Here is a 57671-nt window from a genome sequence, read left to right as displayed (position 1 = left end):
CTGGTCCTTACGGGCGGTGAGCAGAGCCGACTCGTTGATCACGTTGGCCAGGTCGGCACCGCTGAAGCCCGGGGTACGCCGTGCCACCGCGTCGAGGTCGACGTCGGGGGCGAACGGCTTGCCCTTGGCGTGCACCCGCAGGATGGCCTTGCGGCCCTCCATGTCGGGGGCGTCCACCGGGATCTGCCGGTCGAATCGACCGGGGCGCAGCAGCGCCGGGTCGAGGATGTCCGGCCGGTTGGTGGCCGCGATCAGGATGACCCCGCCCTTGGTGTCGAAGCCGTCCATCTCGACGAGCAGCTGATTGAGCGTCTGCTCGCGCTCGTCGTGACCGCCGCCCATGCCGGCGCCACGGTGCCGGCCGACGGCGTCGATCTCGTCGACGAAGACGATCGCCGGGGCGTTCGCCTTGGCCTGCTCGAAGAGGTCACGGACCCGGCTGGCACCGACACCGACGAACATCTCGACGAAATCGGAGCCCGAGATGGAGTAGAACGGCACCCCGGCCTCGCCGGCGACCGCGCGGGCCAGCAGCGTCTTACCGGTTCCGGGCGGGCCGAACAGCAGCACGCCCTTCGGGATCTTGGCGCCCAGGGCCTGGTACTTCGCCGGGTTCTGCAGGAAGTCCTTGATCTCGTGCAGTTCCTCGACGGCTTCCTCGGCACCCGCGACGTCCGCGAAGGTCGTCTTCGGAGTGTCCTTGGTGATCATCTTCGCCTTGGACTTGCCGAAGTTGAGCACCCGGGAGCCGCCGCCCTGCATCTGCGACATGAAGAACAGCAGCAGGAGCACGAGTAGCGCGATGGGCAGCAGGTTGACCAGCAGGCTCACCCAGATGCTGTCCGACGAGACCTCGACGTCGGCAGGGCCGGTGACCCGGTTGGCCGCCTTGGCGTCCAACACCTCGTTCCAGATCTGGTCGCCAGCCTGATACGGGAACTGGGCCTCGATCTTGTCGGTCTCGGTCTTACCGAACTTCGTCTTCTCGGCCAGGTCGAGCTGGAGCGTCTGCTCCTTGTCCTGGAAGACGACTTTATTGATCTTCGCGGTATGGAGCTGGTCGAGCGCAACGGAAGTGTCCACGCGGTGGTAGCTGGGACCACTGGTGAACAGCTGACTGAGCACAACGGCGCCGAGGATGACCAGGATGATCCAGACCACCGGTCGGCGGAAGAAACGCGTACGTTCCATACTGTTGTCGAGCGCCAAGGCGCCCGCATCCTCCTGATCGACGTCCTGACCGTCTGATTGGTGTCGCCGCGTGAGCGGCCGCCGGAGCCGCCGTGCGGGCCGGCCTCGACCCCGAAGCGCGAAAACTGCCGCGCCGCGGTCATTCGACGGTACACCGTGTACGCGACGAGTGAGCTCGCGAGCCCCGCACTCGGTGCACCGTCGCCATCGACGGCGGGCACCATGGGCGGCCTCGCCAGCCCCAAACCGAGGTCGTACGGCGGGTCCCGGGCAGAAACCGGCGTGGCGGAAATTCCGGCCCGACCACCCGAACGCCCGGTCACGCGGTCGAGGGGGCGGGCGCGAGGGTACTTTTCACGCCACCGGGCTCCACGGTAACCGGAAGAACTGAGAGCGCGCTGAACGTCGGCTTGACGAACACCGATGCGAGTTGCGCTCACGACCCAGGTGGACCGGGCCGGCCGACCTCAGGACCGGGCGTAGACCTCGGGCTTGAGCACCCCGACGTACGGCAGCTCGCGGTAGCGCTCACCGAAGTCCAGGCCGTACCCGACCACGAACTCGGTGGGGATGTCGAAACCGACGTACTTCACCGGGACCGGCACCTTGACCGCATCCGGCTTGCGGAACAGCGCGACCACCTCGACGCTCGCCGCCGAGCGCGACTCCAGGTAGCGCAGCAGCCAGGAGAGCGTCAGCCCGGAGTCGACGATGTCCTCGACGACAACGACGTGCCGGCCGGCGATGTCCCGGTCGAGGTCCTTGAGGATGCGGACCACACCGGAAGAGGTGGTGCCCTGGCCATAGGAGGAGATGGCCATGAAGTCGAGTTCGGCCGGGGGGCCGTTGCGGCCCAACGCCCGGGCGAAGTCCGCCATGAACATCACCGCACCCTTGAGCACGCAGACCAGCAGCAGTCCGTCACCCACGTGGGCGTAGTCGGCGGAGACCTGCTTGGCCAGCTCCGCCGTCTTCTCGCGGATCTGCGCCTCGGAGATGATCACGTGGTCGATGTCGGCGTCGTACCAGGAGCCGTCAGCCATGCCTCCTAGCCTGCCGTACGTCGCATGGCCTCCGTCGGCGGGGCCGCACCTTTCGGCGCGGTCCCGCCCGGGATTTTCAGGTCAAAAGCCCTCAAAGGCATCAGCTGGTACGGGACTGCCACCGGCGGCCGTCCTCAGTGGGCTTCCAGTCGGCCGAGTCGCGGCTGTCCGCGGTGAGGCCGGCCGCCGAGGCGGCGACGAGCAGGGCGAGGAACAGGAGGAAGAACAGGAACTCCATGGCGGCGCTCACTTTCGCGTGTTTGCTGTCGGTTTCGCCGCCGGTGCGCACCGGGCTGAGACCAGTCTGCGACGGCTCGCGCCTACCGAACAGTGGCAGTCATGACACTGATCATCGATTTACTGCCACCCGTCGGGTTACCCTCGTCACATGCTCAGATCCGTTGCCGTCCTCGTCCTGGACCAGGTCGCCCCCTTCGAGCTCGGAGTGCTCGCAGAGGTGTTCGGCACCGACCGCACCGCCGACGGCTTCCCCGCGTACCGCTTCGACGTGTGCGGCCCGAACGGCGCCCCCGTACGCACCTCGGCCGGGTTCCACCTCACCCCGAACGCCGACCTCGGTCCGCTTGAGGACGCCGACCTGGTGGCCGTACCGGCGCACGCCCAGGGCACGACCGTTCCGGGCCCGGTCCTGGACGCGCTCCGGCGAGCCGACGCACGCGGAGCGCACCTGTTCAGCGTCTGCTCCGGAGCCTTCCTGCTCGGCGAGGCCGGGCTGCTCGACGACCGCGAGTGCACCACCCACTGGCGGTACGTCGACGAGCTTCAGGACCGCCACCCGCGTGCCCGGGTCCGCTGCAACTCGCTCTACGTCCAGGACGGCCGCCTGTTGACAAGCGCCGGCACCGCGGCCGGTATCGACGCCTGCCTGCACCTGGTCCGCCAGGAGCACGGCTCGGCCACCGCGACCCGCCTGGCCCGCCGGATGGTGGTGCCGCCGCACCGCGACGGCGGGCAGTCGCAGTACGTCGAGGCGCCGATCCCGAGGGTGCCCGAGGCGCCGACCCTGGAGCCGGTGCTGGAGTGGCTCATGGGGCATCTGGATCGCCCCATCACCGTCGAGGAGTTGGCCGCGCGCGCCGGCATGGCGCCGCGTACGTTCGCCCGCCGGTTCCGCGCCGAAACCGGCACCACCCCGCACGACTGGCTCACCAATCAGCGGGTGCTGCTCGCCCGACGGCTGCTGGAGGAGACCCCGCTGAGCGTGGAGGCGGTGGCCGACCGGGCAGGCTTCGGCGACGCGGCGGCGCTGCGCCACCACTTCAACCGCCGCGTCGGCGCCACCCCGCACAGCTACCGGACGACCTTCCGGGACCGCGTGCACACCGTCTGACGCAGGCCGGCTCGTGACGCACGAACGAGTCAGGTGGGGTCGACCGGCGCCAGCCGGCCGGCGCGGCGCAGCACCCGGATCCCTCCGGGCAGGTCGACAGGCCCCTGACCGTGCCACTCGGTGACCAGGGCGTCCAACGCGTTGACATGCCCGTAGGACAAAGCAGCCGGCAGGGCGCCCAACTCCCGCGCCCAGGTGTGCAGCACCCGGCCACGCACGGCGGGCACCAGGCCCGCCAACGCCGCCACGGAGAGCCCTCCATCGGCACACCGGGCCGCCGCCAGCGCCGCCACCGCCAACCCGTCGAGAGCGGCGTTGTCCGCCGCCACCAACCGGGCGGTACGCGCGAGGTTGTCCACCACGCCCGGCCCGAGCGCGCGTACCAGCGCCGGCAGCAGGTCGGCGCGGACCCTTGAGCGGGCGTACGACGGGTCGGTGTTGTGCGGGTCCTGCCACATGTCGAGGCCGAGCGCGGCACAGGCGGCGCGGGTCTGCTCCCGGCTGATCTCCAGCAGCGGGCGCAGCAGCGGCACCCCGGCCAGGTCCCGTCGAGCCGGCATTCCGGCCAGCCCGCGCGGGCCGGCTCCCCGCGCCAGCGCAAGCAGCACGGTCTCCGCCTGGTCGTCCCGGGTGTGACCGGTGAGCAGCGCGGCAGCCCCGTGCTGGCGAGCCGCCTCCGTCAATGCCTGGTAGCGGGCCTCCCGGGCCGCCGCCTCGGGGCCGCCCGGACGCCCTGCCACCTCCACCCGGGCCACCTCCACCGGAGCGAAGCCGACCTCACGTGCCCAGACAGCCACTGCCTCCGCCCGCTGCGCCGAGCCGGCCTGCAGGCCGTGGTCGACGGTCACCAGCCCCGCAGACCGGCCCAGCCGGGGTACCACGAAGGCGGTCGCCGCAGCCAGGGCGAGCGAGTCGGCACCACCGGAACAGGCCACCAGCACAGGACCACCGGGCGGCAGGCCGTTCAGCGCGCGGCGGACGACCACCCGGATCGCGGCCACCGGCGGGGCGAGCGCGGCCACCTGCGGACGGTCAGCCAGCGGCCGGGATGTGGCCGGCCGGGCCGTGCACCCGCGCCACCCAGGCGTCCGGATCGCCAAGCTCGGACAACCGGGGCAGGGTGAGCGGAGAGTTGAAGATCGAGTTGAAGCCCTCCATGCCGACCCGCTCGACCACGCCGTGCACGAACTTGCGGCCCTCGGCGTACTGGCGCATCTTGACGTCCACCCCGAGCAGCCGGCGGATCGCCTTCTCCAGCGGGTTGCCCGCCTCGCGACGCCTGTTGAACGACGCCCGGATCCGCTCCACGCTCGGGATCACCTGCGGGCCGACGCCGTCCATCACGAACTCGGCGTGCCCCTCCAGCAGGGTCATCAGCGCGGTGAGCCGGTCCAGCACGGCCCGCTGCGCCGGGGTCTGGACAATGTCCAGCACGCTGGTACGGCTCTCCGGATCGCGGACCGCCTCGGACAGCGTCGCCACGCCACGCCGCAGCCGCTCGACCAGGTGCTCGCCGCCGTTGGACGAGGCGTCCACGAACGCCTGCACCTCGCCCAGGAAGTAGGCACGCATCCACGGCACGGCGGTGAACTGGGTGCGGTGGGTGACCTCGTGCAGGCACACCCAGAGCCGGAAGTCGCGCGGATCGGCGCCGAGCTTGCGCTCCACCTCGACGATGTTCGGCGCGACAAGCAGCAGTTGGCCCGGGTCGGCGGAGAAGACCTCGTACTGGCCGAGGACCCGGCCGGACAGGTAGGCAAGCACCGTGCCGGCCTGCACACCGGTCAGACGGGACCCGATCGCCTCGGTCAGCACGCCGGGCTGCTTGTCGCCGGAGAGGCGGCTGACCAGCGGAGTGATCACCTCACGTAGCCCGGCGATGTTCGTGGCCGCCCAGTCCCGGCGGTCCACCACCCGGACCGGCGGATGGGCCACCTGCGCCCGTAGCCCCGTGTAGTCGGCCACGTGTCCGGCCGCCTCGTCGGTAAGCCGACGCAGGTCGCCGACCACGTCGGTCGCCTCGGCGTACGACACCCGAGGGCCCGACTTGCTCAACGCCCCCGCGGTGGCGGCGGCCAGATCCCAGTCCACGAACTGCGCCATGGACCCACCGTACCCGCGCCCCGACACCTCGGCCCGGGGTCGCGTCGGCGATAGACACCGGTCGCGGGCTTCCGCGCTCGACGTTCGCGGGCGTCAGGAGCGACGGTGGAGGCTCCCGACGGGCCGGTCAGCGGCAGCCGCAGCCCGCCAGCGCGGCGGCGATCCGGTCCAGCGCCGGTTGAGCGGTGTCCGTGCCTCCGGGCACCTTGTCGGTGAGCACCGCGAAGGTGAGCAGCCGGCCGTCGACCGTGGTGACCAGGCCCGCGATGGCGTGCACGCCGGTCAGCGTGCCGGTCTTGGCCCGGACGGCGCCAGCTCCGGCGGCGGTGCCGGGAGCACCCCGGTAGCGGTCGTCCAGGGTGCCGGACCAGCCGCCCACCGGCAGGCCGCCGAAGACACCTGCCAGCTCCGGGTGGTCCGGGCTGGCGGCCAGCCGGATCAGATCGGTGAGCAGAGACGGGCTGATCCGGTTGCGGCGGGACAGCCCGCTGCCGTCGGAGAGGGTCATCTCGTCGGCGGGCAGGCCCAGCGCCGCCACCTCCGCGTCCATGGCCGCGGCGGCGCCGTCGAACGAGGCCGGTTGACTGCGGGCCAGCGCCACCTGGCGGGCGAGCGCCTCGGCCAGCAGGTTGTCGCTCTCGCTGATCATGATGTCCACCAGCCGGATCAACGGTGGGGACTGCACCGTACCCAGCTCGGTGCCGGGAGGCGGGGTGCCACCCGCGGCGGCGGCCAGGGCCGGAGCCGTACCCCGCTTGACGGTGCCGGCCGGCACGCCGAGCAGCCGGGCGAACGACCGGCCCGCGACGAGGTCGGGCTCGGTGACCCGTTCCGCGCCTCCGGGGTCGGCTCCCGGGTCGCGCCGCGCGCCGTCGGTCATCAGCGCGGTGACCGCACCGCCGTAGCCGCCGGTGGGGATGTCGGCGTCCCAGCCGGGGCCGTACACCGGGCCGGAGTAGATCGTCCCGTCGACGGTGACGCTCGTCGGGGCCGTGCCGCCGAGCGCGGTACGCACCTGTGCGGCCAGGTCGTCAAGGCGTGCCGCGCCCGGGTAGTAGCCCTTCTTGTCCACAGCGAGGGTCGGGTCACCGCCGCCGACGAGCACCACCTCGCCGGGCTTGTTGCCGGCCACCACCCGGGTGGGGATCCGGTGGCCGGGACCACGGGCGGCCAGCACTGTCACCGCTGTCGCCAACTTGGTCACCGAGGCGGGCACAGTCCCGTCGTCGGCGCCCTTGGCGAAGAGTGTCTGGCCGGAGGTCACGTCGGCCACCGAGACGTTCACCCGGTCACCCAGGGCTGCGGCACCGACTAGCGGGCCCAGCGCGGCCTTCACCCCGTCCGGGGCGGGCAGCGGAGCATTCGCGTCCGGCCCGGCCAGCACCTCCGACGGGTCGGGTTCCGGGGTGGCACCGGCCGCGACCGGCGTCGATGCGTCGTCCTCGCCCAGCCAGCCAGCCACCGGCCCAGGTCGGGCCACGACCACGCCGACGCCGGCGAGCACCATCAGCAGCACCGTGGCGAGCACGGCCAGAAGCCGTCCCCGGCGGCGCGGGCCGGTGGGCGCGGTGGGCGCGGTGGGCGGCTCGACGCCGGCCGGAGCCGGCAGCGCGGAGATCGGTGGGCCCAGCGGCGGTACGCCTGCGGGGGCGGTCGGTCGGTCACCGGCCGGCGGAGGGCCGGCCTGGGCAGGACCGCCCGGAGCAGGACCAGCCGGAGCGGAAGCGCCCGGAGCAGGACCGCCCGGAGCAGGACCACCTGGAGCGGGAGCGCCGGAGGCTGGGACGGGACCGCCTGAGGCGGGACTGGTCGGCACCACGGCACGGCCAGCCGCCGGGGCGCTGGCGGGCCGGTCGCCACCGAGAACCGGGAAGCGGCCGGTGTTCGGGCCGGCGGGCACCGAGCCGGGCGGGCTCCACGGCAGTGGCGCGGGCCGCTCGGAGGCCGACCCCGGTGCCGGAGGTGTCGGTTCGGAAGGCTGCGGGAGGTGGGCCTCGGGCACCGGCACCCGCCCGGTGGCGCCGCCGGAGCCGGATCGTCCGGTACCGCCTGCAGCGCTCCCGTCAGGGCGGTAGTGTGAATCTTCCCTCCCCACGACCCCCTCCTCCCCCAGCGAAAACCGGCTTGGGTGACACTACTTCGGTCCGAAGACTATGCGGCGGCCGGCGTCGGCGGGTGGGCATTCACCTGTCCGGGGAGCCGCCAGTGGTTTCCGTTAGCCAGCGTGGGCAGACGAGGGAGCGTGCAGATGGATTTCGACGTGACGGTTGAGATCCCCAAGGGTCACCGGAACAAGTACGAGGTGGACCACGCGACCGGCCGGATCCGGCTGGACCGCACCCTCTTCACGTCCACCCAGTACCCGGCCGACTACGGGTTCATCGAGGGCACCCTGGGCGAGGACGGCGACCCGCTCGACGCCCTGGTGCTGGTCCCCGAGCCGACCTTCCCGGGCTGCCTGATCAGGTGCCGCGCCATCGGCATGTTCCGGATGACCGACGAGAAGGGCGGGGACGACAAGGTCCTCTGCGTGCCCTACGAGGACCCCCGCCAGGAGCACCTGCGCGACATCCACCACGTGGGCGAGTTCGACCGGCTGGAGATCCAGCACTTCTTCGAGGTCTACAAGGACCTGGAGCCCGGCAAGTCGGTGGAGGGCGCGACCTGGGTCGGCCGCACCGAGGCCGAGGCCGAGATCCACGCCTCGTACCAGCGTGCCCGCGACGCCGAGGCGCGCGGCGAGACCCTGCACTGACGCACCCTGACGCACCGGGCCCGGGAGCCGCTCAGCCGAGCAGCCCCCGGGCCCTGTCGTACAGGTCGAGCACCGCGCAGGCGACCGGCACCACGGCGACCACGAGCGCCGTGTCGGTGAGGTCGGCGACCCTGCCGAGGTACGGCGAGACCGGCCGGCGGGCGTATCCGGTGCCGGCGGCCACGGCCACCAGGCCCAGCGCCGCACCGCCCAGGGCCAGCGCCAGCCGCCCGGTGCCATCGGCCCGATCGACGAGTACGGCGCCGAGCACCGCGTAGCCGGCCAGCCCGGCGAGCACCGTCGGCACCCGGTGCCGCAGCGCCACGAACAGTCGCGAGCGCAGCAGCAGCACGGCCGAGACCACCGCCACCAGCACCCGCCCGGCCGTGCCACCGGAGGTCCCGAGCACCGCCGCCGCGGCAACCACGAGCAGGGCGTGCCCGAGCAGCATCCCGGTGAGCATCTCCTCGGTACGGGCCACGGCCGCGTGCACCCGACCCCGATCCGGCAGGTCCCGGGCCCGCTCCGGCTCGCCGTTGGACGCGGTGGCCGGCAGGGTGATCGGCGGCAGCGGCAGCTTGCCCAACCGGATCGCCAGCAGCGGGATCGCGCCAACGGCGAAGACCAGGGCGCTGAGCAGCACCGCTGCCGTGCCGGCCGGGGTCAGCAGCAGCGCGCCGAGAGCCGCACCGGCGCCGACAAGGCCGACGGTGACGCCGGCTACGAAGACCCGCAGTCGACTTGCCACCCCGAGCAGCCCGAGCAGGGCCACCAGCAGCAGCGCCACCGAACCGGCAAGCAGTTCGGGAGCGCCGACCCAGCGTGCCAGCCCCAGTGGCCCGACCGGATCGCCCGAGCCGACCGCGAGGGCGCCGGCGACGAACGCGTACGGCAGGGCGTACCCGCCGAGTGTCGCCCCGGCCACGCCGTCGCCGTTGGCCCGGGAGGCGACCCCGCCGGCAACAGTGAGCAGCAGTGCCACGATCGTCGCAGCGAGCCAGCCGCTGCGGAGCGTCGGGCCGCTGACGAGCAGGGCGAGCAGCCCGACGGCGAGCGGCACCGCCGCACCGGCCAGGCCGGCGACCCGGGTGGCTGTGGGTGACCAGGCACCGCCGCGACGCCGGGCGCCGTCGGCGATCGCCTCCACCACGTCGTCGTACTCAAGCTCGGGCCAGTGGGTGTGGGCCGGCACCAGGTGCAGCACCTCGCCGTCGCGTACGCCCTGCGGCAGCAGCGCCTGAGCGGTCGCCAGCAGCGCGCCGTCGGTGCGCCGCAGCACCCAGCCGCCGTGCCGTTCGCCGTCGTCGGCCAGGCCCTCACCGGCGTGTCGGAGCACGTCGGGCAGCAGCTCCGCCAGCGGCGTCTGCTCCGGCAGTGCGACGTCCACCCGCCGCTGCGGCGCACTGATGGTGACGCGGGCCAGCCCTGCTGTCATCGACTGGTCTCCATATCGAGGGGGATCGGAGGCTGCGCGGACGACAGGACTTTACCTACGATGAGCCAGCCTCGGGTTACCCAGCGCTGTCAGGAGGCCGAGTGTCCACAGTCATCATCAAGCGTCCGCCGCGCCGGCCGGCACCGGAGATCCCCGCCGGTGACCTGCCGGTCGAGGCGCCGCCGGAGATCCCCGCGGTGACCGGTGGACGGTGGCAGCAGATGCTCATGCTGCTGCCCATGCTTGGCGGCACCGTGGCGATGGCGATGATGTTCGGCAGGGGTGGCGGCGCCTACTCGTACGTGGTGGGAGGGATGTTCGGGCTCTCCTCACTGGCGATGCTCGTGACGTCCTGGGGCAGCGCCTCGGGCATGCCGAAGAAGTCGGAGATGATGGCGGCCCGCCGGGAGTACCTGCGCCACCTGGCAACCCTGCGTCGCCGGGTCCGGCAGACGGCCGGGCAACAGCGGGCAGGGCTCTACTACCGGCACCCGGATCCGGGCCGCCTCTGGTCGACTGTGGACAGCCACCGGGTCTGGGAGCGGCGTCCCGCTGACCCGGACTTCGCTGTCGTACGGGTCGCCGTCGGGCCGCAGACGCTCGCCACCCCCCTTGTCCCACCGGTGACCCGGCCGCTTGAGGAGCTGGAGCCGATGACCGCAGGTGCGCTGCGCCGCTTCCTGGACGCGTACTCGGTGGTGCCGGAACTGCCTGTGGCCCTGTCGCTGCGCAGCTTCGCCCGGGTGCACGTGCGCAGCGGCACGGGCAGCACGCCGGCCACCGGCGGGCCGCACACCGGCGACCCGGCGGCGCAGTCCCTGGTCCGGGCCGTACTGACCCAGCTGGCGGTCTTCCACGCCGCCGACGAGTTGCTGATCGCGATCTGCGCGGGGCCGGAACGCCGAGCCGAGTGGGAGTGGGTGAAGTGGCTTCCGCACGCCCACCACCCCGTGCGCACCGACGCGCTCGGCGCGGTGCGGCTGGTCACCACCTCGGTCGCCGACCTGGAACGGCTGCTCGGCGACGTACTGGCAAGCCGCTCCCGGTTCAGCCCGGCCGGTACGGCCACAGACGGTCCGCACGTGGTGGTGGTCCTCGACGGCGGCGACCTGACCGGCGCCAGCGACCTGACAGGTGACGGCGGCATCGACGCGGTCACCGTTCTGGACCTGGAAACTCCGCCACCTCGCCTGCTCGACAGGTACGCGTTGCTGCTGGAGCTGCGCGGCCGGCGGCTGCACTCCTTCTCGATCGAGGGCCATGCGGAGGTGGGCATCGCCGATCAGCTCGACCTGACCGACGCCGAGGCGGTCGCCCGACGGTTGGCACCGCTGCGGCTCGCCGGCACGGCACGCGGTCCGGACGCGCCGCTGCACGCCGAGCTGGGCCTGCCGGAGCTGCTCGGTCTCGGCGACCCGGAGAGCTTCACCGCCGAGCAGGGCTGGGCACCCCGCTCGGCCCGGGACCGCCTGCGGGTGCCGATCGGGGTGGGCGCCGACGGAGGTGCCATCGAGTTGGACCTCAAGGAGTCCGCGCAGGACGGGATGGGTCCGCACGGCCTGCTCATCGGCGCGACCGGCTCCGGCAAGTCCGAGCTGCTCCGCACGCTGGTGCTGGGCTTGGCCGCCACGCACAGCTCCGAGCAGCTCAACTTCGTCCTTGTCGACTTCAAGGGCGGCGCCACCTTCGCCCCGTTCGGCAGGCTGCCGCACACCGCCGCGGTGATCACCAACCTGGCCGACGCGCTGCCGCTTGTCGACCGGATGGTCGACGCGATCAACGGCGAGCTGGTACGCCGGCAGGAGCTGCTGCGCCGGGCCGGCAACTTCGCAAGCGTGCGCGACTACGAGCGTGCCCGTGCCGCCGGCACCCCGCTGGCCCCGTTGCCGTCGCTGCTGCTGATCTGCGACGAGTTCTCCGAGCTGCTCTCCGCCAAGCCCGACTTCATCGACCTGTTCGTCCAGATCGGCCGGTTGGGTCGGTCGCTCGGCGTGCACCTGCTGCTCGCCAGCCAGCGCCTGGAGGAGGGCCGGCTGCGCGGCCTCGACACCCACCTGTCGTACCGGATCGGGCTACGCACGTTCTCCGCGCTGGAGTCCCGTACGGTCCTCGGCGTGCCGGACGCGCACGAGCTGCCCCGCTCACCGGGCCACGGCTACCTGCGCGCCGGCACCGACCCACTGGCCCGGTTCAAGGCCGCGTACGTCTCCGGCGCGGTCCGCCGCCGGGCCACGTCGGCGAGTGCCGCAGCCGGGGCGGATGCGCGTCTGCTCACCTTCACCACCCACACGGTGCCGCTGCCGGAGCCGGCCACTCTGGCGCTGCCGATGGTGGCCGAGGACGAGAGCAGCCGGGAGACCCTGCTCGACCTGCTTGTCGACAGGCTCGTCGGGCAGGGTCCGCCCGCGCACCAGGTCTGGCTTCCGCCGCTCGGTGAGCCGCCCGCCCTGGACGAACTGCTCGGCACGGTCGAGGTGGATCCGGCGCGCGGGCTCACGGTGGGCAACCCCGAGCTGCACGGCGCGCTCGGCGTGCCGGTGGCAATGGTGGACCGGCCGTTGGAGCAGCGCCGCGATCTGCTCTGGCTGGCGCTGGACGGCGCGGCCGGGCACGTCGCGGTGATCGGCGCGCCGCAGAGCGGCAAGTCCACGGCGCTGCGGACGTTGATCTGCGCGCTGGCGCTCACCCACACCCCGGCCGAGGTGCAGGTCTACTGCCTCGACTTCGGCGGCGGTGGCCTGGCGGCACTGCGGGACCTGCCACATGTGGGCGGGGTGACGGGTCGGGCCGATCCGACCGCCGTTCGGCGAACCGTCGGCGAGATGACCACGCTGTTGGCCGAGCGGGAGCGCCGCTTCGACGAGCTGGGCGTGGAGTCGATGTCGGCGTACCGGCAGCGTCGGGCCGCCGTGGGCGCGGCCAGCCAGCCGGGAGCGGACCCGTTCGGCGACGTGTTCCTGGTGATCGACGGCTGGAGCACCGTCCGTGGCGAGTACGACGATCTGGAGCCCCTGGTCACCGACCTGGCCACCCGCGGCCTGTCGTACGGGGTGCACGTCGTCGCGACGGCGCTGCGCTGGCTGGATTTCCGTCCGGCGATCCGGGACCTGTTCGGCTCCCGGCTGGAGCTGCGCCTCGGCGACCCGGCGGATTCGCTTGTGGCGCGGAGGGCAGCGGCGAACGTGCCGGAGCAGCCCGGGCGGGGTGTGACGGCCGAGAGCCTGCACTTCCTGACCGCGCTGCCGCAGCTCACCGCCGAGGGCGGGGACACCACCGATCTGGTCAAGCGGGTCGCCGACAGTTGGACCGGCCCTGCCGCGCCCCGGGTGCGGGTCCTTCCGCCCGTGTTGCCGTACACCGAACTGGATCTCGCCGCGGCGACCGGGCTGCGGCTGCCGATCGGGATCGCCGAGGCGGACCTGCGTCCGGTGCTGCTCGACTTCGCGACCGAGCCGCACTTCGTGGTCTTCGGCGACGCGGAGTGCGGCAAGTCGTCGTTCCTGCGGGCGTTGGCCACCTCGATCATCACCCGGTTCACGCCCGAGCAGGCCCGGGTGATCCTTGTCGACTATCGACGCAGCCTGCTGGACGCCATCGAGACGCCACACCTGATCGGGTACGGCACCGCGGCGGCGCACACCGCCGACCTGGTCGAGTCGGCCGCCGGCTATCTGGAGCGGCGGGCCGCCGGCCCGGAGGTCACTCCGCAGCAGTTGCGCGACAGGTCCTGGTGGTCGGGGCCGGAGCTGTTCGTGCTCGTCGACGACTACGACCTGGTGGCTGCCGGTCCGGCGAACCCGTTGCGGGCGCTGGAGGAGCACCTGCCACACGCCCGGGACGTCGGGCTGCACCTGGTGCTGGCCCGCCGCACGGGCGGGGCGGGCCGGGCCCAGTACGAGCCGATCGTGCAGCGGCTGCGGGAACTGTCGACAGCCGGTCTGGTGATGGCGGGAAGCCCGGACGAGGGCGCGCTCGTCGGGCCGGTGCGGCCCGGCCCGCTGCCGCCGGGTCGTGGTCGGCTGGTCACCCGGCGAGAGGGTGTACGCCTCGTTCAGCTCGCCCACCTGCCGCCACCATGACCCGTCTTCGCGGTTCCTCCCGGGACGGGTGGGGAAACCGGTAATCTCCGATCGTCATGGTTCCGTCGGGGTGAATGGCTGGGGATGTGACTGGGGTTCGGCACAGCTGTCCGGCTGCGGCCCGGCGGGTCGCCGGCCGGGCGCTGCTCGGTGTGGCGGCGGCCCTCGCCGTCGCGGCGCCGACCGCCGTGCCCTTCGCCGCGTCCGTCGAGGCTCCCACCGCCGGCGGGCAGCTCGCCGGCGCGCCGATGGCGTTCGCCCCCGGCGATGTCGTCACCCGTACCGACCAGGTCCGCGACGAGCAGTGGCAGCTCGACGAGTTGCGCGCCGAGACGGCCTGGCGCACCTCGACCGGCCGGGGCGTGACAGTCGCTGTGGTCGACTCCGGAGTGGACGGCTCTCATCCCGACCTTGTCGGCCAGGTGCTGCGCGGTGTGGACCTGGTTGGTCCCGCAGGCGGCGCCGGTCCGGACCCGGTGGGCCACGGCACGACAGTCGCGGGCCTGATCGCCGGGCGCAAGGACGACAAGCGGGGCGTGGTCGGCCTTGCTCCGGACGCCCGGATCCTGCCGGTGCGGGTTCTCGACGAGGATAACCGCTACGACGACGCGCTGATCGTCGCCAAGGGGGTCCGGTGGGCTGTCGACAACGGCGCCCGCGTGATCAACTTGTCGCTTGGTGGCAGCGGCGACAGCCCGGCCCTGGCAGCGGCTCTCGACTACGCCTTCGCCCGGGACGTGGTGGTGGTCGCCTGCACCGGCAACCTGGCCACCTCGACCAACTCGAAGGTCTGGTACCCGGCCCGCGAGCCAGGTGTGATCGCGGTCGCCGGCCTCGACGGTGGCAGCGACAACCTGTGGTCCGGGTCGATCACCGGTCGGGCGACGGTGCTCACCGCCCCCGCGACCGGCCTGGTCGGCGCCCGACCTCCCACCGGCTACTGGCGGGTGCAGGGCACGAGCTTCGCCGCACCCCTGGTGGCGGCCACCGCCGCGCTGGTCCGGTCGCGCTATCCGCAGATGCCCGCCGGTGAGGTGGTCAACCGGCTGCTGGCCACCGCCCGGGACCTCGGCCCGACCGGTCGCGACGATCGTTTCGGGTACGGGGTGGTCGACCCGGTGGCCGCGCTGACCGCTGAGGTGCCGCCGGTGACAGCCAACCCGCTCGACGATCAGACGTCGCCGGGTGTGGTCGGCTTCGGCCCGGCGCCGGGCACTGCCGACGACGACCCGGTGGAGGGCGCCGGCAGCGACCCCCTCGGATTCACCGCCCCACGGCAGCAGACGGGGTGGACGGCCCGACCGGCGGGTCTGGCCGAAGACTCCCCGCCGGAGCAACTGTGGACGGGTGCTGTGCTGCTGGCCGCCCTGGTCACGGGCGCGGCCCTGATGGTGCGCCGCATCCGTCAGCGCACCCGCTGATCGGCAGGGCTGAGCACCGGCCGAGCGGGGTAGATCTCCCCCTATGAGCACGTCCGGCACTCGTACCCTCGAAGCCGCCAGGCCACCGTCCTGGCGGCGTCGCCGTCTCGACCCGGACCACGCGCGGGGTCTGCGGCTGACCCTTGCGGCGACGGCGGCGTTCCTCGTGCTGGTGCCGTTCTCCCTGCTCGCCCTGCTGGTGCTGCGGGCCTGGACGCCGCTGCGCCGGGTGGACGAGGCGGTCACCGAGGCTCTGCACGCCTACGCGCTCGACCACCCGGCCTGGGTCACCCTGATGCGGGTCTGGACCGACGTGTTCGCGCCCATGCCGCTGCGGGCCGTCGCCCTGCTCGTGGTGATCTGGCTGCTGCGCCGGGGTGCCCGCCGGCTCGCCCTCTGGGTGACGACCACCATGGTGGTCGGTGGATCGCTCGGTCCGCTGCTCAAGCTGCTCGTCGGTCGGGACCGGCCGGAGCTGCTCGACCCGGTGGCACGGGCCGCCGGCTACTCGTTCCCCTCCGGGCACGCGCTTAACGCCGCCCTGGCCGCCGGGGTGCTCCTTGTGGTGTTCCTGCCGTACGTCGGACGCGCGGCGGCGCGGGTCGCGCTCTGGGTCGCCGCCGCCCTGATCGCGGTGGTGACCGGGCTGAGCAGGGTGGCGCTCGGTGTGCACTTCACGAGTGACGTCGTCGGCGGCTGGCTACTCGGCCTGGCGGTGATCGCGGCGACCGCCGCCGCGTTCACGATCTGGCGGGCACACACCGGTCCCCGGCCGGTCCACCGCGATGGCGGCGGCGATGTCGGGGCCGCCGAGGCCGACAAACGGTCTACCGGCGGCTGAGACGCCCGCAGGGGGCCACCCTCAGGTGCACTCGCCGGTGGAGACGGCCCGATTGCGCTCGGCGCCGGCCAGCGCCACCGGACGAGCCTCGGCGGCGGTCACCGCGAAGCCCGTGTTGGGATCGTCGGCCGCCGCCGCGAAGATCACACCGAGCACCAGGCCGTTGGCGGAGAGCAGCGGGCCACCGGAGTTGCCGCTGCGCACAAGCGCCCGGATCGTGTAGACCTCCCGCGTGACGTCGCCGGAAGAGTAGATGTCCGGTCCCTTGATCTTGTCGACGTCACGGATCCGCGCCGACTGCGCGTTGTACGGGCCGTCGAGCGGGAAGCCCAGCACGATGGCGTCCGAGCCGCTGCCCGCGTTGCCAGCGGCGAATCGCATCGACGGGCCGGGCAGCCCCGGCACCAGCAGCACGGCCAGGTCCCTGTTGGGGTCGTAGACCACCACCTGACCGTCGTACCGCTCCCCACCCAGTTCCACCGCCACCGAACGGGTGCCGGCGACCACGTGCGCGTTGGTCATGACCCGGTCGTCGGCGTAGACGAACCCGGAGCCCTCGATGCGGCGCGAGCAGCTGGGCGCGGAACCGAGCACCTTGACCACCGACCGCTGGCCGTTGACCACCACCTGGGAGCCGGCCAACGCCGGGTCGGGCGGGTCGACCTGCCGGGCCCGGGTGGGCGCGAGGTCACCGAAGACGTCCGGGAAACCGTCGGTGTCGACGGTGTCCTCAAGCGCTGTGGAGAGCCGGTGTGCCTGCTCCGGCAGGATCCCGTTCACCACCGTGATCACGGTGCTGTTGCGCACCGCTGCCGCGAGCCAGGGGACCGATGACGAACCGAGTGGTACGGCGACCAGCCAGGCGAGCAGCAGCACCGCGAACAGTGAGACGAACGCCCCGCCGACGTCGTCGATCCGCCTGCCGACCTGGCTGGTGATCGTCTTACGCAGGTGCGAGCCGAGCCAGCCGGCGAGCGCCTGGCCGATCACCGCCAGTCCGAAGATCGCCACCAGGGAGACCAGCACCCGGGTGCCGGCATCCACGAACTGCCGGGCGAACAGCGGCCCGACCTGGAGGCCGAGGAGCAGACCCAGGAAGAATCCGGACAACGACGTGACGCCGATGACGAAACCCTGGCGGTATCCGCTGATCGCGAACACGAGCATGAGCAGCAGTAGGACGAGATCCACGACGGACACGGGTCAAGCGTACGGGCAGTGCGCCCGCCAGATGACCATCGCTTGCGGAAGGTGACCGCGTGGTCAGCGCAGGGCGGTTTCGTCGACCTCGTCGGTGCCGGCCGACGGCGCCGGTGTCACCCCGGTCGGCGGCAGATCCACCACCCGGTTTCGCGGCCACGGGCGGGCCCAGCCGCCCATCTCCAGCAGTGTGGCTATCACCCCGGCGGTGAACCCCCAGACGAGCATGCCGCGCGCCGAGAACGCCGGGCCGATCCAACCGCTGGAGTGACGCACCCGCATCCGGTTGGCCGGGTCGACAAGTTCGCTGACCGGCAACCGGGCCACGTGCGCCACCTCGGCGGGTTCCCGGGGGTGCACCGGGTGCGGATCGTGCCACCAGGCCAGCACCGGCGTGACCACGAAGTCGCTCACCGGTATCCACAGCTTCGGCAGCTCGGCCAGCACTGTCACGCTTGCCGGGTCCAGGCCGACCTCTTCGTTCGCCTCGCGCAGCGCGGTAGCGCGTACGTCGGCGTCCTCCGGGTCGGCTGCGCCGCCGGGAAAGGCCGGCTGGCCTGCGTGATTGCGCAGGTTGGCGGCCCGTTGCAGCACCAGCACGTCGGGCCCCACACCGGGCTGCTCACCGAGCAGCACCAGCACGGCGCTCTCCCGACCACCCTCGGCGGGGGTGGTCAGCCGGGTGAAGTCCTCGGCGCGGGCGGTGCCCAGCCGGGTCAGCAGCGGCTCGATCCACTCGGGCGGTCGACGGGTCACGCCGACACCTTCAGGCCGAGGTGCGTGCGGACCAACGTGGCGAGTTGGGCGTCGTCGAGCGCGCCCGTGGCGTCGATGTGCCGGATCCGCCGGTCGGCGTCGACGAAGAGGGTCAGCGGGAAGGCGTTGCGGTTCAACTCGCGTTGCAGGGCGTCGCCCTGGTCCACCAGGATCGGGAACCGTACGCCGTAGTCCTCACCGATGGACTGGGCACCGCGCCGGCTGTCCCGGGTGTTGACCCCGACGACCTGGAGCTGACCGTCGGCACGTTCGCTGAGTCGCTGGAAGGCGGGCAGCTCCTTGCGGCACGGCCCACACCAGGACGCCCAGATGTTGATCACGGCGGGGCCGGCGACGGACCGCAGCTCGACCGGAGCGCCCCCGGTGAAGCAGGCCAGTGTCAGCTCCGGCAGCACCTCACCGCGAGGTGACGTTCCCGTGCCTGAGGCCGGCGACGCGGACGGCGTCGTGCCCGAGTCGGGCGACGCCGAGGCTGTCGTGCCCGAGGCCGGCGACGCGGAGGCCGTTGCACCGGGGCTCGTCGTGCCGGCTCCGGGCGACCCGGCCCCGGGCGGCGTGCTCAGCGCCGCGCAGTCCTCGAACGGCGACGGGCGCTCGGCGGCGACAGGCCTCGGCGCGGGGTCGTCGTCGGTAGTGCCACCGGTGCAGCCTGCGACGGCAAGCAGCAGCGGCAGGGCGAGCAGGGCGAGACGCCGGTTCACGGCACCTCCGCGGCGACCGCCTGGGCGGGCACCAGTTCCGGGTCGACACCGGCGGCCACCGCCAGGTCGCGTGCCCGACGGCCCTTGAGCAGCTTGGCGGCGGCGGTCGGCTCGGTCGGGCCGGTGCCGTACGACGGGCAGAGCTTCGCGAGCGTGCACGCGCCACACGCGGGCTTGCGGGCGTGACAGACCCGTCGCCCGTGGAAGATGATCCGGTGCGACAGCATTGTCCAGTCACGCTTCTCGTACAGCGCGCCGATCGCGTGCTCGATCTTGACGGGGTCTGTCTCGGCGGTCAGCCCCCACCGGTGGACCAGTCGCTGGAAGTGCGTGTCGACGGTGATCCCGGGGACGTCGAAGGCGTTGCCGAGGATGACGTTCGCGGTCTTGCGACCGATCCCGGGGAGCGTCACCAGGTCGGCGAGGCGGCCGGGGACCTGGCCGTCGTACCTGTCGACAAGGGCCTGCCCGAGCTTGAGCAGCGAGTCGGTCTTGTTCCGGTAGAAGCCGGTGGGCCGGATCAGCTCCTCCATCTCGCCCCGATCCGCAGCGGCGTACGCGGCTGCGCTCGGGTAGCGGGCGAAGAGCTTCGGGGTGACCTCGTTGACCTTCTTGTCGGTGCACTGCGCGGAGAGGATCGTGGCGACGGCCAACTCCAGGGCGTTGGAGTGGTCCAGCTCACAGTGCGCGTCGGGGTGCGTCTCGGCCAGCACCCGACCGATCTTGCGGGCACGGCGTTTGCGCCCGAGGTCGGTCTCGCTGGCACCGGGAGGACTACTGGTCACGACGGCCAGCCTACGTCGCCGCCCGGACGTTCCTGCTCGGGTCAACCGGCGGTAGGCGCGGAGATCTTGCCGTCGGTGTCGAACCGGGCGCCGGTCTTGGGAAAGTCGGTGCGACTCAGCTCCGTGATCAGGCCCAGACCCCTGTCGTCCGGGTCCATCGTCGGCTTGCCCGCGGAGTTCATGTACGTCGAGGTGAACGAGCCGCCGGCCCAACTGCCGTCGGGCTTGAGGGACACCTTCAACACGCCGCCCCAGCCGAGCCGCCCGGCGTTGCTCAGCGAGTTACCGCCACCGGCGAAGTTGCCCAGGCTGTAGGCGATCAGGCGCCCCTTGTAGAACTCCATACCGCGCAGCACGTGCGGCCCGTGCCCGACGATCAGATCCGCACCGGCGTCGATCATGGCTCGCGAGAACTTCACGGGGTCGCCCCGGTTCTCGCCGAGGAACATCTCGGTACCCGGCTTCACCCGGGTCTTGTCGGCACCTTCGCCGCCCATGTGCACCTGCACCACCACCAGGTCGGCCATGGTGGCCGCCTTGGCGACGACAGCCTTGGCCTTGGCGATGTCGACGAGGCTGTTGGACCAGACGTACGACGAGAAGCCGGCCACCGCCACCTTGACGCCCTTGACCTCCACCACGGTGATCTGGTTCGGCGCGCCGGTGTGCTCCAGGTCGTACTTCTCCAGCGCCTTCTGGGTGTTCTCGTAGCCCTTCGGGCCGTAGTCGTAGCCGTGGTTGTTCGCCTGGTTGAGCAGGTTGAAGCCGGCGTCACGCAGGTGTGCGGCGTACTCCGGCGGAGCCCGGAACTGGAAGCACCGGGTCGAGTTGGCGCCGCACTTGCCGGTGCCGGTGTCCACGGTCAGCGGCTCCTCCAGGTTGCCCATGACGAGGTCCGCCTTGAGTGCCCGGGTCACCGAGTCGAAGAAGCCCTTACCGCCACCGGCGGGCAGCCGGTTCGGAGCGTTGCCCATGATGATGTCGCCGGTCGCGGAGAGCGAGATCGCGTCCCCATCGGGCGCCGGGGCGTCACCGCCGGCCTTCGGGCCGTCCGTGGTCACCGGCGCCCCGGTGCCACCGCCGCCGATGCCCGGCTGCCAGACCGGGGCCTCTGCGGTCTCGGCGCAGCCGGCTACGAGAAGGGCAGCCAGCAGCGCGGCGAGGCCGAGGGCGACGCGGCGGTGTGGGCGGGGCGCGAGGGGGGCGGAAGCGTACATCGTTCGCGAGGCTACCGGCCCGTAAACTCGCCGACGAGGGCCGATCGGTCGAAGTTTCAGCCCGTCAGCCTGTCCGACCAGGGCACGACGGTCCGTTCGCCGCCGGCACGCACCGCGGCGTGGACCGCTCGGGCCAGCGGGCCGCCCCAGGTGGAGCGCGGCCCGCCGTACGCGGCCTCCGGCCCGTCCACCGGGCAGAGCACTGTGACCGCGTCGGTGGGAGTGCCGGTTCCGGCCAGCCCCAGCTCGCTTATCGCCTGGGTCTTCGCCTCGGTGGCGGTGGCAACGGCGTTCACCAGAGCGGAGTCGGCGAGCCGCGCCGGCACGTACACCACGATGTTGACGGTGCCGACGTGCTGCGTGAGCGCGGTGACCGCCGGCGCGGCGGCGGGCACCGGCGTGCCGAGCCCGACGGTCGCCCAGGCCCGCACCCCGGTGTCGGTCCGGGCCACCACCTCGGTCACGTCCACGCCGGTCAGCAGACCGACCCCGGGCCCGTCGAGGGCCAGGTCCGCGGCGAGCGCGCTCAGGTGAGCGGCAGGGTCTTCCCGGTCGTACGACATGGGCACCGTCGCGTTCAGCACCCAGTGCCGCACGCCGATTCCACCGCCGAGCGGGCCACTGCTGACCGCTCGCAGCGGGCCGTCGGCACGCCAGACGAGCAGCGGAATATGCCGCCCGTCCTCGGGGCGGCTGGTCAGAGTCGGCTCGGTCAGCACGTCGGGCAGGTTACGCCCACCGATCAAGATTCCAGGGGCGACCTCTGATTCATGCTCATGTGCGCCTAGACTTGGCGGCGCGCGAGGGGATCAGCGGACGGCGGACCCGGCCGACGGACGGCACGCGCAACCGGAGGTGCGCGATGGATGAGGTACTGGCCCGCAGCGGGATCTTCCAGGGTGTCGACCCGGAAGCTGCCGAGGCGCTCGCCAAGGAGATGGAGACGATCGAGGTCCGCAAGGGCGAGATCGTCTTCAATGAGGGCGAGCCCGGTGACAGTCTCTATATCCTGCTGTCCGGGAAGATCAAGGTTGGCCGCCGCGCGGCTGACGGGCGGCAGAACCTGATCGCGGTGATGGGGCCGTCGGACATGGTCGGTGAGCTGTCGCTCTTCGACCCGGGTCCGCGTACGGCGACCGCCACCGCGGTGACCGACACCCGGCTGGTACGGCTGCGCAAGCAGGCGCTGCGGCCGTGGCTGAACAACCGCCCGGAGATCGCCGAGCAGCTGCTCCGGGTTCTGGCACGGCGGCTGCGCCGGACCAATGACTCGCTCGCCGACCTGATCTTCACGGACGTGCCGGGCCGGGTCGCCAAGAACCTGCTCCAGATGGCCGGCCGGTTCGGCACCCGCGACGGTGGCGTCCTGCGGGTGACGCACGACCTCACCCAGGAGGAGATCGCCCAGCTCGTCGGCGCCTCCCGCGAGACGGTGAACAAGGCGCTCGCCGACTTCGCCTCGCGTGGCTGGCTGCGGCTGGACGGCAAGAGCATCATCATCCTCGACCCGGAGCGCCTGGCCCGCCGCGCCCGCGTCTGAGCGCTACGTCCCGTCCCCGCCTTCCGTCACCGACGGACGGCGGGGACGTTTCGTCTGCCCGACGATGCCTTGGCCGACGTGTACCTCGACCAGGTGACGGCCCTCGGTCCATGGTCCGTGCTCAAGGGCGGGTCGGGCACCGGGAAAGGTCCGTGCTCAAGGGCGGGTCGGGCACCGGGAAAGGTCCGTGCTGCCTGTAGAGCTGCCCCGAATGTGGGGCGAGGGCGACGCGACTCAGTCGAGACGGGACGCGACTCAGGGGCCCCTGAGTCCGACTGGATAGGCGAGCACGACCAGGACTCCTTCGTCTGAAGACAGAGGGCCACTCGACTGGCCCGCTCGCCGGGCAACCAACCACCCAGGACCCCCGCCGGTGACGTCGGCACCTGCCCCATCCGTGGGGCAGCTCTACAGGAGCTGCCGCACACAGGTCCCATCCCCTCCCGTCCCGCCCCGTCCCGCCCCGCTCCGCCCCGCTCCGCCCCGCTCCGCCCACGCCGAGCGCCACAAAAAAGTCAGTCTTGACTGTTTGTTTCTGAGCCGGCAGGCTGTGCCGCATGTCAGCCGCATCGACGCGCGTCCCGCAGCAGGAGCGCAGTCGCGCCACCCAGGCCCGTCTGCTGGAGGCGACAGTCGACTGCCTGATCGAGCACGGCTGGTCCGGCACCACGACCACCGTCGTCGCCGCCCGGGCCGGTGTCTCACGAGGCGCGCAGCTGCACCACTACCCCACGAAGGCAGCCCTGGTCACGGCCGCTGTCGCCCACCTCGCCGAACGCCGGGCCGACGAGTTGCGCACCGAGGCGGAGGCCCTGCCCGCCGGCCCGCAGCGGCTGGACCGGGTGATCGATCTGCTCGCCGCCGCGTTCACCGGGCCGCTCTTCGTGGCCGCGCTCGAACTCTGGGTCGCCGCCCGTACCGACCGGGAGCTTCGCGACGCCCTGATGCCGCTGGAGGCGATGGTCGGCCGGGAGATGCACAGGCTCACCGTTTCGCTGCTCGGCGTCGACGAGCGCCGACCCGGCGTCCGGGAGGCGGTGCAGGCCACCCTCGACCTGCTCCGCGGGCTCGGCGTGGCAAACCTGCTCAGCGACGACTCGGCCCGCCGCACCGCGCTCCTCGTCACCTGGAAGCGCCAGCTCGCCACCCTGCTCACGCCCTGACCACCGGCCGCACCGGCCCGCACCGACCGGAGGCACAATGGTCGACCTCACCGACCTGCTCGCGGATCTCGCCGACGAGTCCGCCCACCTGGACGCCCTGGTGGCCCCGCTGCCGGCTGTCGACTGGGCACGCCCGACCCCGGCGCCCGGCTGGAGCATCGGCCACCAGATCGCCCACCTCGCCTGGACCGACCACGTGGCGGTGTTGGCAGCCACCGACGCCGAGGCGTTCTACGCGACGGTGATGAACGCTCCGGACCCGTCCCGCCTGGTCGACGACGGCGCGGAGGAGTTCCTCGCGCCGCCCGCCGACCTGCTCGCCCGCTGGAGGGCCGGCCGAGCTGCGCTCGCCGACGCGCTCGCGGCGGTCCCGGCCGGCGAGAAACTGCCGTGGTACGGCACCCGGATGTCGGCCACCTCCATGGCGACCGCCCGGATCATGGAGACCTGGGCGCACGGCGAGGACGTGGCCGACGCGCTCGGTGTGGTCCGCCCCGCCTCCGACCGGCTCCGGCACGTGGCACACCTCGGTGTGCGTACCCTCGGGCACGGTTTTGCCGCCCAGGGCCGACAGGTGCCGACGGCGCCGGTCCGGGTCGAGTTGGCCGGCCCCGGCGGCGACACGTGGGTCTGGGGTCCGGCGGACGCCTCCGATCGGCTGACCGGTCCCGCTCGGGACTTCTGCCTGCTTGTCACCCAGCGTCGGCACCGCGCGGATCTCGCCCTGCTGGCGACCGGCCCGGTCGCCGACGAGTGGCTCGACGTGGCGCAGGCATTCGCAGGCCCGCCCGGCGCCGGTCGCGAGCCGGCCGGCCGGAACGGAGCCGCCGCGTGATCCGCATCGGCAACGCCTCGGGCTTCTACGGCGACCGGTTCGCCGCCTGGCAGGAGATGATCGACGGCGGCGACCTGGACGTGCTGACCGGCGACTACCTGGCCGAGCTGACAATGCTCATCCTCGGCCGTGACCGGATGCGCGACCCCGACCTGGGGTACGCGAAGACCTTCCTTCGCCAGTTGGAGACCTGCCTCGGCACGGCCCTCGACCGGGGAGTGCGGATCGTGACGAACGCCGGCGGGCTGAACCCGGCCGGCCTGGCCGCCGCAGTCGAAGCCCTCGCCGGTCGGCTGGGCGTGCCGGTGCGCGTCGGGTACGTCGAGGGCGACGCGCTCCAGCGGCCCGACGCGCTGACCGCGAACGCCTACCTCGGCGCGTTCGGGATCGCCGCCTGCCTCGACGCCGGGGCGGACGTCGTGGTCACCGGTCGGGTGACCGACGCGTCGCTTGTGGTCGGTCCGGCCATCGCCCGGTACGGGTGGGGTCGCGACGCCTTCGACGAGCTGGCCGGGGCGACCGTCGCGGGGCACCTCCTGGAGTGTGGCGCGCAGGTCACCGGCGGCAACTTCAGCTTCTTCACCGAACTGCCCGACGGCGCTCGCCGGCCCGGTTTCCCGATCGCCGAGGTGCACCCGGACGGCTCGGCGGTGCTCACGAAGCACCTGGGCACCGGCGGTGCGGTCACTGTGGAGACGGTCACCGCACAGCTGCTCTACGAGGTGGGCGGGCCGGCGTACCTGGGGCCGGACGTCGTCACCCGACTGGACTCGGTGACGCTGAGCCCCGACGGGCCGGACCGGGTCCGCATCTCCGGCGTCCGGGGCACTCCGCCGCCGGCGACGCTGAAGGTGGGCGTCAACAACCTCGGTGGCTTCCGCAACTCGATGACCTTCGTCCTCTGTGGGCTGGACATCGAGGCCAAGGCGGCACTGGTCCGAGGTCAGATGGTGGAGGCGGTGGGCAAGGAAGGGCTGGAGTTCACACTGGCCCGGACCGACCACCCGGACGCCGTCGACACGGAGGCGGCAAGCGCCCTGCTCCACGTACACCTGCGCGACACCGACCGTACGCGGGCCGGGCGGGCCTTCTCGGCCGCCGCGGTGGAGCTGGCACTGGCGTCGTACCCGGGCTGCACGCTCACCACCCTGCCGGGCGACGCGACGCCGTACGGCGTCTTCACCGCCGACACCGTCCCGCAGGACGAGGTGTCGCACGTGGCGGTGCTGCCAGGAGGCGAGCGGGTGCCGATCGCTCCCCCGAGCCACACCGTCCCCGCGCCGCCCCCGGATGGGGAGGCTTCGCCGGGCGACGCGGCGGCGGCCGACGCGGTGACGGGCCACGGCCCGACCCGCCGCGGCGCGCTCGGAGAGCTGGTCGGCGCCCGCTCCGGAGACAAGGGCGGCGACGCCAATCTGGGTGTCTGGGCACGCTCCGACGACGGGTACGCGTGGCTGCGCGGCTGGCTGACCGTCGAACGGCTTGCGGAACTGCTTCCGGAGACGGCGTCGCTTGTGGTGCGGCGGTACGAGCTGCCGAACCTCCGTGCCGTCAACTTCGTGATCGAGGGCCTGCTCGGAGCGGGTGTGGCCGCGTCCACCCGGTTCGACCCGCAGGCCAAGGCGCTCGGTGAGCTGCTGCGCTCCCGGCTCGTCGACCTGCCGGCGGGCGTGCCGGCAGGTCCTTCGGCAGCGGGCAGGGAGACGGCGGCATGAGCATCGTGGACACCCCGGAGCGGCGGCAACTGCGCGAGCTGACCCGATCCTTCGTGACCCGGGAGGTGCTGCCGCACCTGGACGACTGGGAGAAGGCCGGCGAGGTGCCGAGGGCCCTGCACGCCAGCGCCGCGAAGCTCGGGCTGCTCGGCATCGGCTTCCCCGAGTCGGTCGGCGGCAGCGGCGGTGACCTGCTCGACTCGATCATCGTGACCGAGGAGGTGATTCGCTCCGGCGGGTCGTCCGGCCTGATCGCGGCCCTGTTCACGCACGGCATCGCGCTGCCGCACATGGTGGCGGCGGCGGGCGTGGGCATCGGCGGCTCGCTTGGCGGCATGCTCGGCGGCACCTCGACGCCCGGCGACGACGACCTCGTCCAGCGGTACGTCCGGCCCACGCTGGCCGGCACGATGATCGGGGCGTTGGCGATCACCGAGCCGGACGGCGGTTCGGACGTGGCGGGCATCCGCACCACGGCCCGCCGCGACGGCGACCACTACGTCGTGAACGGGTCGAAGACGTACATCACCAGCGGGCATCGGGCCGACTTCGTGACGACTGCTGTCTGCACCGGTTTCCCCGGCAGCGGCTCGATCTCCCTGCTGGTCATCGACAAGGACAGCCCCGGGTTCACTGTCGGACGTCGGCTGGAGAAGCTGGGCTGGCACTGCTCGGACACCGCCGAGTTGTCGTTCGTCGACGTACGGGTGCCGGTGGCGAACCGGATCGGCGAGGAGGACACCGGCTTCCTGGCGATCATGCAGAACTTCGCCGCGGAGCGGCTTTCGCTCGCCACCCAGGCGTACGCCACAGCGCAGCGCTGCGTCGAGCTGGCCGTGCGCTGGTGCCGCGACCGGGAGACCTTCGGGCGTCCGCTGGCCAGCCGGCAGGTGGTCCGGCACCGGCTGGCCGAGATGCACACCCGTGCCGAGGCGGCGCGGGCGTACGTGCACGAGGTCGCGGTCCGGGTGGCGGCCGGCGAGCCGGTGGTGACCGAGGTGGCGATGGCCAAGAACGTGGCGGTGGCCGCCTGCGACCAGGTCGTCGACCAGGCGTTGCAGCTGCACGGAGGGTTCGGCTACATGCGTGACGCCGAGGTGGAGCGGCACTACCGCGACGCCCGGCTCCTCGGTATCGGCGGCGGTGCCACCGAGATCATGAATGAGATCATCGTGAAGGGGATGGGCCTGTGACCACACTGGACACCTCGGTCGACCCGTCAGCGCCCGGCTTCGTGGCGAACCGGGCAGCGCTGCTGGAGCGGCTCGCCGAGTTGGACGCGGCGCTGGACCAGGCCCGCGGGGGCGGTGGCGAGAAGTACGTGACCCGGCACCACAAGCGGGGCAAGCTGCTGGCCCGGGAGCGCATCGAACTGCTGCTCGACGCGGACAGCCCGTTTCTGGAGCTGTCGCCGGTGGCGGCGTACGGCACTGACTTTCCGGTGGGCGCCAGCGTGGTGACCGGCATCGGCGTGGTCGAGGGCGTGGAGTGCCTGATCGTTGCCAACGACCCGACGGTACGCGGTGGCGCGGTCAACCCGTGGTCGCTCGCCAAGACCCGGCGGGCCGGCGAGATCGCACTGGCCAACCGGCTGCCGATGGTCAACCTTGTCGAGTCGGCCGGTGCGGACCTACCGACCCAGGCGGAGATCTTCATTCCGGGCGGGCGGGTGTTCCGCGACCTGACCCGGCTCTCCGCGGCGAAGATCCCCACTGTCAGCGTGGTCTTCGGCAACGCCACTGCGGGTGGCGCGTACGTGCCTGGGATGTCCGATCACGTGATCATGATTCGGGACCGGTCGCAGGTCTACCTGGCCGGGCCGCCGCTGGTGAAGATGGCCACGGGTGAGGTCACCGACGACGAGTCGCTTGGCGGCGCGGCCATGCACGCCGGCACGTCCGGGCTTGCCGATCATCTGGCCTCCGACGAGCGGGACGGCATCCGGTTGGCCCGGCAGTGCGTACGCCGGCTCAACTGGCACAAGTCGGGTCCGTCGCCGCGTACGGCTGTGCCGCAGCCACCGAAGTACGACCCGGAGGAGCTGCTCGGCATCGCCAGCGCCGACCTGAAGGTGCCGTTCGATCCCCGCGAGGTGCTGGCCCGGATCCTCGACGGCAGCGACTTCGACGAGTTCAAGCCGACGTACGGGGACGCGCTTGTCACCGGCTGGGGTGAGCTGCACGGCTACCCGGTGGGTGTGCTCGCCAACGCCCGGGGTGTGCTGTTCAGCGAGGAGGCGCAGAAGGCGGCGCAGTTCATCCAGCTCGCGAACACCTCGAACACCCCGCTGATCTTCCTGCAGAACACCACCGGCTACATGGTGGGCACTGAGTACGAGCAGCGCGGCATCATCAAGCACGGCGCGCTGATGATCAACGCGGTGTCCAACTCGACGGTGCCGCACCTGACGGTGAACCTCGGCGCGTCGTACGGGGCCGGCAACTACGGCATGTGCGGTCGCGCGTACGACCCGAGGTTCCTGTTCACCTGGCCGAACGCGAAGTCGGCGGTGATGGGCCCGGCGCAGCTCGCCGGTGTGCTCTCGATCGTGGCCCGGCAGGCCGCTGCCGCGCGGGGGCGCGACTACGACGAGGAGTCCGACGCGGCGATGCGGATGATGGTCGAGCAGCAGATCGAGTCGCAGTCCGGTGCGCTCTTCCTGTCCGGCCGGCTCTACGACGACGGGGTGATCGACCCGCGCGACACCCGTACCGTCCTCGGGCTCTGCCTCTCGGCGATCCACAGTGCACCGGTGAAGGGCGCCGACGGCTTCGGCGTCTTCCGGATGTAGCCCCCGTGAGCACGAGGAAAGCAGCGAACCGCAATCCCGCACCGGCGAACGAGAGGCAGGCTCAGCCAACATGATCAACCGATTGCTCGTCGCCAACCGGGGGGAGATCACCCGCCGGGTCTTCGCGACCTGCCGGGCGCTCGGCGTGGAGACGGTCGCCGTGCACTCGGACGCGGACGCCGACGCGCCGTTCGTCGCCGAGGCCGACCAGGCGGTCCGGCTGCCCGGTGACACGCCGTCCGAGACGTACCTGCGGGTCGATCTGATCCTGGACGCGGCCCGGCGCAGCGGCGCGGACGCAGTCCACCCGGGTTATGGATTTCTGGCCGAGAACGCCGAGTTCGCGGCGGCGGTGACCGACGCGGGGCTGACCTGGGTCGGCCCGCCGGCCAAGGTGATCGCGGCCATGGGCGACAAGTTGGCGGCGAAGTCGCTGCTCGCCGAGGCGGGCGTGCCGATGCTGCCGAGCTGGACCGACGCCGCCGACGTCACCGACTTTCCGGTGCTGGTGAAGGCGTCCGCCGGTGGCGGCGGCCGGGGCATGCGGATCGTCCGGGACACCGCCGGGCTGGCCGAGGCCGTGGCATCCGCGCGCCGCGAGGCGGCTGCGGCGTTCGGCGACGGCACTGTCTTCATCGAGCGGTACGTCGAGCGCGGCCGGCACGTCGAGGTGCAGATCTTCGGTGACACGCACGGGACGGTGGCAGCGCTCGGTGTGCGGGAGTGCTCGATCCAGCGCCGACACCAGAAGATCGTCGAGGAGGCACCGGGAGTCATCCCCGAGGACGTGCGGGAGCGCCTGCACGAGGCGGCGGTGGCGGCGGGCCGGGCTGTCGACTACGTGGGCGCCGGCACCGTCGAGTTCCTGCTGGCGCCGGACGGGGCGATCTACTTCCTGGAGATGAACACCCGGCTCCAGGTCGAGCACCCGGTCACCGAGCTGACCGCCGCCGGTGGGCTGGACCTGGTCCGGCTGCAACTGCTTGTCGCCGAGGGCGCGGCGTTGCCGGAGGAGGCCAGGTCTCCGTCCGCGCGGGGCTGCGCGATCGAGGTACGCCTCTGCGCCGAGGAACCCGCTCAGGGTTTCCGCCCGGCGACGGGTGTCCTGCACCGCTTCGCCGTACCCGGTGTCGACTGCGAGTTCGGCGGTCTTCAGCGGGCGGGTCTGCGGCTCGACTCGGGTGTGGTGGACGGTTCCGTGGTCGGCGTCCACTACGACTCCATGCTGGCGAAGCTTGTCGCCTGGGCACCCACCCGCGCCGAGGCGGCCCGGGCTCTCGCGGGCGCGCTCGCGCGGGCCGAGTTGCACGGGGTGGCCACGAACCGGGATCTGCTGGTCCGTGTGCTGCGCAGCCCCGAGTTCGGCGCGGCGGACATCGACACCGGGTTCCTGGACCGGCACCCGGAGGTGTTCACGGCGCTGCTTCCCGCCGACCGTCTGCCGCTTGCCGCGCTGGCTGCGGCGCTCGCATCGGCAGCTGGGCGCCGAGCGGGCGCGACGGTGCTGGCCGGGCTGCCGTCGGGCTGGCGCAACGTGGCGGCCGTCCCGCAGATCGCCCGGTTCACCGGGCCGGACGGCGAGATCGAGGTCCGCTACCGGCTGGACCGCCGGGGCGGGCTCGCCGAATGGTCAACCGATCCCGCCGACACCGACCCTCCCGCTGTGGCGCTGGTGGAGGCCACCCCGGACCGGGTGGTGCTCGACGTCGACGGGGTGCGGCGCGCGTACCGCGTACACCGGGTGCTGTCGGAGGTCTTCGTGGACGGCCCCGACGGGTCGGCGAGCCTGACCGAGCTGCCGCGTTTCCCGCTGCCCACGGCGCAGCTGGCGGCCGGGTCGCTGCTCGCGCCGCTCCCCGGCGCGGTGACCCAGGTGCACGTCGAGGTCGGCCAGCGGGTCGCGGCCGGCGACCTGCTGCTCACGCTGGAAGCGATGAAGCTCGAACATCCCGTGCTCGCCCCGACCGACGGTGTCGTCGCCGAACTGCCGGTGCCCGCCGGCGGTCAGGTGCGCACCGGTGCCGTGCTGGCTGTCATCGACGGCGTCGACCCCGCGCCGTCGAACCCCGAGGAGGACCCCCGATGAGCTTCGACCTCACCCCCGAGCAGGACCAGCTGCGCGACGCCGTGCGGGCGTTGGGCCGCCGCTACGGCCACGGCTACTTCGTCGAGAAGGCAAAGGCCGGCGAGCACACCACCGAGCTGTGGGCCGAGGCCGGCCAGCTCGGCTACCTGGGGGTCAACATCCCCACCGAGTACGGCGGTGGGGGCGGCGGCATCACCGAGCTGGCAATCGTCTGTGAGGAGTTGGCGGCGGCCGGTTGCCCGCTGCTGCTGCTCGTGGTGTCCCCCGCCATCGCGGCCACGGTGATCAACCGGCACGGCACCGAGGAGCAGCGCAAGCGGCACCTGCCCGGCCTCGCCGACGGCTCCGAGAAGATCGTCTTCGCGATCACCGAGCCGGAGGCCGGCTCGAACTTCCACAGGCTCGCCACTGTGGCCCGCCGCGACGGCGACGACTGGCTGCTCTCCGGCCGCAAGTGCTACATCTCCGGGGTGGACGAGGCCGGCCACGTCCTGGTGGTGGCCCGCACCGAGGATTCGTCCACAGGCAAGCTCAAGCCCACGCTGTTCCTCGTGCCCACCGACGCGCCCGGGCTGACCCGCTCCAAACTGGACATGGAGATCCTGTCTCCGGAGAACCAGTTCCTGCTCTACCTGGACGACGTGCGGCTGCCCGCCGACGCGCTGGTCGGCGGATCGCTGGACGCCGGGCTGCCGGCGCTCTTCGCCGGGCTCAACCCGGAGCGGATCACGGTGGCCGCGATGGGTGCCGGCACCGGCCGGTACGCCATCGAACGGGCCACCGACTACACCGCGACCCGCAAGGTGTGGGGCGGCCGGACCATCGGCTCGCACCAGGGCGTGTCGCACCCGCTGGCGCACGCGGCGGTGCAGGTGGAACTGGCCCGCCTGATGATCCAGAAGGCGGCCACCCTGTACGACGCCGGCCGTGACCTGGAGGCGGGCGTGTCGGGCAACATGGCCAAGTACGCCGCCGGGGAGGCCGCAGCGCTCGCCGTGGACACCGCCGTCCAGGCACTCGGCGGGGCCGGCATGACCACCGAGTACGGGGTGGCGACCCTGCTCGGCGCCGTCCGGGCGGGTCGTATCGCCCCGGTCAGCCGGGAGATGATCCTCAACTTCGTGGCCCAGCACGTCCTGGGCCAGGACAAGTCCTACTAGATCAACGGACGCGGCGAGGCGCGGGCCGGCTTCGGCACGGCGAGTGGGGCACCGGGAGTAGCGACCCGGGCCCGCTACGTGTCGACTCGGCCCGCCCATCTCGGGCCAAGCGGCCAAAATCGGCGCGGCGGAACGCCCTCTCCGGTTGACAGCCGGCCAGGTCACGGCATGCTTGGGGGGTGAATCGACTGGCCAGGCCCGACCCGCGGATAGTAGCGGCGATCGCCGCGCTGGGCGCCCTCGTTCTGCTGGTCCTGCTGGTCGTGTGGCGCCGCCAGGATCTCCTCGGCGTGGTCCTCGCGCTGCTCGTCGTGCTGCTGACGATCATCGCCGGTGTGGCCGTGTCCGCCGCCCGGCAGCACGACGAGCCGGAGCCGCCGGACCGGTCGGCCGGGCCCCCGGAGTTGATGCCGTACGGGATCGACGCCGACACTCTCGACGCCCTGGACAGCCGGGCCGCGTTGCGCGCGGTGCGGGACCGACGCGGGACACCCAGCGGCTTCAGCGACCGGTGAGTGTGGGGCCGGCGAGCGCGTCGACGCCCCGCCCGGCCAGGCACCGGTAGGTCCGGTCGACACTGCCGTCCACCGGCGGTAGCACCTCCAGGCGCCATCCGGTCGCCTCGTTGATCCCGGTGGTCACACGGAAGGTCGTCGTGCCGCAGACCTGCCGGACCGGCTCGGCGGCGATCACCTCCTGGTAGGGCGCGCCCACGAGCGACACCGGCAGGATCCCCTCGGCGTACGTCTCCCAGGTGTGCCGGGAATCGCAGGGGACCCGGACGGCCTCGGCGCGGTCGCCGCGGATCCGCATGGGGCCGAAGCACTCCAGTTGGGGCAGGCACCGGGCACCGCTGGGCAGGGCCGCCGGCGCACCTGCACCCGTCGTGCAGCCGGGCAGCGCGCCGGTCGCCGGGGCACCGGCCTGGCTGACCTGGGGAGACGGGCTGGGCGGCGGGGCGCTGCTGGCCACCCACGCCCCGGTGGTCGCCGAGGCGGCGAGCGCGAGCACTCCCGCGCCGCCGAGGAACCAGCGTCGCCGCCAGCGCCGGCTGTCGGGGGTCGTCGGTTGGGTTTCCTCGACCGGCGGCCGAGGTACCGGCTGGCCGGCGACGTACGGGCCGGGCCGGGCCGCGCCGCCGCTGATCGGGCCACCACTGATCGGGCCACCACTGATCGGGCTCCCGCTGATCGGGGCGCCACTGACCGGCTTCGGCGGGGAGCCGAACGGCAGGTGGGTGAGCAGGTCGTGCAGTTCGAGCGCGGAGGGCCGCTCGGCCGGGTCGTTGGCCATGCCGGCGCGCAGCACCTCGATCAGCTCGTCAGGTACGCCGGGCAGGCTGGGGACCTGCTGGTTGAACATCTCCAGCACGGTGACCAGGCTCGGGTTGCGCTCGGACTGCCAGCGGGGCGGCCGACCGTGCATCACCGCGTAGAGAGTGGCGCAGAGCGCGTACACGTCGACGGCCGGCGACGGCGGGCTGTGGCTGAACATCTCCGGTGGCGCGTACGCCGGGGTGAGCACCTCCAAGGTGACTGTGGGGTCCCGGTGTTCCGCGAGAACGGCCAGCCCGAAGTCGGCGAGCACCGCCGAGTTGAAGTGCGAGTAGAGGATGTTCGCCGGCTTGACGTCGCGGTGCAGCACCCCGGCCGCGTGCGAGTGGGCCAGCGCGTCGGCGATCTTGATGCCGAGATCGCGAGCCTCCACCGGGCCGAGCGGCGAGGTACGCATCCGCTCGGCGTACGACCCGTCGCACAGTTCCATGATCAGGTAGGGGTGCTGGTCGACGGTGACCCCGACATCGAAGAGGTCCACCACGTGCGGATGGGACGACATCCGCCCGGCGGCCCGCGCCTCGCGCAGGAACCGGGCCTGGTCGCGCTCGCTGTCGAGCGTGCGGTTCTCCACCTTGACGGCGACCTCACGCCCCACCGAGATCTGGGTGGCCTGGTAGACGGTCGCGTATCCGCCCCGGGCAAAAACCCGCAAATCAGTCAAGCCGGGCACGATCGGCACCCGCGAACGGCCGGTCGGGGTGTCGGTCACTGCTCGAAAATACCCAACCCGGCCGGAGGCTCAGCGCGCCGCGTCAGCCGAAGCGGCACCGGATGCACTTCGGCGGGCGTCGACGCGCAGGCCGATCGCGGTGGCCAGTGCACCCAGGCCCTCCCATGCGGCAACCCCGAAGAACCGGTCCGGGGCGATGTCGGAGAGCACGGCGATGGTGAACACCGTGAAGGTGACCAGCCGGAACACCACAGTGAAGCGGTAGAACACCCGCCACTCGGTGACAGTGGCGAGCAGGTAGTAGACGCCCATGTTGAACGACGCCATCGAGGACGCCAGCAGGAACGTGCCCGTGTGGTCGCCGGCCGCACGAGTCGACGGCACCTCCAGCCCGAGCAGGCCCAGCAGCGCCTCCGGCCAGATCAGCCCGACCGCACCCATCAGCAGCGCCAGCACACCGAAGACAGCGATGGTCCAGCCCGCGATGGAACGCGGCAACTTCATGATGGCCCTCCCCGGCACGGCGACGGTCACCCACTGTGGACCGGCGCACGGTGGTGACACGCTAGCCGGTCGCTCCGACAACCACATCCCCGGAACCGCCAAAACCGGACGGGAAGCAGCGATGGCTAGACCTGGGCGGCGATTTCGGCACGCAGGGCATCGGCGGCGGCGCGTTCACTGCGCTGCTCGGTGGCGTACGCCAGGCGGACCGCCTCGTCCGCGCAGGAGAGCGCCTCCACCTGCCGACCGCAGGCCGCCAGCGCCTCGGCCAGCACGCTGGCCGCGATCACCTGGCTGCGGACGTCCTCGGCAGGCACCGTCACCGCACGCTGCGCCCAGTCCAACGCCTGCTCCCGCTGACCGTGGGCGAGCAGCGCCGACGCGTACCGGGCCATCGTCTGACGGCGGGAGAACAGCAGCGACGGCGCGTTCGCGGCGGTGGTCGCCACGGGAGCGAGAAGCCCGACAGCGGTCGCCGGGTCGCCAGCGGCCAGCCGGGCGGTGGCAAGCAGCACCCGGGGCGCGACCTGCGCCGGCGCCTGCGGGTTGTGCGGTTCGACGGCCGTCAGCACCCCACGCGCCGCCTGCTCGGCGGTCTCCCAGTCCCCCATGTCCAGTGCCACGAACCCCCGCAACGTGCCGGCCATCCCGGTGAGCAGCGGGTGCGAGGTCCGTTCGGCGTCCGCCAGGGCGTCGGTGAGCAGATCGGCCGCGTGTTCCGGCTCGCCCAGGCCCCGCGCCACCACGGCCCGGACCACAAGCGCGAACCCGCGACCCCAGTCGTCGGAGGCGGCGGCGAACTCGCGGTACGCCCGGCGTGCCCCCTGGTCCGCCTCGGCCAGCTCACCCAGCTCGGCAGTGGCGTACGCCGCGACCGCCCGCAGGGTGCCCACCGCCCACGCCTCGCCGACCCGCTCGCCGAAGGGCAGGAACACCTGTGCCATGCGACACGCCTCGCGCAGCCTTCCGGCAAGCAGCCGGGCGAACGCCGTGGTGCCCCGCAGCCAGGCCCGGCCGTACGGGTCCTTCAGCTCGGCGAACAACCGGGCGGCCCGGCCGAGCACCGCGTCGGTGCCGGCGAAGTCGCCCCGGGTGGTGGTCACCCACGCCAGGTTCTGCAACGACCATGCCTGCCCGCGCCGGTCCTGGGCGCCGAGACTGACCTGGTACGCGGCGGCCAGCCTGCTGCTCGCCTGACTCAACCGCCCGCCCACGAAGTCGGCCATGCCGAGCCGGCGCATCGCGGATGCGCGCAGCGTGGGCAGCGCAGCGGCAGTGGCCACCTGCAGCGCCTCCTGCCAGGCAGTCACCGCCCGTCCCTGGTCACCGAGGGTCTGCTGGGCCTGCCCGGCGAGCAGCAGGGCGCTGACCCGGGTGGCCTCGTCCCCGGCGTTCGCGGCGATCTTCTCGGCGTAGGCGAGCGCGTCGACGGCCCGACCGATCTGGAGCAGCGCCCGGGCGTGCACCACCCGATCGGTCGCCGGCACACCGTCGCGGGCCAGTTCGGTGGCGCGTTCGGCGTACTCCACGGCGAGCGCGGGCTCCCCGGCGGACAGCGACCGGCGGGCGGCCCGACCGAGCGCGGCGACCCCGAGCGGGGCCACGGCGCGGGCCGGGGCGTCCGGGCGCAGCTTCACCGCGTCGGCGAGCCTGGCGGCCCGCTCGACGTGCATCGCCACGAAGTCGTCCCGGGCCTCGTCGGTGAACCCGCCCAGGGTGGGTACCGCGGCGTCGCTTCCGGGTGCCGCCCACTGGGCAAGCGCGGCGTGCCGCTCAGCCAGCTCCGCCTTGCTCACACCTGCGTACGCGGCCTCCCGCATGAGCGGGGTGGCAAACGCGTAGCCGGTGCGGGTGCGGTGCAGCATCCGGCGTTGCAGCAGCTCCTCCACCGCCCGGTCGAGCTCGACAGCGACCACGGCCGAGGGCCGCCCGTCGCGGCCGGCGCGCTGGTCGAGCAGCGCCTCCAGCGCGCCCTCGGGCACCGTGTCACCGACCACAGCGGCATCCCGCAGCACCGAACGGGCACCCGGTGGCAGCGCGTCGATACGGGCGGCGAGCACCGCCGCGAGGTCACGGGACAGCAGCCGGCTGCCCAGCGAACCGGGCACCAGCCGCCAGCTCGCCGTCGAGCCCTGATCCCGCTCGCCCGGGGCGGGCCGGACACCGCGACCCGGTTCGACAGTCGTGAGGGCACCGCGCTCGATCAGCAGGGTGACCAGCTCGGCAAGGTAGAACGGGTTGCCTTGGGCGGTGGCCAGCAGCCGGTCGGCGTCGGCCTGCGGCAGTTTCCCACCGCCGAGATAGCTGGTGAGCAACCGGGCCGCGTCGGCTCCGCGCAGCGGCGGCAGGGAGTGCACCTCGGCGTCCGCGACGCGGGTCAGAGCGCCTGCGGTACGGACCAGCTCGGGGCGGCCCAGCAGCAGCACGAGGACCGGGCCGGTGAGGCGGGACAGGGCCAGCCCGAGAGCGCGGATCGTCTCGGCGGTGGCGTCGTGCAGGTCGTCCACCACGATCACCAGCGGCGCCTCCGAGGCGAGGCCGCTGAGCAGGTCGGCGACGGCGTTCGGCACCGCCTCGGCGTCGGCGGCCGCGGCAGCGGCACTGCCCCACTCGCCGTTGTCGGTGCCGGTGTGCGTGGGGAGTTCGGCATAGCCGAGCAGTGCGAGCAGTTGGTCGGTGACGATCGGCGGTTGTTGGGCGCCGGCTCGGGCGAGCCGCTGGCCGAGCCGACGCAGCCGCTCCTCGACCGCCGGACGGGTAAGCGCTGTGGACGCGTCACTGGGCAGGCCGACGGCGGCGCGGACCAGGTCGGCGAGCGGCGCGAGCCGGCGGCGCTCACCGAAGGCGGCGCAGCGCACCGAGAGCACCCGCGCGCCGGTGTGCGCCGCGTACCTGCCGGCGCCCACGTCGTATCCGGCGGCGAGGCGTTCGACCTCGGCGGCGAACCGGGACTTGCCGATGCCCGCCTCGGCAGTCATCAGCAGCACCCGGGGGTCGCCCTGGTCGATCACCTCGGCGAGCCGGCCGGCGACCCGGCCGATCTCGGTCTCCCGCCCCACGTAGGGCGCCTCGTCACCGAGACCCGAGCGGGTGCCCGGCGCGTCGAGCAGACCCAGCAGCTCGTACGCCTCGACGGGCTCACGCTTGCCCTTGAGCCGCAGCGGGCGCAGCGCCCGCCAGGAGGCGACGTGGCGGGTGGTGGCGGCGGTACGCCCACCGGCGTAGACGGCACCGACAGCGGCGGCGTCGGCCAGCCGGGCGGCGGTGTTCACCGTGTCGCCGATGACCGTGTACTCGATCGCGGCCTGGATGCCTGCGATGACGTCACCGGTGTTCAGCCCGACCCGCAGCCCGAGCGGCGCACCACCGCCCCGCTCGTCGTCGAGCACGCGGCGGACGGCCCGCTGCATGGAGAGGGCGGCCCGGACGGCTCGCTCGGCGTCGTCCTCGTGTGCCACAGGAGCACCGAAGACCGCCATGATCCCGTCGCCGGTCAGCTTGTCGACGTGCCCGCCGAACGTCTTCACCGCCCCCGCGAGGGAGGCGAGCACCCGGTCGGTGACCGCGCCGACCCGCTCCGGGTCGAGGTCCTCCGACCAGGAGGTGAATTCGGACAGGTCGCCGAAGAGCACCGTGACCACCCGACGCTCGGCCGCCGGCAACGTCGCGGCGGCCGGCAGCGCGGCTCCGCAGTTGTGGCAGAACCGCGCGCCGGGAACGGCGACAGTTCCACACACGGGGCAGGTCACATGTGCTCCAACCCACTGACCCCCGGCTCGGATTCCCCGGTGTCGACACCCAGATACTCCAGCTGGGCACGGACCGACCAGCCGGCAGCCCACCAGAGCGAGCGGTCCACGTCCGCGTAGACCGCGGCGACCACGTCGTCGGGCGTGCGGGCGCCAGCGGCGACCGCCTCCCGGACCTGGTCGAGCCGGGCCCGCCGGTGGGCAAGGTAGAAATCGGCCGCCGCGCCGCAGTCGGCGAGCGCCGGGCCGTGCCCGGGCAGTGCCGTGATTCCCCGGTACGTCGACAGCAACTCCAGGCTGCCCAGATAGTTGCCGAGGTGCCCGTCCGGGTGCGCCACCACCGTGGTGCCCCGGCCGAGGATGGTGTCGCCGGTGAGCACCACCTGCTCGTCGGCGTGCTCCACGAGGAAGCAGACCGAGTCGGCAGTGTGCCCGGGGGTGCTCAGCAGGCGAATGTCGAGGCCGAAACCGCCCAGGTGCTCGGCCGGCTCGGTGAGGGGTTCACCGCCGATGGTGTGCGCCGGGTCGACGGCCAGGACGTGTGCCGACCCGCCGAGGAGTTCGCTAAGCGGGGCCGAGCCCTCGGTGTGGTCCGGGTGCCCGTGGGTGATCAGCACGAGCCCGATGGGGCCGGTGGCGGCGATCGCGGCCAGGTGTCCCTCGTCGGCCGGCCCGGGATCGATCACCACTGCCGGCTCGGTGGGGGCCGCTCGCAGCACCCACGTGTTGGTTCCGTCGAGGGTCATCGGCCCCGGATTGGGCGCACGCAGCAGCGTCACCCAGTCCGGCAGCTCAGCGGCGAGTGCCGCCGCCGGTGCCGTCACGTGCCCGCTCATGGCTGCGATCGTACGACCCCGCCCGCCACCCTCCGCGATCTTGCACTTTCGGACCCTGATTCGTCCCTTTTCAGGACTTTGATCCGGGCAGCAAGTGCAAGATCGCGGGGCGGGTCAGGCGACCTCGACGATCAGCTCTACCTCTACCGGGGCGTCCAGGGGGAGTTCAGCCACGCCTACCGCGCTGCGGGCGTGGCGACCGGCCTCACCGAAGACGGTGCCGAGCAGGTCGGAAGCACCGTTGATCACGGCAGGCTGGCCGGTGAAGCCGGGCGCGGAGGCCACGAAACCGGTCACCTTGACCACCTTGACCACGTTCTCCAGGCCGACGAGCGAGTCGACGGCGGCCAGCGCGTTGAGCGCGCACCGCTGGGCCAGGTCCTTGGCCTGCTCGGCCGAGATCCCGGCGCCGACCTTGCCGGTCGCCAGCAACTTGCCCTCGGAGATCGGCAGCTGGCCGGAGACGTACACGTGCTGCCCGGACTGAACGGCCGGCACGTAGCTGGCCACCGGCGGCACCACCTCGGGAAGTTCGAGCCCCAACTCGGCGAGCTTCGCGTGCGGGCCGTTGCTCATGCCGTCACCCCTCTGTTCGCGACTGCGGGGCTCCGCTGCGCTGCGCTCCTCGCGCTCACGCCTTGGGCCGCTTCAGGTAGGCCACCAGCTGGTCCGGGTTCGGGCCGGGGACCACGGCGACGAGTTCCCACCCGTCCTCACCCCAGTTGTCGAGGATCTGCTTGGTCGCGTGGACAAGCAGCGGGACCGTGGAGTATTCCCACTTCTGCATCGCTGGAGGGCTCCCTCTCGGTGCGGACGGCGTCGAGGTACAGCCTACGGTCCGCTTGCCGGGCGAGGTGCGGGGCGCTGTTCGGGCGGTGCCGGCAGCTCCCCGCAGGGGCCTTCGTGCCCGTACCCCTGGGGGCACCGCGACCGGTCGGGTTGCAGGAGGTCGCAGAAGACGCGGTGCCTGTTGTTCTGGTCGTCGGCGTTCGACACGGTGGTCTCGCCGGCGTCCAACTCCGGCAGGAAGCCCAGGGAGACGGCCACGCGACCGGCAAGCGCTGTCGCCGCCGACAGGTCGGCCACCCGGATCGGCAGGTGGATGACGAAGCCCGGCTCGTCGTCGTCCCGCCGCTCGACGGGCCGGCTCGGCGTGCGCACCACCTCGGGCGTCTCCGGAACCCGACGGTACGACCGCTCGTTGACCGGCAGGCTGCCGAACGGTCCACCGGCAGCCTCGCCCATCGACCCGGATCGGCGCAGCCGGTCGTTGGCCGGGAACTGGGTGCGAGGGATGTTGTCCGCGTCGCGCATGTACTTCCTCCGGTGGTACCTCTCGGGTCACGCCTCCGGCCGGCCCGGCCATCTCCGGCCCCCGCACCTGGACGAACGTAGGTGTGTCGCGGCGGTCCCGCCAACAGGACGCGCACATCAGCCCCGAAAGTCACATATACGACAGATCGTATGCAGTAGCCCAACGGTGGCCGCCCTGTCGCCCCACTGGCCGACTCCGCGCTCCGCGCGGCGCGATACGGGCGACACCAACTCGGGGATCGACCGCTACCCTTCCCGTCGGACGGTCGCGAGCAGCGCCCGGCCGCCCGCTCGATCACGCTCGGCGCCCGGGGTGGCGGCCGGGCGCCGCACACTCGGGGGAACGAGATGACCCAACCGCCCAGCGGTGACCAGACCGGCCCGCGCGCCCTCCCGGCGGGCCACCCGGATCCCGCCGGTCAACCCGGCGATCCAGCCGTCCCCCCACAGCCCGGCGCACCGACAGCGCCCGACCAGCAGGCCGGCAGCGCGCAGCCGGGCAGCACCTCGCAGCCCGGTCCGCTCGCTCTTCCCGCCCAGCCCTCCCCGGCGGCGCTGCCCGCGTCGGCGGGTCTCCCCGGCCAGCCCGACAGCGCCAGCCAGCCCGCGAGCGCCCCGCCGTTCGGCAATGCCCCCTCGTTCGGCAGCCCGACGGGCGACCCGGCGACGCAGGCACCAGGCGCCGTCGGGACCGGGACTCCGGGGGCGATCCCGCCGCCCCCGCCCGGCTACCCGCCGTACCCGGGTGCGGCCGAGCCGAAGAAGAAGCGTGGCCTGCTGATCGCGGCCATCGCTCTCGTCGTGATCATGGTGCTCTGCGTGGGTGGCGGCGTGGTGACGTTCCTGACCCTGCGCAACGCCGAATCCGGCGAGGGCGCCAAGGAGCCGGCGGTCGCCGTCGACGAGTTCCTCACCGCTGTCTACAAGGATCGCGACGCCACCAAGGCGGCCAACCGCGTCTGCGCCGCCTCCCGGGACGACAAGAAGATCGCCGCGAAGGTGGCCGAGGTGCAGAAGTACACGGCCGAATACCAGAACCCGCGCTTCAAGTGGACCGCTCCGAAGGTCGACAACCAGACCGGTGACCGGGCGACCGTCTCCACCCGCGTCACAATGACCACCGCCGACGAGAAGGTGGCCGACCAGGACCTGCGCTTCACTGTGGTGCAGAAGACGGGTTGGTGGGTCTGCGAGGTCGCCTGACCCCCGAGCCTGGATAGGCTCGACGGGTGCGTGCAGCTGAGCGGCCGTCCGACCCGGCCGGTACCGGATGGTCGGCCCGCCTCCACGTCGTAACCGGCAAGGGCGGCACCGGCAAGACAAGCGTGGCGGCGGCGCTGGCGATGGCGCTCGCCGCCGGTGGTCGGCGCACCCTGCTGGTCGAGGTCGAGGGCCGGCAGGGCATCGCCCAACTCTTCGGCATCGACCCGCTGCCGTACGAGGAGCGGCACCTCACCGACGTGCCCGGCGGCGGTGAGGTGCGGGCGCTCGCGGTGGACGCCGAGGAAGCCCTGCTCGAATACCTCGACATGTTCTACAAGCTGGGTGCGGCGGGACGGGCGCTGCGCAAGCTCGGCGCGATCGACTTCGCCACCACCATCGCCCCGGGCCTACGGGACGTGCTGCTCACCGGCAAGGTGAAGGAAGCCACCACCCGCACCTCGGGGCAGCGTCGTGTGTACGACGCGGTGGTGCTCGACGCTCCGCCGACCGGGCGGATCGGCCGTTTCCTCAACGTCACCGCCGAGACGGCCCGGCTGGCAAAGGTCGGCCCGATCAAGACCCAGAGCGAGGGGGTCGCCGCGCTGCTGCGCTCCCCGATCACGGCGGTGCACGTGGTCACGCTGCTGGAGGAGATGCCGGTGCAGGAGACGGTGGACGCCATCGCCGATCTGACATCGCTCGGCTTCGGGGTCGGCAAGGTGATCGTCAACGGCACCCGCCCGCCGCTGCCTGCCGGCCGGGCGGTCAGCCTGGCGGAGTTGAAGCGCGGGCTCGCCGCCGCCGGGTTGCCGACCGATCGGGAGATCGTCGCTGGCCTGCACGACGAGGCACGTGACCAGGTCATCCGGCGGGAGCTTGAGGATTCGCTGCGGGCCGAGCTGGTGGAGCTGGGGCTCCCGATCGTGGAGTTGCCACTGTTGCCCGAGGGGGTCGACCAGGCCGGGCTCACCACCCTGGCGCAGGCCCTCGTGCATGCGGATTGACGCGCACCTCACGTCGGCACAGGCGCACGGACCCATCCGGCCCGATACGCTCGATTGGTGCCTTCCGAAGACGCGGCGCCGCAGCTGGACGTCGACCAGATCCTCGCCGACCCCGGCGTGCGGATCATCGTGTGCTGCGGTGCCGGCGGAGTGGGTAAGACGACCACTGCCGCGGCGCTGGCGCTGCGGGCCGCCGAGCAGCACGGACGGCGAACGGTGGTGCTCACCATCGACCCGGCCCGCCGGCTCGCCCAGTCACTGGGCCTGACCGAGCTGGACAACACGCCCCGCCAGGTCAAGGGGATCGACGTCGAGGCCAGCGGCGGCGAGCTGCACGCCATGATGCTGGACATGAAGCGCACCTTCGACGACGTGGTGCTTCAGCACACCGATCCGGCGAAGGCCGCCGAGATCTTCGCGAACCCCTTCTACCAGGCCATGAGCTCGACGTTCGCCGGCACGCAGGAATACATGGCGATGGAGAAGCTGGGCCAGCTGCACGCCCGCGGCGAGTGGGACCTGATCGTGGTCGACACCCCGCCGTCCCGCTCGGCGTTGGATTTCCTGGACGCGCCGGCTCGGCTCTCCCGTTTCCTCGACGGCCGGATGCTGCGGCTGCTGCTCGCACCGGCACGCACCGGTGGGCGAAGCATGTTCAGCCTGGTCACGGCCTCGTTCGGGATGTTCTCGAAGGTGGTGCAGAAGGTGCTCGGCGCCCAACTGCTCACCGACCTGTCCGGCTTCGTGGCCGCCCTGGATTCGATGTTCGGGGGCTTCCGGCAGCGCGCCGAGCAGACGTACCGCATCCTCCAGGCACGGGAGACGGCCTTCGTGCTGGTCGCGGCCCCGGAGCCGGACGCGGTCCGGGAGGCCGCCTACTTCGCGGGCCGGCTGCGGGAGGAGAAGATGCCGCTTGCCGGTCTGGTGCTCAACAGGGTGCACCGTCCGGCGGTTCCGGAGTTGGACGCGGAGCAGAGCCGGGCCGCCGCGGAGCGGCTGACCGAGCTGGGAGGGCACGAGGCCACCGCCGACGTGCTGCGGGCGCACGCCGCGTTGGCCCGCCAGGCGGTACGCGAGCAGCAGGTCGCCGCACGGTTCACCGAGGCGTTCCCGGGGGTGCCCGCGGTGTCGGTGACGGCGCAGCCCGCCGACGTGCACGACGTCGACGGGCTACGGACGATCGGCGCGGCGATCAGCCGGCCGTGACCGGCGTCAGTTGGCCGCGCTGACCAGGATTTTGTCCTTGGCGGCCTTGTCCTTGCTGTTCTTCTTCATCGCCGCCTCGAACATCTTGCGCCAGCTCGTTACCTGCGGGTGACGACGCAGCAGCGCGCGGCGTTCACGTTCGGTCATGCCACCCCACACACCGAACTCGATCCGGTTGTCCAGCGCGTCGGCCAGGCACTCGTACCGAACTGGGCAGCTCCGGCAGATCCGCTTCGCCACGTTCTGTTCGGCGCCCTGTACGAACAACGCGTCCGGGTCCCCGTTCTGACACGCCGCCAGCGACGGCCAGTCAGTGATCATGCCCATGTGTACACGTCCCCCCTTGCATACCTACCGACCTCGTTGCACGGCAGCCGGCAATTCCCCCCGGTCGTCCGGCCTGGCCTTCCCCAAGGCGGCACGAACGACATGTGGCGCTGTCGCCGCCATCATCATGCTCTGTAGTCGACCGATTACGCAACGTTGTCGGCGAAATCCATCATTCCGGACACTCCCGGCTTCCCGGGCTTTCGACCGCCGGTTACCCCGCCGAGGTCCGTGAAAACGCTGCGCCGTTCCCTCCGATCGGAGGAGACTCACGCCAGGTCACACGCAACCTCGTACGGGGGGTCATGCGTTTAGCACAACGAGGGCAGCGCACGCAGGAAATGGGGAAAGAACGCCCCAGCGCCCCTCGTTCCCTACTCGCGTACCCTGTCGAGGTGACCTGGATGCGGAAACGTGACCACAATGTGCTGACCAACGCCGCATCGCTGCTCGTATGTGGCCTGTTGGCTGGCGTGGTGGTCGCTGCGGCGGCCTTCCCCGCGGTGGCGATGTCCGGCTTGGCCGCAAAGGCCGGCGCCGAGACCTTCGGTGCCCTGCCCACGGAGCTCACGGTGGCCCGCGCGCCACAGATCAGCTACCTGCTGGCGTCGGACGGCAAGACACCGCTCGCGACGATGTACGACGAGAACCGGCGCGACGTGAAGCTCGCCGACATCTCCCCGTACATGCAGAAGGCCATCATCGCGGCCGAGGACCACGACTTCTACAAGCACAACGGTGTCGACATCAACGGTGTCGCCCGCGCGTTCGTCAACAACCAGAACGAGAGCGCCGGCCGTCAGGGCGCCTCGACGCTGACAATGCAGTACGTCCGGCTGGCCATCGCCTACTCGGCCACCCACCCGGCCGACGTGGTCGCCGCGACGGAGGACACCAGCGCCCGCAAGCTCCGCGAGATGCGGCTGGCCCTGCAGGTCGACAAGGAGTTCTCGAAGGACGAGATCCTGACCCGCTACCTCAACCTCGCCTCGTTCGGCAACGGCGCGTACGGCATCTACGCCGCCAGCCAGGTCTACTTCGGTAAGCCGCCGAGCAAGCTCAAGATCGAGGAAGCGGCTCTGCTGGCCGGCATGGTCAAGGCGCCGACGACGAACGACCCGACCACCAAGAGCGGCTACCCCCTCGCACTGGACCGACGTAACTACGTCATCCAGAACATGGTCACCACCAAGGCCATCACCCAGCAGGAGGCAGACGCCGCCAAGGCGACCAAGCTGGTCGTGAAGGACCGGCGCACCCCGAACGGCTGCGTCGCCGCCAACGTCAACAGCTGGGGCTTCTTCTGCGACTACTTCTACCGCTGGTGGATGCAGCAGGAGACGTTCGGCTCGACGTCGTACGACCGTGAGCGCCGGCTCAAGAGCGGCGGTTACACCATCGTCACGTCCATCGACGTCCAGGCGCAGAAGGGTGCGGACAAGGCGGTCCGCAAGGCCAAGAGCGAGAACAGCAAGGAAGCCGCAATGGTCGCGGTGGTGGAGCCCGGCACCGGCCGGGTCCGCGCGCTCGCCGTCAACCGGCAGTTCAAGCTCGACGACCCGAAGAACCCGAAGAACAAGATCTCCAGCGACCCCGCGAAGGCCAAGAAGAAGATCCGGGGCAACTACCCGGCGACGGTCAACCCGCTGCTCACCGGCGGCGACGGCATCACCGGCTACCAGGCCGGCTCGACCTTCAAGATCTTCAGCATTGTGGCCGCGCTGGAGAAGGGCATCCCGCTCAGCTACCCGTTCAACGCGCCGCAGCAGTTCAAGTCGGAATACATCATCGACAGCAGCAGCCCGGCCGCCTGCAAGGGGACACACTTCTACTGCCCGACCAACTCCGGCCTGAAGGCCGGCGGCATGCAGAACATGTGGAGCGCCTTCGCGCAGTCGGTGAACACCTACTTCGTGCCGCTCCAACAGCAGGTCGGCGCGGAGAACGTGGTCGACGCCGCTAAGCGGGCAGGCATCCAGTTCCGGGCCAGCAACGACGCCAAGTTCGCCGCCACCAAGGAAGCGGCGCACCAGTGGGGCGCCTTCACACTGGGCGTCTCCTCCACCACGCCGCTGGACCTGGCCAACGCGTACGCGACCCTCGCCGCTGACGGCAAGTACTGCGAGCCGATCCCGGTGCAGGAGATCCGCGACCCGGAGGGCAACAAGCTGGACATCGCCAACCCGCGCTGCGAGAAGCGGTTCAGCACTGACGTGGCCCGCGCTGCCGTGGACGCCGCCCGCTGCCCGGTCGGTGACAACTCCAAGACCAGCAAGTGTGGCGGCAGTCGCACCGCCGGCAACGTACGGGGCATCGTCGACGCGCCGGTGGCCGGCAAGTCCGGCACCACCGACTCGGAGAAGACCGCTGCCCTGGTCGCGATGACCAAGCAGTACTCGGTGGCCGGCATCATGGCCGACCCGGACTGGCCGCAGACGAACGTCAAGATGAAGCACAAGGAGAAGGACGGCATCAACCCGCCGGTGTACGAGACGCTGCGGGACGCCATGAAGGGCAAGCCGCGGATCAACTTCGAGCCGCCCGGCCAGAAGATCTCCGAGGGCGACCAGCGCAGCATCCCTGACGTGAAGTGCCAGCCGATCGAGACCGCGAAGTCCCGGATCAAGGGCGCGGGCTTCATACCTGTCGTCTCCGACGGAAAGGTGGCTTCGAGCTGCCCGGCGGGCACCGCCGCTGGCACCAACCCGAACAACCGTCAGATCAAGGGCGGCGTGGTGTCCATCGACGTCAGCAGCGGCGGCGGCACCCCGGCCGGCACCAACACTCCGGGACAGCCCGGCAACGGGCCAGGTAACGGGCCAGGCCGACCCGGTGGCGGTGGCCGCCCAGGCGGCTGAGCCGACACGTAGAGCGCAGGAACGGGCGGTCACCCCGAGGGGTGGCCGCCCAGGCGGCTGAGCCGACACGTAGAGCGCAGGAACGGGCGGTCACCCCGAGGGGTGGCCGCCCGTTCGCCTGTCCGGACTATCACTGAACGCCGACGCGTCCCGGCCGCGCTGGCCGGTGTGCGCGGACGGGTCAGAGGCCGAGCTGACGACGTACCTCGGCGGCCACCCGGCCACCCTCGGCCCGGCCGGCCACCGCGGCCTGGGCCGCCTTCATCGCCGGGCCCATCTGGGCCTTGCCGCTGAAGCCGCCCGCGGCCAGCGCCCCCGAGACCAGCTCGGTCAGCTCGGCATCCGAGAGCTGCTTGGGCAGGTAGCGGTCCAGCACCTCACCCTCGGCGGTCTCCTTCGCGGCCTGCTCGGTACGGCCCGCGTCGGCGAAGGCGGTGGCCGCCTCTCGGCGCTTCTTGGCCTCCTTGGTGAGCACCGCGAGCACCTCGTCGTCGGTGAGCTCACGCTTGGCCTTGCCAGCGACCTCGGCGGTGCCAACGGCGGCCAGAGCCATCCGCAGCGTGGAGGTGGTCAGCTCGTCGCGCGCTTTCAGCGCGGAACGCATGTCGGCAGTGAGGCGGTCCTTCAGCGTGCTCATGGACGGTGAAACTACCCTGAACGCCATGCGAAAGCGCACACTATTCCGGCTCGCCGCCGGAACCGCCACGATCGGCGCGGCAACCCTCGCGTACGCGTCGCTCGTCGAGCGCAACATGTTCACCCTGCGGCGGTACGACGTGCCGGTGCTGCCTGCCGACTCGGAGCCGCTGCGCGTGCTGCACCTGTCGGACCTGCACATGATGCCCGACCAGGCACGCAAGCAGCGCTGGGTGGCCTCCCTGGCCGCCCTCGATCCCGACCTGGTGGTGGTGACCGGCGACAACATGGCGCACCCCGACTCGGTGCCCGGTGTGCTGCGGGCCATGCAGCCGCTGCTGGACTATCCGGGAGCGTTCGTGTTCGGCTCCAACGACTACACCGGCCCGGTGCTGAAGAATCCGTTCACCTACTTCCTGCCCGACCGGGAGTACACCGAAGGCGCCGAACTTCCCTACGAGGAGCTGCGGCAGGTGTTCACAGGCGCCGGTTGGGCCGACCTCAACAACGCGCGGACCACACTCAAGGCCGGCGGTCGCCAGATCGACCTCGTCGGCGTGGACGACCCCCACATCGAGCGGGACGACTACCCGTCGGTGGCCGGCGAGGTCTCCTCCTCGGCCGACCTGTCCATCGCGCTGTCGCACTCGCCCGAGCCACGGGTGCTCGACCAGATGGCCGCCGACCGCTTCGGGCTCCTGCTGGCCGGGCACACCCACGGTGGGCAGGTCTGCGTGCCGGGGTACGGGGCGCTGGTTACCAACTGCGGGCTGCCCCGCTCGATGGCGCAGGGGCTGCACCGGTGGCCGGGCTCGGACTCCTGGCTGCACGTCTCCGCCGGCCTCGGGACCCACCCGACCGCCCCGATCCGCTTCGCCTGCCCCCCGGAAGCGAGCATCCTCACGCTGATCCCCCGCTGAACCACCCGGCCCCTCGGCGCGCACCCACGGCGCGCCCGTCGGCGTGCGCCGTCGGCACCCCGTCAAGATCTGCGCAACCTCAGGGAAAGTGCGGTCTCCAGACGCCGTGAGGCCACTACATCCCTGAAGTTGCGCAGATCTTGGCCGCTCTGGGCGGGGTCCGGCCGGCAGGGGTACCGAGTTTGACCATCGGGGCGGGTGGGCTACTATTTGTCGGCACGCCTCGGGGTGTGGCGCAGCTTGGTAGCGCGCTTCGTTCGGGACGAAGAGGTCGTCGGTTCGAATCCGGCCACCCCGACCAGGTAAGAGGGCACATCCGATCAATGGATGTGCCCTCTAGTGCATCCTGAGTGACTACGCCTCAGCGGTATCGGGCGCATATGCGTCTCCACCGAGGCAGCGGCTTGGTGGATACCGACAGGTACGACGAGTTGCTTGGCTGGGGACATGACCGCAGAGGCGACGAAGCGCCGCATGGCCCTCGCTGCCGGGGGTGCCCTTTTCGCCATCGGATTGTCCCTATGCGTTGCGGCTGTCTTCGTCGGGCCGTTCTGGATCTTCGCTGGCCAGCTACTCGCGCTGGCAGGCGGCCGGATCGCGGGAAGTCCTTCTGCCGGGACGCGCCTCGGGCCGTACAGTCCCGCGCCCCGGCGATCACTGATCGCCGAGGTCGGCTGTTACCGCAGGTCAGCGCCTGCTACTGAACGGCGCGGATGTCACCGTCGCGGCCGATGCCTGTGCGGTGTCCCGCTGACTAGCATCGACCTCGATGGAGTTGCTGGAGCGCGCGGATGCGCTCGCCACCCTGGACGGGCTGCTGGCCTCTGCCGGCGGCGCGATCGCGCTCGTCGCAGGTGAGGCGGGCGCGGGTAAGTCCGCCCTGGTCGGCGCCTTCGCGACGATGACGAGGGCGAGGGTGCTCTGGGGCAGTTGTGATCCCCTGCTGACACCTCGGGCGCTCGGCCCGTTGCACGACGTCGCTCGCCAGGTCGGTGGGGTGCTCGCGGACCGACTGGCCACGCTGCACGCAGGGCCGGAGGCCGACCGTCGGGGTGCCGTGTTCGACGCGCTCCTCGACGAGCTGACGGATTCCCGCCCCGGCCGCCGCACCGTGATGGTGGTGGAGGACGCGCACTGGGCGGACGGGGCCAGCCTGGACCTGATCGCGTACCTGGGGAGGCGGCTGATCCGCCATCCGGCTCTGCTGGTGCTGACCCTGCGCGACGACGAGGTCGGGGTGGAGCATCCACTGCACGCCGTCCTGGCGGGCCTGCCCCGCCAACTGGTCCGCCGGGTGCCGTTGCCGGCGTTGTCGACCGACGCCGTCGCGGCGTTGGCCCGCGCCGCCGGCCGCGCTCCGGACGGGTTGTACCAGGCCACCGGCGGCAATCCGCTGCTGGTCACCGAGGTGCTGGCGGCAGCCGGCCCCGGTGTGCCGCCGACCGTACGTGATCTGATGCTGGCCCGGCTGGCCGCGCTGCCGGTGGCTGCCCGGGAGGTCGCCGCTCTGGTTTCGGTGGTGCCGTCCCGGGCCGAGCCGTACCTGCTGGACGGTCACCCGCCGGATGCCGTGCAGGAATGCCTGGACCGGGGCGTGCTGGTGTCCGTGGGCAACGCGGTGGCGTTCCGGCACGAGTTGCTGGGCCGTGCGGTACGCGAGTCGTTGTCCCCAGTCCGGCGGGTGGCGCTGCACTCCGCCGTACTGGCCCGGCTCACACCACGCGCCGACGTGGACGCGGCCCGACTGGTGCACCACGCGCACCACGCCGACGACCCGGCGGCCGTGCTGCGCTGGGTGCCCGTGGCGGCCGAGCGGGCCAGCCGGGCGGGTGCGCACCGGCAGGCGGCCGACCACTACGCCGCGGCGCTTCCGCACGCCGCGGACCTGCCCGCGCCGCGCCGGGCGGAACTGCTGGAGGCGTACGCCACGGCGGCGTACCTGGCCGGGTTCGCCGCGCGGGCGCTGGAGGCCCGCCGGACCGCGCTGGTCCTGCGGGAAGCCGACGGCGATCCGCTGCGGATCGGCGACAACCTGCGCTGGATTTCCCGGCTCTGCTGGTGGACCGGGGACAGCCCGGCGGCCCGGACGGCGGGCACCCGTGCGGTCGAGGTGCTGGAGTCCGCGCCTGCCGGTCGGCAGTTGGCGATGGCCTACAGCAACATGTCGCAGTTGCTCATGCTCGCCGACGACAACCGTCAGGCCATCGACTGGGGCGACCGGGCACAGGCGTTGGCCCGCCGTCTCGGCGACGCCGACACCGAGGCGCACGCCCTGGTCAACGTCGGATCGGCGCGTCTACAGGGCGGTGATGTCGCGGGCCTCGTGGAGCTGGAACGTGGCTACGCCCTGGCCGTCGCACACCACCTTGACGACCACGCGGCACGCGCGCTTGTCAACATGGCCACGATGGCGGTGGAGTGGCACCGGGTCACGCCGGCAGTCGAGGCCCTGGACCGGGCGTTGCGGTTCACCACCAGCCGGGACCTCGACGGGTACGCCCGGCACCTGCTGGGCTACCGGTCCCGGTTGCGGGTGACCATCGGTGACTGGGTCGGTGCGCGTACTGACGCCGAGCGGGCGTTGGCCGGCGCTGCGCAGCCCGGCGGGAGCCTCGTCCCGGCCCTGGTCGCGCTGGGCCGGCTCGGTGCCCGCCGCGACGAGCCGACCCCGCACCTGGACACGGCGGCAGACTGGGCGGCGCAGAGCCGGGAACTCCAGTTCGTGGTGCCGGTCGCGGCGGCGTTGGCGGAACGACACTGGCTGGCCGGCGACGCGGCGCCGGCGGTCGCCGAGCTGCGGCGCGCGTACCAGCTCGCGGTGCAGGCGGGCCAACCCTGGTTCGCCGGGGAACTGGCGTACTGGCTGTGGCGTGTCGGCGAACCGGTCGGGGACGCCGACGCGCTGGCGTCGCCGTACCGGCGGCTGATCGAGGGCGACTGGGCCGGTGCGGCCGACGAATGGCAGCAGCTCGGCTGCGCGTACTCCCGGGTGGAGGCGCTGGCCTGCGGCGACGGCCCGGCGGCCGGTGAAGCACTGCGGATCCTGGACGGTCTTGGTGCGGTGGCCGTGGCCCGACGGGTCCGCGCCGACCTGCGCGGACGCGGAATGGCCCGGGTGCCGAGGGGGCCGCGGCCGGCGACGGCCGCGCACCCGAGCGGTCTGACGGCGCGGCAACGGGAGGTGCTCGAGCTGCTCGTCGACGGGCTCAGCAACGCCGAGATCGCCGCGCGGCTGTCGCTCTCCACCCGCACCGTCGACCACCACGTGTCGGCGGTGCTGGACAAGCTCGCGGTGCCCAGCCGGGGCCAGGCGGCCGCGACGGCCCGCCGTCGAGGGCTGGTGCCGCCAACATAGGTGTTTCTGCCGATTACCGAGGGTGTCGCCCTGCCTAGCGTCGATGGCACAACGAGCCGTCCGAGGGAGACACCGATGACCACCGCACTCGATCTCAACGCCGTGAAGACACGCCAGCAGGTGACCTGGGCCAGCGGCGACTACGGCGCGGTCGCCGCGCTCATCCACCCGATCTCCGAGTGGCTGGTTGCGGCAGCCGACCTGTCGGCCGGCACCCGGGTGCTGGACGTCGCGACCGGCACCGGCAACGCCGCCATCGCCGCCGCCCGCTGCGGCTGCGTCGTCACCGGCGTCGACTACGTACCCGAACTGTTGGAACGGGGCCACGCACGCGCCGCGGCGGAACGCCTCCCGGTCACGTTCGTCACCGGGGACGCGGAGCGGCTGGCGTACGCCGATGGCTCCTTCGACGCGGTGCTGTCCGTCGTCGGCGTGATGTTCGCGCCGGACCAGGAGCGGGCGGCGGCGGAGCTGGTCCGGGTCTGCCGACCCGGCGGGACGCTGGCGTTGGCGTCGTGGACGCCGCAGGGCTTCATCGGCGACCTGTTCCGCACGGTGGGGCGGCACGTACCGCCACCGGCAGGGCTACGCCCGCCGGTCCAGTGGGGCGACGAGGGCCGGCTCCGCGAGTTGCTCGGCGACGCGGCGGGTGAACTGCGGGCGGTACGCCGGGAGTTCGTCTTCCGCTTCGGCACACCGGAGGAGTTCGCCCACTTCTTCCGGGCCAACTACGGGCCGACGTTGAAGGCGTTCGAGGCGCTGCCCGAGGAACGACGACCGGAGTTGCACGCCGACCTGGTGCAGCTGGCCCGTACGAACAACCGGGCCACCGACGGTACGGTGCGGATCCCGGCGGAGTATCTGGAGGTGGTGGCCGAGCGGACGCCCTCGCCAGCCTGAGAGCGGCGGCGGCCGCCCGGGCCACCTGAGGGTGTACGAAGAGCATGGGCGAGGCCGGTCAGTCGTGCCGTTCGGTCCGCTCGATCTCGACGAAGGCGGCAGCCAGATAGCCGTCGAGCGGCCGGCCGGCGGCTGACACCAGGTCGGCGACGAGTAGCGGAGCGTGACGGGCAACCGCCGCCGGGCTGGGCGGATTGTCGTCGTCGCCGGGGTCGTACACGCCGAGCGCCCCGGCGAGGAGCACCAGCATCACGTGCGGATCGACGTCGGCGCACCATTCGGCGGCCGCGCGAACGCAGCGTTCCAGCACCTGGCGGACGTCGTCACCGTCGAGCCCGTCCGGATGTGTCTCCTCCAGCAGCAACCGGACGACGACGCCGAGCACCAGGCCGGACCGGTCTGCACCGGTGAGCCGTTCGACCGCCACCGCGTACGTCGTGGGGTCGCGCTGATGGGCGGCGGTGACGGCCTCGCCGGCCGCGTTGGCGATCTCACGGGCCGATGCGGGCAGATGCCGCCAGGTCACACTCACCGGGCCAGCATGGCAGAGCACACCGACAGCCACCGTGCCCCGCCGGCAAAGAGCCACCTGGCCCCGCCGGCCGAGGTGCGGCCATGTTCGAGCGATCTCCCCGGGCCGCCAGGGACAGGCAGGGGCAAGGACGGGCAGGGACGGGTCGGGCCCCGGAGCGGGTGCTCCGGGGCCCGACTGTCGAGAGGCCAGCCGTCAGGCGGCGGGGACCTCGGCGGTGGTGCGGATGCGGTCGAGCGTCGGGGCGGAGACCGGCGACTGCGCGGTCAGGTACGCCACGAACGCGTCCAGGTCGATCTGGCCGGTGACCAGGTTCGTCCCGCCGGTGAGGGCGCTGAAACCGTCACCGCCGCCGGCCAGGAAGTTGTTCACCGTCACCCGGTAGGTGGCGGCGGTGTCGACGGCGGCGCCGCCGATGGTGAGGCTGCCCCGGACCACGCGGGTGCCGGCGCACGGGTCGGCGACGGTGCCGGTGGTGCCGGCCGGGTCGACGACGTAGCCGACTGTCGACGACGGGTACAGCGTCCGGCCGGTGACGAACTGCTGCTCCAGTACGCAGTAGAGCTGCGCACCGGTCAGGTCGAGTGTCACCAGGTTGTTGGCGAACGGCTGGACCGTGAACGCCTCCTCGTAGGTGACCGGGCCGGCGTCGAGGTCGGCCCGGACCCCGCCGGGGTTCATGAAGGCGGCGACGGCGTTCTGTTCGTCGTCGGTGGCGGCGAGTTGCGCGTCGGCGATCAGGTTGCCCAGTGGTGACTCACCCATCGTCGTACCGAAGAGGGTTTCCTGACTCCGGGTGATCGCCGTGGTGGTCTCGCCGACCTGGCGGCCGGCGACCGGGCCGAGCACCGTCTTGTAGCGGTCGATGAGGGCCGTCTGCTTCGGGTCCTTGGCGACGTCGCGGGTGACCACCATGTTCTCCGCCTTGGCGGAGATGACGTCACCGGTCCGGCGGTCGATCTTCAGGTCGATGTCGGTGACCAGGCGGCCGAACGAGCTGGCGCTGGTGACGAGCTTGCCGTTGATGTCGCAGTTGTACGCCTGGTGGGTGTGGCCGCTGACCACCACGTCGATCGACGGGTCCATCCGGTTGGCGATGTCCACGATGGGCCCGGTCATGCCGACGCAGTCGTTGATGCCACCGGTGGCGGCCTGGGTGCCGCCCTCGTGCAGCAGCACGACGATCGCCTCCACGCCCTTGCGCCGCAGCTCACGGGCGTACCGGTTGGCGGTGTCGGCCTCGTCGGCGAAGGTGAGGCCCGCGACGCCCTGCTGGCTGACGATCTCCGGGGTGCCCTCCAGGGTCATCCCGATGAAGCCGACCTTGACGCCCTGCACCTTGTGGATCGCGTACGGCGCCAGCAGCGGCTTGCCCGTGGCGGTCTTGAAGGCGTTGGCGGACAGGTACTTGAAGCCGGCGCCCCGGTACGGGGTGCCGTCGGCGCAGCCGTCCACCGGATGGCAGCCGCCGTTCTGGATCCGCAGCAGCTCGGCGGCGCCCTCGTCGAACTCGTGGTTGCCGACGCTGGCGTAGTCCAGCCCGGCCATGCTCAACGCCTCGATGGTGGGCTCGTCGTGGAACGCGGCCGAGAGCAGCGGAGACGCGCCGATCAGGTCACCGGCGGCGACGGTGATGGTGTTCTTCTTCTTGGCGGCGGCGCGCAGCTCGGCCAGGTGGGTCGCGAGGTATTCGACGCCGCCCGCGGTCTGCCCGGCGATGGTGCCGCTGGACCCGCTCGGCGGTTCGAGGTTGCCGTGGAAGTCGTTGAGTGCCAGCAGTGTGACGTCGACCGGCTTCGGTCGTGCGTCCGCCTGCTCGGGGGTGGTGGCGACCGCGCCGAGCGCTGCCACCGCGAGCGCGGTCAGGGCGACGCCGGCCCGACGCATCCCGGGAATGGACATGGGACTCCTCGTGAGAATCGGCGCGTGTGCGGTGCCCGGCCTGTGGGTCGACCGGGTCGCCGACCGACGCCGTCGGAAGTGTCGATCGTGGATGGCGGCGCATCGGGGGTCGCCGCTCTCCGACAGCCTCTCATCCGAACGCCGACCGGTCGAGCCGGGCGCTCGGCGTGACCCGCACGGCCCGTCGCGGTCTTCGCGCCGCCCTTGTCAGTCGGCGGTGAGCGCGTCGGTGACCAGGGCCGCGACGGCGTCGGGCGTCCAGCCTTCGGCGACCCCGGGCCGCTGGGCCAGGTAGTCGGCGATCCGCGCTGCCGGCCATCCGTACGACTCGCGCAGCCCTCGGGCGATCATCCCGAGGTAGAGCGGCGCGGGTGGCCGGCACCGTACGGCCGACGACGGCTCGGGAGCGGTGAAGGTGAGCAGCGGGGCTCCGGCGAGGTGCCCCGGGCAGATCAGCGTCTCGTAGCGTCCGGGGCCGAGCGTGGTCCGGCCGTCGGCGACGGCGGTGTCGACAGCCTCGACGGTCGCCGGAAGTAGGTCGGCGTGGTCGCCCGCTGGGCGGTACATCTCCTGGGCCGCGATGTCGGTGAACTGCTCGATCGTGACCAGGTAGGCCCGGGCTGCGGCCACCCCGGGCAGCTGCGGGTCGTAGAACGCCATCCCGCCGGTCCACGCGCCGGACTCGCCGGCGAAGTAGATCCCGCCGGGCAGGGAGACCGGCACCGACCGCCGGGGCGGACGGGGGTTACGACAGCCCGGGTACGTCCGTCGGCCGCCGGGCGGGCACCCGCCACCGATGTACCACGCCAGCCGGGCGGCGTGCATGTTCGAGCCGTACGCGACGTACCAGACGAGCTTTTCCTCGGCGGTGACCACGACGGGCGCCGCGGGCGGGACGGCGCTCGGGTGCGCGGGCATTGTCGCCTCCTCGGTGCCGGGGGTCCCACGCTAACGGCGGCCGGCGGCTGAACCCACAGGCTGCGTCCACAGGCTGTGGATAGAACGTGTGTACGAAGGTCGTCAACCGCCGCCGTGAGTACGCTTGATCGTGTGGCTCGGCGCTGGCCGAACCCTCCCCTACCTGGAACGACGTGCGAGTGGATCATCAGCGAGTCATCCGTGACGTCACCGTCCGCCTGACGATGGCGTCGAGCGTGCCGGAGGCCTGTCGGTGGACGGTCAGCGCCCTCTCCCAACACACCTCGGCGACCATTTCCGTGCTACTCGACGTCCATGACCGGCTGCGCTGCGTGGCTGCGACCGGCGCCTGGCAGGTCTTCGCCACGGTGCCGGCACGCACCGGCATCGTCGGCCGGGTGTACGCCACCGGGGCCACCGCAGTGGTCCCGGACGTCACCGTCGACCCCGACTACCTTCCGGTACGCCCGGACGTGACCACGGAACTGTGCGTACCGGTGCTGGACCCGTCGGGCCGGACTGTCGGCGTCCTCGACCTCCAGTGGAGCGGGCCTGTCGACCTGGAGCCGTGGCGGGAGACCGCGCAGCGCCTGGCAGCCCTGCTCGGTGCGCGGATCGCCGCACTCGGCGGCCCTCCGGCGGAGAGCCGCAGCGAGAAGCTGCTCCGGCACGCCGCCGCCCTCTCCTCGGCCGAGACCGAGGAGGCGGTGATGAGCGCGGCGACCTGCGCCGCGCGTGAGGTCTCCACCCTCTCCACGGCGGTGCTGCTGATCGGAGGGCCGGACGGCGCGCGGCTCGGGCCGTCCCGGGCGGCCCCCGGCGAGTTGGAGACCCGCATCCGGGCGGAGCTGGCCGGGGCGGGTCCGGAGACGCTGGGCCGGATCGTGGAGCGGGCACACCGGTACGGGGCCGGCTACACGCTGGGCGAGGTGGGACATCCGCCCACGGAGGACTACCAGGCACTGACCCGGGCCGGGGTACGCACGCTCATCGCCGTTCCGGTCGGCCCGTCCGACACTGGCGGGGCGCTGCTCGTGGCCGACGCGCGGGTGCTGCGCCCCGATCCGACGACGGTCAGCCTCATGGAACTGCTCGCCGGGCAGGCGTGGACCAGCCTGGAACGGCTGCACACACTGGCCCGCCTCCGGGAGCAGGCCAGCTCGGACCCGCTGACCGGGCTGCGGCACACAGGCCCGTTCGGGCAGCGGATCGCGGCGGCCACCCCCGGGCGTACGGCGCTGCTGGCGATCGACGTGGACGGCTTCAAGACTGTCAACGACACGTACGGCCACCAGGCCGGCGACCGGGTGC

47 protein-coding genes and 1 tRNA gene (2 of these 48 cut by a window edge) are annotated in these 57671 nt (G+C 72.2%); 23 read left to right on the top strand and 25 right to left on the bottom strand.

Annotated features, from left to right (window positions below; translation table 11 throughout):
- The 3 genes from ftsH to F4558_RS28240 all read right to left on the bottom strand — a co-directional run.
- On the bottom strand, nucleotides 1–1191 hold the 5' portion of the coding sequence (gene ftsH, locus F4558_RS28250) for an ATP-dependent zinc metalloprotease FtsH (RefSeq protein WP_053654801.1). Its footprint begins 828 nt before the window's first position; the window shows 1191 of its 2019 coding nt (coding positions 1–1191); the start codon lies at nucleotides 1189–1191; its stop codon lies beyond the left edge, outside the window.
- 467 nt (nucleotides 1192–1658) lie between these two features.
- The gene (gene hpt, locus F4558_RS28245) at nucleotides 1659–2234 is read right to left on the bottom strand and encodes a hypoxanthine phosphoribosyltransferase (RefSeq protein WP_030328005.1); all 576 of its coding nucleotides are present in this window, start codon (nucleotides 2232–2234) and stop codon (nucleotides 1659–1661) included.
- A gap of 100 nt (nucleotides 2235–2334) precedes the next feature.
- Complete coding sequence (locus F4558_RS28240) at nucleotides 2335–2484, bottom strand: hypothetical protein (RefSeq protein ID WP_157552414.1); 150 nt, start codon at nucleotides 2482–2484, stop codon at nucleotides 2335–2337.
- Nucleotides 2485–2622: 138 nt separating this feature from the next.
- On the opposite strand from F4558_RS28240, the gene F4558_RS28235 reads away from it, so the two are divergent.
- Nucleotides 2623–3585, top strand: coding sequence for a GlxA family transcriptional regulator (locus F4558_RS28235; protein WP_053654805.1), 963 nt, complete (start codon nucleotides 2623–2625; stop codon nucleotides 3583–3585).
- Between the two features lie 29 nt (nucleotides 3586–3614).
- Here F4558_RS28235 and tilS read toward each other — a convergent pair whose 3' ends face one another.
- The 3 genes from tilS to dacB form a co-directional block, all read right to left on the bottom strand.
- Nucleotides 3615–4607: a tRNA lysidine(34) synthetase TilS gene (gene tilS, locus F4558_RS28230; protein ID WP_053655064.1), complete on the bottom strand. Its 993-nt coding sequence runs from the start codon at nucleotides 4605–4607 to the stop codon at nucleotides 3615–3617.
- Between the two features lie 10 nt (nucleotides 4608–4617).
- A complete protein-coding gene (locus F4558_RS28225; protein ID WP_053654806.1) occupies nucleotides 4618–5688 on the bottom strand; it encodes an Rv3626c family coenzyme F420 biosynthesis-associated protein in 1071 nt (356 codons plus the stop codon).
- Between the two features lie 127 nt (nucleotides 5689–5815).
- The gene (gene dacB / locus F4558_RS28220) at nucleotides 5816–7297 is read right to left on the bottom strand and encodes a D-alanyl-D-alanine carboxypeptidase/D-alanyl-D-alanine endopeptidase (protein ID WP_376767603.1); all 1482 of its coding nucleotides are present in this window, start codon (nucleotides 7295–7297) and stop codon (nucleotides 5816–5818) included.
- 639 nt (nucleotides 7298–7936) lie between these two features.
- Here dacB and F4558_RS28215 point away from each other — a divergent pair.
- A complete protein-coding gene (locus F4558_RS28215) occupies nucleotides 7937–8443 on the top strand; it encodes an inorganic diphosphatase (RefSeq protein ID WP_053654810.1) in 507 nt (168 codons plus the stop codon).
- Between the two features lie 31 nt (nucleotides 8444–8474).
- Here the strand turns inward: F4558_RS28215 and eccD are convergent, their stop codons facing one another.
- Nucleotides 8475–9878, bottom strand: coding sequence for a type VII secretion integral membrane protein EccD (gene eccD, locus F4558_RS28210; RefSeq protein ID WP_167946722.1), 1404 nt, complete (start codon nucleotides 9876–9878; stop codon nucleotides 8475–8477).
- Between the two features lie 101 nt (nucleotides 9879–9979).
- Between eccD and eccCa the strand changes: the two genes are divergently transcribed.
- The 3 genes from eccCa (at nucleotide 9980) to F4558_RS28195 (ending at nucleotide 16219) form a co-directional block, all read left to right on the top strand.
- The gene (gene eccCa, locus F4558_RS28205; protein ID WP_167946720.1) at nucleotides 9980–13957 is read left to right on the top strand and encodes a type VII secretion protein EccCa; all 3978 of its coding nucleotides are present in this window, start codon (nucleotides 9980–9982) and stop codon (nucleotides 13955–13957) included.
- Nucleotides 13958–14031: 74 nt separating this feature from the next.
- The gene (mycP, locus tag F4558_RS28200; protein ID WP_167946718.1) at nucleotides 14032–15378 is read left to right on the top strand and encodes a type VII secretion-associated serine protease mycosin; all 1347 of its coding nucleotides are present in this window, start codon (nucleotides 14032–14034) and stop codon (nucleotides 15376–15378) included.
- A gap of 43 nt (nucleotides 15379–15421) precedes the next feature.
- On the top strand, nucleotides 15422–16219 hold the full coding sequence (locus tag F4558_RS28195; RefSeq protein WP_167946716.1) for a phosphatase PAP2 family protein: 798 nt from the start codon (nucleotides 15422–15424) through the stop codon (nucleotides 16217–16219).
- A gap of 21 nt (nucleotides 16220–16240) precedes the next feature.
- Here the strand turns inward: F4558_RS28195 and F4558_RS28190 are convergent, their stop codons facing one another.
- From F4558_RS28190 to F4558_RS28165, 6 genes are all read right to left on the bottom strand, one after another.
- A complete protein-coding gene (locus F4558_RS28190) occupies nucleotides 16241–17419 on the bottom strand; it encodes a MarP family serine protease (protein ID WP_053654818.1) in 1179 nt (392 codons plus the stop codon).
- Nucleotides 17420–17482: 63 nt separating this feature from the next.
- The gene (locus F4558_RS28185; protein WP_167946714.1) at nucleotides 17483–18175 is read right to left on the bottom strand and encodes an NUDIX hydrolase; all 693 of its coding nucleotides are present in this window, start codon (nucleotides 18173–18175) and stop codon (nucleotides 17483–17485) included.
- Complete coding sequence (locus F4558_RS28180; RefSeq protein WP_053654822.1) at nucleotides 18172–18897, bottom strand: TlpA family protein disulfide reductase; 726 nt, start codon at nucleotides 18895–18897, stop codon at nucleotides 18172–18174. The genes F4558_RS28185 and F4558_RS28180 overlap by 4 nt, the downstream gene beginning before the upstream one ends.
- The gene (gene nth, locus F4558_RS28175) at nucleotides 18894–19682 is read right to left on the bottom strand and encodes an endonuclease III (RefSeq protein WP_312877407.1); all 789 of its coding nucleotides are present in this window, start codon (nucleotides 19680–19682) and stop codon (nucleotides 18894–18896) included. The genes F4558_RS28180 and nth overlap by 4 nt, the downstream gene beginning before the upstream one ends.
- Nucleotides 19683–19723: 41 nt before the next feature.
- A complete protein-coding gene (locus F4558_RS28170; RefSeq protein WP_053654825.1) occupies nucleotides 19724–20899 on the bottom strand; it encodes a CapA family protein in 1176 nt (391 codons plus the stop codon).
- Between the two features lie 56 nt (nucleotides 20900–20955).
- Nucleotides 20956–21618: an adenosylcobinamide amidohydrolase gene (locus F4558_RS28165; protein ID WP_053655067.1), complete on the bottom strand. Its 663-nt coding sequence runs from the start codon at nucleotides 21616–21618 to the stop codon at nucleotides 20956–20958.
- Between the two features lie 143 nt (nucleotides 21619–21761).
- Here F4558_RS28165 and F4558_RS28160 point away from each other — a divergent pair, with 143 nt between their 5' ends.
- The 9 genes from F4558_RS28160 (at nucleotide 21762) to F4558_RS28120 (ending at nucleotide 32704) form a co-directional block, all read left to right on the top strand.
- A complete protein-coding gene (locus tag F4558_RS28160) occupies nucleotides 21762–22439 on the top strand; it encodes a Crp/Fnr family transcriptional regulator (protein WP_007466162.1) in 678 nt (225 codons plus the stop codon).
- A gap of 557 nt (nucleotides 22440–22996) precedes the next feature.
- A complete protein-coding gene (locus F4558_RS28155) occupies nucleotides 22997–23602 on the top strand; it encodes a TetR/AcrR family transcriptional regulator (protein WP_053654827.1) in 606 nt (201 codons plus the stop codon).
- A gap of 37 nt (nucleotides 23603–23639) precedes the next feature.
- Nucleotides 23640–24437 (top strand): TIGR03084 family metal-binding protein, encoded by a 798-nt coding sequence (locus F4558_RS28150; protein WP_053654829.1) that lies wholly within the window; start codon nucleotides 23640–23642, stop codon nucleotides 24435–24437.
- Nucleotides 24438–24493: 56 nt separating this feature from the next.
- Complete coding sequence (locus tag F4558_RS28145) at nucleotides 24494–26152, top strand: acyclic terpene utilization AtuA family protein (protein ID WP_245242434.1); 1659 nt, start codon at nucleotides 24494–24496, stop codon at nucleotides 26150–26152.
- On the top strand, nucleotides 26149–27345 hold the full coding sequence (locus F4558_RS28140) for an acyl-CoA dehydrogenase family protein (RefSeq protein ID WP_167946708.1): 1197 nt from the start codon (nucleotides 26149–26151) through the stop codon (nucleotides 27343–27345). Before F4558_RS28145 ends, F4558_RS28140 begins: the two co-directional genes overlap by 4 nt.
- Nucleotides 27342–28943, top strand: coding sequence for an acyl-CoA carboxylase subunit beta (locus F4558_RS28135; RefSeq protein ID WP_053654833.1), 1602 nt, complete (start codon nucleotides 27342–27344; stop codon nucleotides 28941–28943). Before F4558_RS28140 ends, F4558_RS28135 begins: the two co-directional genes overlap by 4 nt.
- A gap of 70 nt (nucleotides 28944–29013) precedes the next feature.
- The gene (locus F4558_RS28130) at nucleotides 29014–31029 is read left to right on the top strand and encodes an ATP-binding protein (RefSeq protein ID WP_167946706.1); all 2016 of its coding nucleotides are present in this window, start codon (nucleotides 29014–29016) and stop codon (nucleotides 31027–31029) included.
- Nucleotides 31026–32189, top strand: a complete 1164-nt coding sequence (locus tag F4558_RS28125; RefSeq protein WP_053654837.1) for an acyl-CoA dehydrogenase family protein — start codon at nucleotides 31026–31028, stop codon at nucleotides 32187–32189. Before F4558_RS28130 ends, F4558_RS28125 begins: the two co-directional genes overlap by 4 nt.
- Nucleotides 32190–32368: 179 nt before the next feature.
- Nucleotides 32369–32704 carry a hypothetical protein gene (locus F4558_RS28120; RefSeq protein WP_053654839.1) on the top strand — a complete coding sequence of 112 codons (336 nt, stop codon included), beginning with the start codon at nucleotides 32369–32371 and terminating at the stop codon, nucleotides 32702–32704.
- Here the strand turns inward: F4558_RS28120 and F4558_RS28115 are convergent.
- From F4558_RS28115 to F4558_RS28085, 7 genes are all read right to left on the bottom strand, one after another.
- Nucleotides 32691–34235, bottom strand: a complete 1545-nt coding sequence (locus F4558_RS28115) for a protein kinase domain-containing protein (RefSeq protein ID WP_167946704.1) — start codon at nucleotides 34233–34235, stop codon at nucleotides 32691–32693. The genes F4558_RS28120 and F4558_RS28115 overlap by 14 nt on opposite strands.
- Nucleotides 34236–34265: 30 nt before the next feature.
- Nucleotides 34266–34700, bottom strand: coding sequence for a hypothetical protein (locus F4558_RS28110; protein WP_053654843.1), 435 nt, complete (start codon nucleotides 34698–34700; stop codon nucleotides 34266–34268).
- 125 nt (nucleotides 34701–34825) lie between these two features.
- The gene (locus F4558_RS28105) at nucleotides 34826–38449 is read right to left on the bottom strand and encodes an adenylate/guanylate cyclase domain-containing protein (RefSeq protein WP_053654845.1); all 3624 of its coding nucleotides are present in this window, start codon (nucleotides 38447–38449) and stop codon (nucleotides 34826–34828) included.
- Nucleotides 38446–39285 carry an MBL fold metallo-hydrolase gene (locus F4558_RS28100; RefSeq protein ID WP_053654847.1) on the bottom strand — a complete coding sequence of 280 codons (840 nt, stop codon included), beginning with the start codon at nucleotides 39283–39285 and terminating at the stop codon, nucleotides 38446–38448. The genes F4558_RS28105 and F4558_RS28100 overlap by 4 nt, the downstream gene beginning before the upstream one ends.
- A 114-nt stretch (nucleotides 39286–39399) precedes the next feature.
- Nucleotides 39400–39861 carry a RidA family protein gene (locus tag F4558_RS28095; protein WP_053654849.1) on the bottom strand — a complete coding sequence of 154 codons (462 nt, stop codon included), beginning with the start codon at nucleotides 39859–39861 and terminating at the stop codon, nucleotides 39400–39402.
- A gap of 55 nt (nucleotides 39862–39916) precedes the next feature.
- Nucleotides 39917–40072, bottom strand: coding sequence for a Sp36 family protein (gene sp36 / locus F4558_RS28090; RefSeq protein ID WP_007466198.1), 156 nt, complete (start codon nucleotides 40070–40072; stop codon nucleotides 39917–39919).
- A gap of 44 nt (nucleotides 40073–40116) precedes the next feature.
- Nucleotides 40117–40599, bottom strand: a complete 483-nt coding sequence (locus F4558_RS28085) for a hypothetical protein (protein WP_167946703.1) — start codon at nucleotides 40597–40599, stop codon at nucleotides 40117–40119.
- A 555-nt stretch (nucleotides 40600–41154) separates the two neighbouring features.
- On the opposite strand from F4558_RS28085, the gene F4558_RS28080 reads away from it, so the two are divergent.
- From F4558_RS28080 to bagB, 3 genes are read left to right on the top strand one after another with little or no spacing between them, the layout of a single operon-like run.
- Nucleotides 41155–41802 (top strand): Rv0361 family membrane protein, encoded by a 648-nt coding sequence (locus tag F4558_RS28080; protein WP_245242433.1) that lies wholly within the window; start codon nucleotides 41155–41157, stop codon nucleotides 41800–41802.
- Nucleotides 41803–41828: 26 nt separating this feature from the next.
- Nucleotides 41829–42806 (top strand): ATPase BagA, encoded by a 978-nt coding sequence (gene bagA / locus F4558_RS28075; protein WP_053654853.1) that lies wholly within the window; start codon nucleotides 41829–41831, stop codon nucleotides 42804–42806.
- Nucleotides 42807–42863: 57 nt separating this feature from the next.
- Entirely contained in the window at nucleotides 42864–44012 is a 1149-nt protein-coding gene (bagB, locus tag F4558_RS28070) for an ArsA family ATPase (protein WP_053654855.1), read from the top strand.
- A gap of 6 nt (nucleotides 44013–44018) precedes the next feature.
- On the opposite strand, the gene F4558_RS28065 is transcribed toward bagB, so the two are convergent.
- Entirely contained in the window at nucleotides 44019–44339 is a 321-nt protein-coding gene (locus F4558_RS28065; RefSeq protein ID WP_053654856.1) for a WhiB family transcriptional regulator, read from the bottom strand.
- Nucleotides 44340–44743: 404 nt separating this feature from the next.
- On the opposite strand from F4558_RS28065, the gene F4558_RS28060 reads away from it, so the two are divergent.
- The gene (locus F4558_RS28060; protein ID WP_167946702.1) at nucleotides 44744–47197 is read left to right on the top strand and encodes a penicillin-binding protein; all 2454 of its coding nucleotides are present in this window, start codon (nucleotides 44744–44746) and stop codon (nucleotides 47195–47197) included.
- A gap of 181 nt (nucleotides 47198–47378) precedes the next feature.
- Here F4558_RS28060 and F4558_RS28055 read toward each other — a convergent pair whose 3' ends face one another.
- Nucleotides 47379–47834: a GatB/YqeY domain-containing protein gene (locus F4558_RS28055; RefSeq protein ID WP_053654858.1), complete on the bottom strand. Its 456-nt coding sequence runs from the start codon at nucleotides 47832–47834 to the stop codon at nucleotides 47379–47381.
- Between the two features lie 25 nt (nucleotides 47835–47859).
- Between F4558_RS28055 and F4558_RS28050 the strand changes: the two genes are divergently transcribed.
- From F4558_RS28050 to F4558_RS28035, 4 genes are all read left to right on the top strand, one after another.
- Nucleotides 47860–48753 (top strand): metallophosphoesterase, encoded by an 894-nt coding sequence (locus F4558_RS28050; protein WP_167946701.1) that lies wholly within the window; start codon nucleotides 47860–47862, stop codon nucleotides 48751–48753.
- Nucleotides 48754–48977: 224 nt separating this feature from the next.
- Nucleotides 48978–49054 (top strand) — tRNA-Pro (locus F4558_RS28045).
- A 468-nt stretch (nucleotides 49055–49522) separates the two neighbouring features.
- On the top strand, nucleotides 49523–52108 hold the full coding sequence (locus F4558_RS28040; RefSeq protein WP_167946700.1) for an ATP-binding protein: 2586 nt from the start codon (nucleotides 49523–49525) through the stop codon (nucleotides 52106–52108).
- 75 nt (nucleotides 52109–52183) lie between these two features.
- Nucleotides 52184–53008, top strand: a complete 825-nt coding sequence (locus F4558_RS28035; protein WP_167946699.1) for a class I SAM-dependent methyltransferase — start codon at nucleotides 52184–52186, stop codon at nucleotides 53006–53008.
- A 58-nt stretch (nucleotides 53009–53066) separates the two neighbouring features.
- Here F4558_RS28035 and F4558_RS28030 read toward each other — a convergent pair whose 3' ends face one another.
- The 3 genes from F4558_RS28030 to F4558_RS28020 form a co-directional block, all read right to left on the bottom strand.
- Nucleotides 53067–53540, bottom strand: coding sequence for a hypothetical protein (locus tag F4558_RS28030; RefSeq protein ID WP_312877406.1), 474 nt, complete (start codon nucleotides 53538–53540; stop codon nucleotides 53067–53069).
- Nucleotides 53541–53735: 195 nt separating this feature from the next.
- Nucleotides 53736–55442 (bottom strand): bifunctional metallophosphatase/5'-nucleotidase, encoded by a 1707-nt coding sequence (locus F4558_RS28025; protein ID WP_053654868.1) that lies wholly within the window; start codon nucleotides 55440–55442, stop codon nucleotides 53736–53738.
- A gap of 207 nt (nucleotides 55443–55649) precedes the next feature.
- Complete coding sequence (locus F4558_RS28020; protein WP_167946698.1) at nucleotides 55650–56360, bottom strand: histone deacetylase; 711 nt, start codon at nucleotides 56358–56360, stop codon at nucleotides 55650–55652.
- Between the two features lie 179 nt (nucleotides 56361–56539).
- On the opposite strand from F4558_RS28020, the gene F4558_RS28015 reads away from it, so the two are divergent.
- On the top strand, nucleotides 56540–57671 hold the 5' portion of the coding sequence (locus F4558_RS28015; RefSeq protein WP_167946697.1) for a diguanylate cyclase. It continues 290 nt past the right edge of the window; the window shows 1132 of its 1422 coding nt (coding positions 1–1132); it begins with the start codon at nucleotides 56540–56542; its stop codon lies beyond the right edge, outside the window.

This window comes from Micromonospora profundi, from assembly GCF_011927785.1.
Classification (GTDB): domain Bacteria; phylum Actinomycetota; class Actinomycetes; order Mycobacteriales; family Micromonosporaceae; genus Micromonospora; species Micromonospora profundi.
Note: the sequence above shows the minus strand (reverse complement) of the source record. Positions and strands in the feature narration are given on the sequence as shown.

What these genes read in the sequence shown, in the direction of transcription:
- F4558_RS28150 (WP_053654829.1), top strand. Translation starts at nt 23,640, where the DNA reads ATGGTCGACCTCACCGACCTGCTCGCGGATCTCGCCGACGAGTCCGCC.
- mycP (WP_167946718.1), top strand. Translation starts at nt 14,032, where the DNA reads ATGGCTGGGGATGTGACTGGGGTTCGGCACAGCTGTCCGGCTGCGGCC.
- eccD (WP_167946722.1), bottom strand. Translation starts at nt 9,878, where the DNA reads ATGACAGCAGGGCTGGCCCGCGTCACCATCAGTGCGCCGCAGCGGCGG.
- F4558_RS28025 (WP_053654868.1), bottom strand. Translation starts at nt 55,442, where the DNA reads ATGTCCATTCCCGGGATGCGTCGGGCCGGCGTCGCCCTGACCGCGCTC.
- F4558_RS28095 (WP_053654849.1), bottom strand. Translation starts at nt 39,861, where the DNA reads ATGAGCAACGGCCCGCACGCGAAGCTCGCCGAGTTGGGGCTCGAACTT.
- F4558_RS28065 (WP_053654856.1), bottom strand. Translation starts at nt 44,339, where the DNA reads ATGGGCATGATCACTGACTGGCCGTCGCTGGCGGCGTGTCAGAACGGG.
- F4558_RS28040 (WP_167946700.1), top strand. Translation starts at nt 49,523, where the DNA reads ATGGAGTTGCTGGAGCGCGCGGATGCGCTCGCCACCCTGGACGGGCTG.
- F4558_RS28170 (WP_053654825.1), bottom strand. Translation starts at nt 20,899, where the DNA reads ATGTACGCTTCCGCCCCCCTCGCGCCCCGCCCACACCGCCGCGTCGCC.
- F4558_RS28100 (WP_053654847.1), bottom strand. Translation starts at nt 39,285, where the DNA reads ATGAGCGGGCACGTGACGGCACCGGCGGCGGCACTCGCCGCTGAGCTG.
- F4558_RS28160 (WP_007466162.1), top strand. Translation starts at nt 21,762, where the DNA reads ATGGATGAGGTACTGGCCCGCAGCGGGATCTTCCAGGGTGTCGACCCG.
- F4558_RS28235 (WP_053654805.1), top strand. Translation starts at nt 2,623, where the DNA reads ATGCTCAGATCCGTTGCCGTCCTCGTCCTGGACCAGGTCGCCCCCTTC.
- F4558_RS28055 (WP_053654858.1), bottom strand. Translation starts at nt 47,834, where the DNA reads ATGAGCACGCTGAAGGACCGCCTCACTGCCGACATGCGTTCCGCGCTG.
- F4558_RS28110 (WP_053654843.1), bottom strand. Translation starts at nt 34,700, where the DNA reads ATGAAGTTGCCGCGTTCCATCGCGGGCTGGACCATCGCTGTCTTCGGT.
- hpt (WP_030328005.1), bottom strand. Translation starts at nt 2,234, where the DNA reads ATGGCTGACGGCTCCTGGTACGACGCCGACATCGACCACGTGATCATC.
- sp36 (WP_007466198.1), bottom strand. Translation starts at nt 40,072, where the DNA reads ATGCAGAAGTGGGAATACTCCACGGTCCCGCTGCTTGTCCACGCGACC.
- F4558_RS28195 (WP_167946716.1), top strand. Translation starts at nt 15,422, where the DNA reads ATGAGCACGTCCGGCACTCGTACCCTCGAAGCCGCCAGGCCACCGTCC.
- F4558_RS28035 (WP_167946699.1), top strand. Translation starts at nt 52,184, where the DNA reads ATGACCACCGCACTCGATCTCAACGCCGTGAAGACACGCCAGCAGGTG.
- F4558_RS28145 (WP_245242434.1), top strand. Translation starts at nt 24,494, where the DNA reads ATGATCGACGGCGGCGACCTGGACGTGCTGACCGGCGACTACCTGGCC.
- F4558_RS28155 (WP_053654827.1), top strand. Translation starts at nt 22,997, where the DNA reads ATGTCAGCCGCATCGACGCGCGTCCCGCAGCAGGAGCGCAGTCGCGCC.
- F4558_RS28085 (WP_167946703.1), bottom strand. Translation starts at nt 40,599, where the DNA reads ATGCGCGACGCGGACAACATCCCTCGCACCCAGTTCCCGGCCAACGAC.
- F4558_RS28140 (WP_167946708.1), top strand. Translation starts at nt 26,149, where the DNA reads ATGAGCATCGTGGACACCCCGGAGCGGCGGCAACTGCGCGAGCTGACC.
- F4558_RS28130 (WP_167946706.1), top strand. Translation starts at nt 29,014, where the DNA reads ATGATCAACCGATTGCTCGTCGCCAACCGGGGGGAGATCACCCGCCGG.
- F4558_RS28125 (WP_053654837.1), top strand. Translation starts at nt 31,026, where the DNA reads ATGAGCTTCGACCTCACCCCCGAGCAGGACCAGCTGCGCGACGCCGTG.
- F4558_RS28225 (WP_053654806.1), bottom strand. Translation starts at nt 5,688, where the DNA reads ATGGCGCAGTTCGTGGACTGGGATCTGGCCGCCGCCACCGCGGGGGCG.
- F4558_RS28060 (WP_167946702.1), top strand. Translation starts at nt 44,744, where the DNA reads ATGCGGAAACGTGACCACAATGTGCTGACCAACGCCGCATCGCTGCTC.
- F4558_RS28215 (WP_053654810.1), top strand. Translation starts at nt 7,937, where the DNA reads ATGGATTTCGACGTGACGGTTGAGATCCCCAAGGGTCACCGGAACAAG.
- F4558_RS28020 (WP_167946698.1), bottom strand. Translation starts at nt 56,360, where the DNA reads ATGCCCGCGCACCCGAGCGCCGTCCCGCCCGCGGCGCCCGTCGTGGTC.
- F4558_RS28050 (WP_167946701.1), top strand. Translation starts at nt 47,860, where the DNA reads ATGCGAAAGCGCACACTATTCCGGCTCGCCGCCGGAACCGCCACGATC.